General features: G+C 68.7%; 60 protein-coding genes (1 of these 60 running past the window's edge). 50 read left to right on the top strand and 10 right to left on the bottom strand.

Going from position 1 to position 46,572, the window contains the following annotated elements:
- The 3 genes from ABZ937_RS01275 to ABZ937_RS01265 form a co-directional block, all read right to left on the bottom strand.
- On the bottom strand, positions 1 to 206 hold a 206-nt coding region (locus ABZ937_RS01275), incomplete at its 3' end, for a hypothetical protein (RefSeq protein ID WP_361684360.1).
- A complete protein-coding gene (locus tag ABZ937_RS01270; protein ID WP_361684358.1) occupies positions 203 to 1,012 on the bottom strand; it encodes a hypothetical protein in 810 nt (269 codons plus the stop codon). The genes ABZ937_RS01270 and ABZ937_RS01275, both read right to left, overlap by 4 nt.
- Before the next feature lie 182 nt (positions 1,013 to 1,194).
- Positions 1,195 to 1,956, bottom strand: coding sequence for a Crp/Fnr family transcriptional regulator (locus ABZ937_RS01265; RefSeq protein WP_361684356.1), 762 nt, complete (start codon positions 1,954 to 1,956; stop codon positions 1,195 to 1,197).
- Between the two features lie 481 nt (positions 1,957 to 2,437).
- Between ABZ937_RS01265 and rpsL the strand changes: the two genes are divergently transcribed.
- From rpsL to ABZ937_RS01240, 5 genes are all read left to right on the top strand, one after another.
- A complete protein-coding gene (gene rpsL, locus ABZ937_RS01260; protein WP_003948652.1) occupies positions 2,438 to 2,809 on the top strand; it encodes a 30S ribosomal protein S12 in 372 nt (123 codons plus the stop codon).
- Positions 2,810 to 2,811: 2 nt separating this feature from the next.
- Positions 2,812 to 3,282, top strand: a complete 471-nt coding sequence (gene rpsG / locus ABZ937_RS01255) for a 30S ribosomal protein S7 (RefSeq protein ID WP_003998848.1) — start codon at positions 2,812 to 2,814, stop codon at positions 3,280 to 3,282.
- A gap of 39 nt (positions 3,283 to 3,321) precedes the next feature.
- Positions 3,322 to 5,448, top strand: a complete 2,127-nt coding sequence (fusA, locus tag ABZ937_RS01250; RefSeq protein ID WP_361684354.1) for an elongation factor G — start codon at positions 3,322 to 3,324, stop codon at positions 5,446 to 5,448.
- Between the two features lie 156 nt (positions 5,449 to 5,604).
- Complete coding sequence (tuf, locus tag ABZ937_RS01245) at positions 5,605 to 6,798, top strand: elongation factor Tu (RefSeq protein WP_361684352.1); 1,194 nt, start codon at positions 5,605 to 5,607, stop codon at positions 6,796 to 6,798.
- A 264-nt stretch (positions 6,799 to 7,062) separates the two neighbouring features.
- Positions 7,063 to 10,101, top strand: a complete 3,039-nt coding sequence (locus ABZ937_RS01240; protein WP_361684350.1) for a glycosyl hydrolase 115 family protein — start codon at positions 7,063 to 7,065, stop codon at positions 10,099 to 10,101.
- A gap of 85 nt (positions 10,102 to 10,186) precedes the next feature.
- On the opposite strand, the gene ABZ937_RS01235 is transcribed toward ABZ937_RS01240, so the two are convergent.
- The 4 genes from ABZ937_RS01235 to ABZ937_RS01220 form a co-directional block, all read right to left on the bottom strand.
- Entirely contained in the window at positions 10,187 to 10,369 is a 183-nt protein-coding gene (locus ABZ937_RS01235; protein WP_361684348.1) for a hypothetical protein, read from the bottom strand.
- 71 nt (positions 10,370 to 10,440) lie between these two features.
- Positions 10,441 to 10,788 carry a hypothetical protein gene (locus ABZ937_RS01230; protein ID WP_361684346.1) on the bottom strand — a complete coding sequence of 116 codons (348 nt, stop codon included), beginning with the start codon at positions 10,786 to 10,788 and terminating at the stop codon, positions 10,441 to 10,443.
- Positions 10,789 to 10,865: 77 nt separating this feature from the next.
- Positions 10,866 to 11,717 (bottom strand): helix-turn-helix domain-containing protein, encoded by an 852-nt coding sequence (locus tag ABZ937_RS01225; protein ID WP_361684344.1) that lies wholly within the window; start codon positions 11,715 to 11,717, stop codon positions 10,866 to 10,868.
- 200 nt (positions 11,718 to 11,917) lie between these two features.
- Positions 11,918 to 12,379: an ATP-binding protein gene (locus tag ABZ937_RS01220; RefSeq protein WP_361684342.1), complete on the bottom strand. Its 462-nt coding sequence runs from the start codon at positions 12,377 to 12,379 to the stop codon at positions 11,918 to 11,920.
- A 138-nt stretch (positions 12,380 to 12,517) separates the two neighbouring features.
- Between ABZ937_RS01220 and ABZ937_RS01215 the strand changes: the two genes are divergently transcribed.
- The 36 genes from ABZ937_RS01215 (at position 12,518) to truA (ending at position 34,997) form a co-directional block, all read left to right on the top strand.
- Positions 12,518 to 13,363 carry a helix-turn-helix transcriptional regulator gene (locus ABZ937_RS01215; RefSeq protein WP_361684340.1) on the top strand — a complete coding sequence of 282 codons (846 nt, stop codon included), beginning with the start codon at positions 12,518 to 12,520 and terminating at the stop codon, positions 13,361 to 13,363.
- Positions 13,360 to 13,551, top strand: a complete 192-nt coding sequence (locus ABZ937_RS01210; RefSeq protein WP_361684338.1) for a DUF397 domain-containing protein — start codon at positions 13,360 to 13,362, stop codon at positions 13,549 to 13,551. The genes ABZ937_RS01215 and ABZ937_RS01210 overlap by 4 nt, the downstream gene beginning before the upstream one ends.
- Before the next feature lie 158 nt (positions 13,552 to 13,709).
- The gene (locus ABZ937_RS01205) at positions 13,710 to 14,099 is read left to right on the top strand and encodes a hypothetical protein (RefSeq protein ID WP_361684336.1); all 390 of its coding nucleotides are present in this window, start codon (positions 13,710 to 13,712) and stop codon (positions 14,097 to 14,099) included.
- A 46-nt stretch (positions 14,100 to 14,145) separates the two neighbouring features.
- Complete coding sequence (locus ABZ937_RS01200) at positions 14,146 to 16,374, top strand: hypothetical protein (protein WP_361684334.1); 2,229 nt, start codon at positions 14,146 to 14,148, stop codon at positions 16,372 to 16,374.
- Between the two features lie 36 nt (positions 16,375 to 16,410).
- Positions 16,411 to 17,472 (top strand): hypothetical protein, encoded by a 1,062-nt coding sequence (locus ABZ937_RS01195; protein ID WP_361684332.1) that lies wholly within the window; start codon positions 16,411 to 16,413, stop codon positions 17,470 to 17,472.
- Between the two features lie 394 nt (positions 17,473 to 17,866).
- Positions 17,867 to 18,175: a 30S ribosomal protein S10 gene (gene rpsJ / locus ABZ937_RS01190; protein WP_003948644.1), complete on the top strand. Its 309-nt coding sequence runs from the start codon at positions 17,867 to 17,869 to the stop codon at positions 18,173 to 18,175.
- Between the two features lie 16 nt (positions 18,176 to 18,191).
- Positions 18,192 to 18,836: a 50S ribosomal protein L3 gene (gene rplC, locus ABZ937_RS01185; RefSeq protein WP_014674369.1), complete on the top strand. Its 645-nt coding sequence runs from the start codon at positions 18,192 to 18,194 to the stop codon at positions 18,834 to 18,836.
- A gap of 8 nt (positions 18,837 to 18,844) precedes the next feature.
- Entirely contained in the window at positions 18,845 to 19,498 is a 654-nt protein-coding gene (gene rplD, locus ABZ937_RS01180) for a 50S ribosomal protein L4 (protein ID WP_361684330.1), read from the top strand.
- Positions 19,498 to 19,917 (top strand): 50S ribosomal protein L23, encoded by a 420-nt coding sequence (gene rplW, locus ABZ937_RS01175; RefSeq protein ID WP_143627892.1) that lies wholly within the window; start codon positions 19,498 to 19,500, stop codon positions 19,915 to 19,917. The genes rplD and rplW overlap by 1 nt, the downstream gene beginning before the upstream one ends.
- A gap of 40 nt (positions 19,918 to 19,957) precedes the next feature.
- On the top strand, positions 19,958 to 20,794 hold the full coding sequence (gene rplB / locus ABZ937_RS01170) for a 50S ribosomal protein L2 (RefSeq protein ID WP_020941674.1): 837 nt from the start codon (positions 19,958 to 19,960) through the stop codon (positions 20,792 to 20,794).
- 12 nt (positions 20,795 to 20,806) lie between these two features.
- The gene (rpsS, locus tag ABZ937_RS01165) at positions 20,807 to 21,088 is read left to right on the top strand and encodes a 30S ribosomal protein S19 (RefSeq protein ID WP_073753479.1); all 282 of its coding nucleotides are present in this window, start codon (positions 20,807 to 20,809) and stop codon (positions 21,086 to 21,088) included.
- Between the two features lie 43 nt (positions 21,089 to 21,131).
- The gene (rplV, locus tag ABZ937_RS01160; protein WP_019329637.1) at positions 21,132 to 21,479 is read left to right on the top strand and encodes a 50S ribosomal protein L22; all 348 of its coding nucleotides are present in this window, start codon (positions 21,132 to 21,134) and stop codon (positions 21,477 to 21,479) included.
- On the top strand, positions 21,479 to 22,297 hold the full coding sequence (gene rpsC / locus ABZ937_RS01155) for a 30S ribosomal protein S3 (RefSeq protein WP_055706471.1): 819 nt from the start codon (positions 21,479 to 21,481) through the stop codon (positions 22,295 to 22,297). The genes rplV and rpsC overlap by 1 nt, the downstream gene beginning before the upstream one ends.
- Positions 22,298 to 22,302: 5 nt before the next feature.
- The gene (gene rplP, locus ABZ937_RS01150; protein ID WP_009190136.1) at positions 22,303 to 22,722 is read left to right on the top strand and encodes a 50S ribosomal protein L16; all 420 of its coding nucleotides are present in this window, start codon (positions 22,303 to 22,305) and stop codon (positions 22,720 to 22,722) included.
- The gene (rpmC, locus tag ABZ937_RS01145; RefSeq protein ID WP_007494763.1) at positions 22,722 to 22,946 is read left to right on the top strand and encodes a 50S ribosomal protein L29; all 225 of its coding nucleotides are present in this window, start codon (positions 22,722 to 22,724) and stop codon (positions 22,944 to 22,946) included. The genes rplP and rpmC overlap by 1 nt, the downstream gene beginning before the upstream one ends.
- On the top strand, positions 22,946 to 23,230 hold the full coding sequence (gene rpsQ / locus ABZ937_RS01140) for a 30S ribosomal protein S17 (protein ID WP_018543912.1): 285 nt from the start codon (positions 22,946 to 22,948) through the stop codon (positions 23,228 to 23,230). Before rpmC ends, rpsQ begins: the two co-directional genes overlap by 1 nt.
- Positions 23,231 to 23,328: 98 nt before the next feature.
- Complete coding sequence (gene rplN, locus ABZ937_RS01135) at positions 23,329 to 23,697, top strand: 50S ribosomal protein L14 (protein WP_003998823.1); 369 nt, start codon at positions 23,329 to 23,331, stop codon at positions 23,695 to 23,697.
- 2 nt (positions 23,698 to 23,699) lie between these two features.
- On the top strand, positions 23,700 to 24,023 hold the full coding sequence (gene rplX, locus ABZ937_RS01130; RefSeq protein ID WP_086726220.1) for a 50S ribosomal protein L24: 324 nt from the start codon (positions 23,700 to 23,702) through the stop codon (positions 24,021 to 24,023).
- Positions 24,023 to 24,580 (top strand): 50S ribosomal protein L5, encoded by a 558-nt coding sequence (gene rplE / locus ABZ937_RS01125; RefSeq protein ID WP_016434630.1) that lies wholly within the window; start codon positions 24,023 to 24,025, stop codon positions 24,578 to 24,580. The genes rplX and rplE overlap by 1 nt, the downstream gene beginning before the upstream one ends.
- Positions 24,581 to 24,585: 5 nt before the next feature.
- Positions 24,586 to 24,771 carry a type Z 30S ribosomal protein S14 gene (locus ABZ937_RS01120; RefSeq protein ID WP_003948630.1) on the top strand — a complete coding sequence of 62 codons (186 nt, stop codon included), beginning with the start codon at positions 24,586 to 24,588 and terminating at the stop codon, positions 24,769 to 24,771.
- A gap of 212 nt (positions 24,772 to 24,983) precedes the next feature.
- The gene (rpsH, locus tag ABZ937_RS01115) at positions 24,984 to 25,382 is read left to right on the top strand and encodes a 30S ribosomal protein S8 (protein WP_007494756.1); all 399 of its coding nucleotides are present in this window, start codon (positions 24,984 to 24,986) and stop codon (positions 25,380 to 25,382) included.
- Positions 25,383 to 25,406: 24 nt separating this feature from the next.
- On the top strand, positions 25,407 to 25,946 hold the full coding sequence (rplF, locus tag ABZ937_RS01110; RefSeq protein WP_361684326.1) for a 50S ribosomal protein L6: 540 nt from the start codon (positions 25,407 to 25,409) through the stop codon (positions 25,944 to 25,946).
- A gap of 3 nt (positions 25,947 to 25,949) precedes the next feature.
- Positions 25,950 to 26,333, top strand: a complete 384-nt coding sequence (rplR, locus tag ABZ937_RS01105) for a 50S ribosomal protein L18 (RefSeq protein ID WP_100827758.1) — start codon at positions 25,950 to 25,952, stop codon at positions 26,331 to 26,333.
- A gap of 39 nt (positions 26,334 to 26,372) precedes the next feature.
- Positions 26,373 to 26,978, top strand: coding sequence for a 30S ribosomal protein S5 (gene rpsE, locus ABZ937_RS01100; protein ID WP_009190144.1), 606 nt, complete (start codon positions 26,373 to 26,375; stop codon positions 26,976 to 26,978).
- A gap of 2 nt (positions 26,979 to 26,980) precedes the next feature.
- Entirely contained in the window at positions 26,981 to 27,163 is a 183-nt protein-coding gene (gene rpmD, locus ABZ937_RS01095) for a 50S ribosomal protein L30 (RefSeq protein WP_003974250.1), read from the top strand.
- A gap of 2 nt (positions 27,164 to 27,165) precedes the next feature.
- A complete protein-coding gene (gene rplO / locus ABZ937_RS01090) occupies positions 27,166 to 27,621 on the top strand; it encodes a 50S ribosomal protein L15 (protein ID WP_023547373.1) in 456 nt (151 codons plus the stop codon).
- Positions 27,622 to 27,812: 191 nt separating this feature from the next.
- Positions 27,813 to 29,126: a preprotein translocase subunit SecY gene (gene secY, locus ABZ937_RS01085; RefSeq protein ID WP_361684324.1), complete on the top strand. Its 1,314-nt coding sequence runs from the start codon at positions 27,813 to 27,815 to the stop codon at positions 29,124 to 29,126.
- Positions 29,126 to 29,788: an adenylate kinase gene (locus tag ABZ937_RS01080; protein WP_361684322.1), complete on the top strand. Its 663-nt coding sequence runs from the start codon at positions 29,126 to 29,128 to the stop codon at positions 29,786 to 29,788. Before secY ends, ABZ937_RS01080 begins: the two co-directional genes overlap by 1 nt.
- Positions 29,789 to 29,890: 102 nt before the next feature.
- The gene (gene map / locus ABZ937_RS01075) at positions 29,891 to 30,727 is read left to right on the top strand and encodes a type I methionyl aminopeptidase (protein WP_361684320.1); all 837 of its coding nucleotides are present in this window, start codon (positions 29,891 to 29,893) and stop codon (positions 30,725 to 30,727) included.
- A 147-nt stretch (positions 30,728 to 30,874) separates the two neighbouring features.
- Positions 30,875 to 31,096 carry a translation initiation factor IF-1 gene (gene infA / locus ABZ937_RS01070; RefSeq protein ID WP_003948620.1) on the top strand — a complete coding sequence of 74 codons (222 nt, stop codon included), beginning with the start codon at positions 30,875 to 30,877 and terminating at the stop codon, positions 31,094 to 31,096.
- A 60-nt stretch (positions 31,097 to 31,156) separates the two neighbouring features.
- Entirely contained in the window at positions 31,157 to 31,270 is a 114-nt protein-coding gene (rpmJ, locus tag ABZ937_RS01065; protein ID WP_003998809.1) for a 50S ribosomal protein L36, read from the top strand.
- A gap of 192 nt (positions 31,271 to 31,462) precedes the next feature.
- Positions 31,463 to 31,843, top strand: a complete 381-nt coding sequence (rpsM, locus tag ABZ937_RS01060) for a 30S ribosomal protein S13 (protein WP_023547369.1) — start codon at positions 31,463 to 31,465, stop codon at positions 31,841 to 31,843.
- Between the two features lie 66 nt (positions 31,844 to 31,909).
- A complete protein-coding gene (gene rpsK / locus ABZ937_RS01055) occupies positions 31,910 to 32,314 on the top strand; it encodes a 30S ribosomal protein S11 (protein WP_003956432.1) in 405 nt (134 codons plus the stop codon).
- Between the two features lie 143 nt (positions 32,315 to 32,457).
- Positions 32,458 to 33,480 (top strand): DNA-directed RNA polymerase subunit alpha, encoded by a 1,023-nt coding sequence (locus ABZ937_RS01050; protein WP_003966937.1) that lies wholly within the window; start codon positions 32,458 to 32,460, stop codon positions 33,478 to 33,480.
- Between the two features lie 96 nt (positions 33,481 to 33,576).
- The gene (rplQ, locus tag ABZ937_RS01045; RefSeq protein WP_361684318.1) at positions 33,577 to 34,071 is read left to right on the top strand and encodes a 50S ribosomal protein L17; all 495 of its coding nucleotides are present in this window, start codon (positions 33,577 to 33,579) and stop codon (positions 34,069 to 34,071) included.
- A 74-nt stretch (positions 34,072 to 34,145) separates the two neighbouring features.
- Positions 34,146 to 34,997: a tRNA pseudouridine(38-40) synthase TruA gene (truA, locus tag ABZ937_RS01040; protein ID WP_361684316.1), complete on the top strand. Its 852-nt coding sequence runs from the start codon at positions 34,146 to 34,148 to the stop codon at positions 34,995 to 34,997.
- A 9-nt stretch (positions 34,998 to 35,006) separates the two neighbouring features.
- Here the strand turns inward: truA and ABZ937_RS01035 are convergent, their stop codons facing one another.
- Complete coding sequence (locus tag ABZ937_RS01035; protein WP_361684314.1) at positions 35,007 to 35,891, bottom strand: hypothetical protein; 885 nt, start codon at positions 35,889 to 35,891, stop codon at positions 35,007 to 35,009.
- Positions 35,892 to 36,156: 265 nt separating this feature from the next.
- Between ABZ937_RS01035 and rplM the strand changes: the two genes are divergently transcribed.
- The 4 genes from rplM (at position 36,157) to ABZ937_RS01015 (ending at position 39,364) form a co-directional block, all read left to right on the top strand.
- Entirely contained in the window at positions 36,157 to 36,600 is a 444-nt protein-coding gene (gene rplM / locus ABZ937_RS01030; RefSeq protein ID WP_361684312.1) for a 50S ribosomal protein L13, read from the top strand.
- Positions 36,601 to 36,642: 42 nt separating this feature from the next.
- Entirely contained in the window at positions 36,643 to 37,155 is a 513-nt protein-coding gene (gene rpsI, locus ABZ937_RS01025) for a 30S ribosomal protein S9 (protein WP_100827765.1), read from the top strand.
- Positions 37,156 to 37,374: 219 nt separating this feature from the next.
- Positions 37,375 to 38,733 carry a phosphoglucosamine mutase gene (gene glmM / locus ABZ937_RS01020; RefSeq protein WP_361684309.1) on the top strand — a complete coding sequence of 453 codons (1,359 nt, stop codon included), beginning with the start codon at positions 37,375 to 37,377 and terminating at the stop codon, positions 38,731 to 38,733.
- Between the two features lie 109 nt (positions 38,734 to 38,842).
- A complete protein-coding gene (locus ABZ937_RS01015) occupies positions 38,843 to 39,364 on the top strand; it encodes a hypothetical protein (protein WP_361684307.1) in 522 nt (173 codons plus the stop codon).
- A gap of 59 nt (positions 39,365 to 39,423) precedes the next feature.
- On the opposite strand, the gene coaA is transcribed toward ABZ937_RS01015, so the two are convergent.
- Positions 39,424 to 40,413 (bottom strand): type I pantothenate kinase, encoded by a 990-nt coding sequence (gene coaA, locus ABZ937_RS01010; protein WP_361684305.1) that lies wholly within the window; start codon positions 40,411 to 40,413, stop codon positions 39,424 to 39,426.
- 153 nt (positions 40,414 to 40,566) lie between these two features.
- On the opposite strand from coaA, the gene glmS reads away from it, so the two are divergent.
- Positions 40,567 to 42,414 (top strand): glutamine--fructose-6-phosphate transaminase (isomerizing), encoded by a 1,848-nt coding sequence (gene glmS, locus ABZ937_RS01005; RefSeq protein ID WP_361684303.1) that lies wholly within the window; start codon positions 40,567 to 40,569, stop codon positions 42,412 to 42,414.
- An 8-nt stretch (positions 42,415 to 42,422) separates the two neighbouring features.
- On the opposite strand, the gene ABZ937_RS01000 is transcribed toward glmS, so the two are convergent.
- A complete protein-coding gene (locus ABZ937_RS01000) occupies positions 42,423 to 43,205 on the bottom strand; it encodes an SDR family oxidoreductase (protein ID WP_361684301.1) in 783 nt (260 codons plus the stop codon).
- 64 nt (positions 43,206 to 43,269) lie between these two features.
- On the opposite strand from ABZ937_RS01000, the gene ABZ937_RS00995 reads away from it, so the two are divergent.
- The 4 genes from ABZ937_RS00995 to ABZ937_RS00980 form a co-directional block, all read left to right on the top strand.
- A complete protein-coding gene (locus tag ABZ937_RS00995) occupies positions 43,270 to 43,641 on the top strand; it encodes a holo-ACP synthase (RefSeq protein ID WP_361684299.1) in 372 nt (123 codons plus the stop codon).
- 55 nt (positions 43,642 to 43,696) lie between these two features.
- Complete coding sequence (locus ABZ937_RS00990; protein ID WP_361684297.1) at positions 43,697 to 45,130, top strand: NAD(P)H-hydrate dehydratase; 1,434 nt, start codon at positions 43,697 to 43,699, stop codon at positions 45,128 to 45,130.
- Between the two features lie 118 nt (positions 45,131 to 45,248).
- A complete protein-coding gene (gene alr / locus ABZ937_RS00985) occupies positions 45,249 to 46,448 on the top strand; it encodes an alanine racemase (RefSeq protein WP_361684295.1) in 1,200 nt (399 codons plus the stop codon).
- 50 nt (positions 46,449 to 46,498) lie between these two features.
- Positions 46,499 to 46,572 carry the 5' portion of an alpha/beta hydrolase gene (locus ABZ937_RS00980; protein WP_361684293.1) on the top strand. Its footprint extends 1,195 nt past the window's final position, so 74 of the gene's 1,269 nt are visible here — the first part of the coding sequence; the start codon lies at positions 46,499 to 46,501; the stop codon falls past the right edge of the window.

Raw genomic sequence — 46,572 nt, 5'->3', positions numbered from 1 at the left:
CGTGCCCGGGCGCCGATGCTCATGCTCCGTGGGCTGTGGTCGACCAGGTCCCGCCGGGCCGACCAGGCGTCCTGCGGCTGGTCGCGCTCCTCGGACTCCTCGTCCGTGCCGTCCGTCCGGGCCTCGTCCGCCGGGGCGGAGTCGGCCGGCGGCTGGTCCGGGGCGGGGCCGCCGCCCGCGGGGGACTGCTGCTCGGGCGTGCTCACGAGCCGTCACCCCGCCTGCGGGCGCCGCCCGACCCCATGTTCACGTCGCCGGTGATCCGGTTGCCGGTGACGTTGTTCTGGTCACCGCTCACCGTGCCGCCGCCGATGGTGGCGGCACCGCCGAAGACCACGCCCGGCCCCAGGGCTTCCCGGTCCGGCGTCGGGCGGACCCCCGATCCGCCCGACGCCGCCCCCGCCCCCGTGTCACCGTGGTCCCGGTCCGCCGCGCCCGCCGGCAGCGGTCCGTGCAGCCAGGCGGGCAGCGGGCCGTTCTTGCTGTCCACCGTCACCGCGTGGAACTCCGCCTTGGGGATGCCGGTGTGGTCGTGCCGTACGACCCCGGCGTACAGGGCGTCCGAGACGCACAGCGCGAAGTCGTCGGCGCGTTCCCGCAGGGCGGCGCGCAGCAGCTGGGCGTCCAGCAGCCGGCAGGCGTCGTTCAGGTCGGAGCCGACCCAGCCGCCGCGCTCGTCGACGGAGACCCAGCCCGAGGCGACGACTCCGCGCAGCCGGATCTGCGCGGAGCTGGACGCCATCCGGTTGACCGCGCGCAGCTGCGCCGGCACCTCCGTGAGCACGGCTCGCAGCAGCTGGGTGACGGGCGCGCTCGCCTCGATCAGCTCCATCACCGAGTCCCCGCGGTCCGCCCGCAGCCGCAGCGTCTCGTCGATGCCGGCGCTCTCCAGCGTGCGGTCGGTGATGTCGTAGAGCATGCGCCGCAGATACGCCTGCTCCACGTCGTCCCGGTCGCTGAACCTCTCGATGTCCAGCAGCAGGATCGTGCGGCTCACGGGGTGGGGGGTCATGGTCGCCTCTCGCCGGGTTGCGGTGCCGGGCAGCAGCGTGGCGCTCGTGTGCGGGGAGCGGTGAGGGCGGATGACGCACTCGGAGTGTGACCGTGTGCACAGAAGGGCTCGTGGGGATGGGGATGCGCAGCGGGGGGCGGCTTACGGACGTACGCCTCCCGGGACCTCGCCTCGCGCCCCGCTCACGCCCCCGGCGGCGCCGGAATTCCGGGGGCGGCCCGGCCGGTGCCGGCGATGCGGCGCAGGATGTCCGGGCGGCGGATCAGCAGCGTGCGGCGCCCGGTGGCGACGGCGTCCTTGTCCCGCAGCTCCTTGAGGAGCCGCTGCACCATTTCCCGCGACGCGCCCACGGAGCCCGCCAGCTCCTGCTTGCTCAGCGGTACGGCGAGTTCGATGCCCTCCGTCGTGCGGCGGCCGTGGGTGCGGGCCAGGTCCAGGAGCAGAACGGCCAAGCGCTCCCGGACGTTCATCGAGGCGAACTCCAGCCGGCGCCGGTCGGCCGCGCGCGTGCGGTCCGCGGTGAGGCCGAGCAGGGCGAACGACACGGCGGGGGAGCGACTCAGGAAGGCCCGGAACCGCTCGTGCTCCACGGCCACCGCCCGCACCGCCTCCAGCGCGGTCACCGTCGCCGACCGCGGGCGCCCGGTGAGCGCCGCCGACTCGCCGACGATGTCGCCGGGGCCGCGCAGGGCCAGCAGGGCCTCGTAGCCGTTGGCCGCGGAGGCCGTGACCTTGGTCCAGCCGTGCACCAGGAACAGGACGTGCGAGGAGGGCTCGTGCTGGTGGATGAGCACCATGCGCGGTGCGAAGGCCAGCTCACGGCCGGACGCCAGCAGCGCCGAGCGGTCCTCTCCCTCCAGCCGGGCCAGAAAGGGCACCCGGTCGTCCAGACCTCCGTCGTCCAGACCCTCGCCGTCCCGAGAATGCACCGCCACCCTCGTCATCGTTCTCCCCCGGGCCTCATTCGTCCGTGCCTCGCGACGGACGGATCAACGTACTGAACGCGGACATCGACCCGTCCCGAAAGAGCACTATTCGGCCATCGACAGGAAATGATCTCCATCCGGCCGGGGAACCCAGCGGAACTGCGCGGTGACGCCGGGGCGCGGCGGCGCCGTGACGGCCGCGGTCCGCGCGGGCGTGCACCTCGTGGTAGGAGGCGAGGTGGGGAGTCCGGCGTGTCGGGAGCGCCTCCATTTGTTTTGACCGAAGTCCGTGAGGTAGGTACGCTCAGACCTTGTGCCTGGGGTGTGCCCTGGCTCTTGTGCGTGCCTACAAACCGCACAGCGAGCCGCGACCGGCCACCGTGATCTGCGCCCTCTTCGCCTTGCGGCGGGAGCCCGCCGGATTCGACACACCCGACCGCGTGGGTCGGCGACGTTCCAGGTTAGCTGTACCCATCGGCACACAGAAACCGGAGAAGTAGTGCCTACGATCCAGCAGCTGGTCCGTAAGGGCCGGCAGGACAAGGTCGAGAAGAACAAGACGCCCGCACTCGAGGGTTCCCCTCAGCGTCGTGGCGTCTGCACGCGTGTGTTCACGACCACCCCGAAGAAGCCGAACTCGGCCCTCCGCAAGGTCGCGCGTGTGCGTCTGACCAGCGGCATCGAGGTCACCGCTTACATTCCGGGTGAGGGACACAACCTGCAGGAGCACTCCATCGTGCTCGTGCGCGGCGGCCGTGTGAAGGACCTGCCGGGTGTTCGCTACAAGATCATCCGCGGTTCGCTCGACACCCAGGGTGTCAAGAACCGCAAGCAGGCTCGCAGCCGTTACGGCGCCAAGAAGGAGAAGTAAGAATGCCTCGTAAGGGCCCCGCCCCGAAGCGCCCGGTCATCATCGACCCGGTCTACGGTTCTCCTCTGGTGACCTCCCTGATCAACAAGGTGCTGCTGAACGGCAAGCGCTCCACCGCCGAGCGCATCGTCTACGGCGCCATGGAGGGCCTGCGCGAGAAGACCGGCAACGACCCGGTCATCACGCTGAAGCGCGCTCTTGAGAACATCAAGCCGACCCTTGAGGTCAAGTCCCGCCGTGTCGGTGGCGCCACCTACCAGGTGCCGGTCGAGGTCAAGCCCGGCCGCGCCAACACCCTGGCGCTGCGCTGGCTGGTCGGTTACTCCCGCGCCCGTCGCGAGAAGACCATGACCGAGCGTCTGCTCAACGAACTCCTCGACGCGTCCAACGGCCTCGGTGCCGCTGTGAAGAAGCGTGAGGACACGCACAAGATGGCCGAGTCCAACAAGGCCTTCGCGCACTACCGCTGGTAGTCGCTACCCACATCGAGACCGAGAGAAGACTGAAGCCTTATGGCTACCACTTCACTTGACCTGGCCAAGGTCCGCAACATCGGGATCATGGCCCACATCGACGCGGGCAAGACGACCACCACCGAGCGGATCCTGTTCTACACCGGTGTGTCGTACAAGATCGGTGAGGTCCACGACGGCGCTGCCACCATGGACTGGATGGAGCAGGAGCAGGAGCGTGGCATCACGATCACCTCTGCTGCCACCACCTGCCACTGGCCGCTGGAGAACGTCGACCACACGATCAACATCATCGACACCCCGGGTCACGTCGACTTCACCGTCGAGGTGGAGCGCTCCCTGCGCGTGCTCGACGGTGCCGTGACGGTGTTCGACGGCGTCGCCGGCGTTGAGCCCCAGTCCGAGACGGTGTGGCGTCAGGCGGACCGCTACGGCGTTCCGCGGATCTGCTTCGTCAACAAGCTCGACCGCACCGGTGCCGAGTTCCACCGCTGTGTCGACATGATCGTCGACCGCCTGGGTGCGCAGCCGATCGTCATGCAGCTCCCGATCGGTGCCGAGGCCGACTTCAAGGGCGTCGTGGACCTGGTCCGCATGAAGGCGCTCGTGTGGTCCGCCGAGGCCACCAAGGGTGAGATGTACGACGTCGTCGACATCCCCGACACCCACGTCGAGGCCGCCGAGGAGTGGCGCGGCAAGCTGGTCGAGGCCGTCGCCGAGAACGACGAAGAGATCATGGAGCTGTTCCTGGAGGGCGAGGAGCCCACCGAGGAGCAGCTGTACGCCGCGATCCGTCGTATCACGATTGCCTCCGGCAAGGGCACCGGCACCACCATCACCCCGGTGTTCTGCGGTACCGCGTTCAAGAACAAGGGCGTTCAGCCCCTGCTCGACGCGGTCGTGCGCTACCTGCCTTCCCCGGTCGACATCGAGGCCATCGAGGGCCACGACGTCAAGGACCCGGAGACGGTCGTCAAGCGCAAGCCGTCCGACGACGAGCCGCTGTCCGCGCTGGCGTTCAAGATCATGAGCGACCCGCACCTCGGCAAGCTCACCTTCGTCCGGGTGTACTCGGGCCGCCTGGAGTCCGGCTCTTCGGTGCTGAACTCCGTCAAGGGCAAGAAGGAGCGCATCGGCAAGATCTACCGCATGCACGCCAACAAGCGTGAGGAGATCGAGTCGGTGGGCGCCGGCGACATCGTCGCCGTCATGGGCCTGAAGCAGACCACCACCGGTGAGACGCTGGCCGACGACAAGAACCCGGTCATCCTGGAGTCCATGGACTTCCCGGCGCCGGTGATCCAGGTCGCCATCGAGCCCAAGTCGAAGGGCGACCAGGAGAAGCTGGGCGTCGCGATCCAGCGCCTGGCCGAGGAGGACCCGTCCTTCCAGGTCCACTCGGACGAGGAGACCGGCCAGACCATCATCGGTGGTATGGGCGAGCTGCACCTTGAGGTGCTGGTCGACCGTATGCGCCGTGAGTTCAAGGTCGAGGCCAACGTCGGCAAGCCGCAGGTGGCCTACCGCGAGACGATCCGCAAGGCCGTCGAGCGCGTCGACTTCACCCACAAGAAGCAGACCGGTGGTACCGGTCAGTTCGCGAAGGTGCAGATCGGCATCGAGCCGCTCGAGGGTGGCGACACCTCGTACGAGTTCGTGAACAAGGTGACCGGTGGCCGTATCCCGAAGGAGTACATCCCTTCGGTCGACGCCGGTGCTCAGGAGGCCATGCAGTTCGGCATCCTCGCGGGCTACGAGATGACCGGCGTCCGCGTCATCCTGCACGATGGTGCGTACCACGAGGTCGACTCCTCCGAGCTCGCCTTCAAGATCGCCGGCTCGCAGGCCTTCAAGGAGGCCGCGCGCAAGGCTTCGCCCGTGCTCCTTGAGCCGATGATGGCCGTCGAGGTCACCACGCCCGAGGACTACATGGGTGAGGTCATCGGCGACATCAACTCCCGCCGTGGTCAGATCCAGGCCATGGAGGAGCGGGCTGGTGCCCGCGTCGTGAAGGGCCTCGTGCCCCTGTCGGAGATGTTCGGCTACGTCGGCGACCTCCGCAGCAAGACGTCGGGTCGCGCAAGCTACTCGATGCAGTTCGACTCCTACGCCGAGGTTCCGCGGAACGTCGCCGAGGAGATCATCGCGAAGGCCAAGGGCGAGTAACGCACCGCGTTCCCACGCTTTAGGCTTGACTCCGGAGCCTCACGGGGCAAACAGCCGCAAACACGGATGTTTGCCCCGGGTTCCGGGACTTAACAGCAAAGATCACCTGGCGCCGATGAAGTAAGGCGTACAGAACCACTCCACAGGAGGACCCCAGTGGCGAAGGCGAAGTTCGAGCGGACTAAGCCGCACGTCAACATCGGCACCATCGGTCACATCGACCACGGTAAGACGACCCTCACGGCCGCCATTACCAAGGTGCTGCACGACGCGTACCCGGACCTGAACGAGGCCACCGCGTTCGACAACATCGACAAGGCGCCCGAGGAGCGTCAGCGCGGTATCACCATCTCCATTGCGCACGTCGAGTACCAGACCGAGGCGCGTCACTACGCCCACGTCGACTGCCCGGGTCACGCGGACTACATCAAGAACATGATCACCGGTGCCGCGCAGATGGACGGCGCGATCCTGGTGGTCGCCGCCACCGACGGCCCGATGCCGCAGACCAAGGAGCACGTGCTCCTGGCCCGCCAGGTCGGCGTTCCGTACATCGTCGTCGCCCTGAACAAGGCCGACATGGTGGACGACGAGGAGATCCTGGAGCTCGTCGAGCTCGAGGTCCGTGAGCTGCTCTCCGAGTACGAGTTCCCGGGCGACGACGTTCCGGTCGTCAAGGTCTCCGCGCTCAAGGCTCTTGAGGGCGACTCGGAGTGGACCCAGTCCGTCCTCGACCTGATGAAGGCCGTCGACGAGGCGATCCCGCAGCCCGAGCGTGACGTCGACAAGCCGTTCCTCATGCCGATCGAGGACGTCTTCACGATCACCGGTCGCGGTACGGTCGTCACCGGCCGTATCGAGCGTGGTGTCCTGAAGGTCAACGAGACCGTCGACATCATCGGCATCAAGACCGAGAAGACCACCACCACGGTCACCGGCATCGAGATGTTCCGCAAGCTGCTCGACGAGGGCCAGGCCGGTGAGAACGTCGGTCTGCTGCTCCGCGGCATCAAGCGCGAGGACGTCGAGCGCGGCCAGGTCATCATCAAGCCGGGCTCGGTCACCCCGCACACCGAGTTCGAGGCGCAGGCCTACATCCTGTCCAAGGACGAGGGTGGCCGCCACACGCCGTTCTTCAACAACTACCGTCCGCAGTTCTACTTCCGTACGACGGACGTGACCGGCGTGGTGACCCTCCCCGAGGGCACCGAGATGGTCATGCCGGGTGACAACACCGAGATGAAGGTGGAGCTCATCCAGCCCGTCGCCATGGAAGAGGGCCTGAAGTTCGCCATCCGTGAGGGTGGCCGCACGGTGGGCGCCGGCCAGGTCACCAAGATCAACAAGTAAGTTCCGCTTGCTTGAGGGTCACCTGACCTGAGGTCTCCGACCTACGAGAGGCCCGTACGACTCCGGTCGTACGGGCCTCTTCGGTTTGTCCGGGGGTGGTTCACTGCATGGGGAGGCTACTGCCCGCCCCTGACACCAGGCCCTCGGCGCACGGGCTCGAAACTATTCGGCGCGCACGACCCGTTCCCCCCGGCACCACCTCACCCCAGTATTTGTCATGCCGCTGAGCAAATAGGGAACGCTGGGGAGCTGGAGGGGTGCTGTATGTCGTCTGGGCAGGTCAGCCGGAGGACGGTCCTGGGCGGGACGGTGCTGGGCGCCGGGCTGGCCGCGGTGTCGGGGCCGGTGTCGGGGGCCGCGTCCGCCGCCGGCGGGGGGCCGCGGGTGACGGACCCGGGGACGTACATCTCGTTCACCGGTGGGGTGTTCTCCCTGGTCGGCGCGCCCGTGGTGGTGAGCCCGGAGGATCACCCCGGAGTCGTACGGGTCGCGGGTGACCTCCGGGACGACCTCGCGCGGGTGACGGGCGTCCGCCCCGGCACCACGATCGGCCGTTTCCCCGTCCTGCTCGGCACGATCGGCCGCAGCCCGCTGATCGACGGCCTGGTCCGGTCCGGGAAGCTCGACGTCACGGGCGTGCGCGGCAGGTGGGAGACCTCGCTGCAGACGGTCGTGGACCGGCCGCTGCCCGGTGTGGAGCGGGCGTTCGTCATCGCGGGCAGCGATCCCCGGGGCACGATCTTCGGAGCGTACGACGTCTCGTACGGCATCGGCGTCTCGCCCTGGCACTGGTGGGACGACGTACCGCCGACGCGGCGCCGCGCGGTGTGGGTGAAGGCCGGCCGCTTCACCCAGGGGACCCCGGCGGTGAAGTACCGGGGCATCTTCCTCAACGACGAGAACCCGGCGCTCGGGACCTGGGCGCCGGCGTACTTCGGCCCCGGAAAGGCACCGGGCCACCCCGGCGGCTTCAACGCCGACTTCTACGCCAAGGTCTTCGAGGTGCTGCTGCGCCTGAAGGGCAACTACCTGTGGCCGGCGGTCTGGGGCCGGGCGTTCGCGGAGGACGATCCGGAGAACCACCAGCGGGCGGCCGAGTACGGCATTGTCATGGGCACGTCTCACGAGGCGCCGATGATGCGGGGCATCGAGGAGTGGAACCGGCACGCGGGCTCCGGGACGGACCCCTACGGGGGCACGGGCGAATGGTCGTACCGCCGCAACGCCGACGCTGTCCGCGCGTACTGGCGCGCCGGCATCCAGCGCATGACCGACCAGGGCTTCGAGGGCGTCGTGACCCTCGGCATGCGCGGCAACGGCGACACCGGCCTCCCCGACGGCGACGGCATCGAACTGATGGAGCAGATCATCGCCGACCAGCGCCGCATCATCGAGGAGGTGACGGGGCGGCCGGCTGCCGAGACCCCGCAGGTCTGGACGTTGTACAAGGAGGTGCAGCGCTACTGGGACCGCGGCCTGCGCGCACCCGACGACGTCACGGTGGTCCTCACGGACGACAACTGGGGCAACATCCGCAAACACCCGGACGGTGTCCGCGAGGGCGGCTACGGCCTCTACTACCACTTCGACTACGTCGGCGCGGGCCGCAACTACAAGTGGGTCGACACGGCCAACCTGCGCAACGTCTGGGACCAGCTCCACCAGGCACACGCCTACGGCAACCACGGCCTGTGGGTGGCCAACGTCGGCGACCTGAAGGGGAACGAGGTGCCGGCGGAGTTCTTCCTCACCTACGCCTGGAACCCCGACGCCTGGCCCCTGGAGCGCCTCGGCGCATGGGAGGAGCGCTACGCCCGCCAGAACTTCGGCGAGGCACAGGCGGCGGAGATCGCGTCACTGCTGGCGTCGTACGGCCGCCTCCAGGCCCGCCGTAAACCGGAGTTGCTGAACCGCCGGATCACCCGCTCCGGCGACCAGGTGGTCTACGACGACCGGCAGACCCCGTACTACTTCGCACACCGCGAACTGGAACGGGTCACCGGTGAGTGGCGCGAACTGGGCCGCCGCGCGGAACGCGTCGAACGCAGACTGCCGGCGGAGTTGCGGGACACGTGGTTCGAACTGGCCGGCTACGCGGTCACGGCGACAGCGAACCTCTACGCCCTGCGGGAGGCGGAGTTCACGAACCTGCTGTACGCCCAGCAGGGCCGGGCGGCGACGAACGACCGCGCGGCCCGCGCGGAAGCGGCCCTGGCGAGGGACTTCTCTTTGGCCGACCGTTTCGACTCCCGGGTGGCCGACGGTAAATGGCAGGGCTTCCAGACCCAGCCGCACATCGACTACGGCGACGTCGACCGCTACGGCCCCAACGCGGGCTGGCAGCAGCCGGAGAAGGACAACGTGGCCCTGCCGGACGTGCTGTTCCCCGCGGTACGGCGCATAGAGGTGCCGGAGGCGGCGGAGCTGGGCGTGTCGGTGGACGGGGCGGAGGATGCGGGGGAGTGGTGGCCGGGGGGCGCGTCGGGCGAGGCCGTCCTGCCGCCGTTCAGCCCCTACCAGACCCGGCCCCAGCAGTACGTGGAGATCTTCAACCGGGGCCGTACGTCCTTCCCCTACGAGGTCTCGGTCTCGGCGCCCTGGCTCCGGGTGGGCCGCCCCCGAGGCCGGGTGGAGCAGCAGGTCCGGCTGGAGGTGGAGGTGGACTGGTCGAAGGCTCCTTCCGGCCGCGCGGAGGCGACGCTGACCGTGCGCGGGGCCGGGACGTCGGTGCCGGTGCGCTGTGTGGCGGAGCGCCCGTCGGGTGTGAAGGTGCGGGGCTTCGTGGAGGCCGGGGGTTATGTGGCGATCGACGCCGAGCACTACGACCGGGCGGTGGGGGAGTGGCGGCGGCTGGACGGCATCGGCCGTACGGGGGCGGGCATGACCCCCTGGCCGGTGACCCGTCCGAGTGTGTCTCCGGGGGGTTCCTCCCCACGCCTGGAGTACGAGGTGACCCTGCTGTCCGCCCCCGGCGAGGTGACGGTCTGGGCCCACCTCTCCCCACGCAACCCGTCCCTCCCCGGGGTCACGGGCCTGCGCTACGGGATCTCCCTCGACGACGGCCCGATCCGCACGGTCGACATCACGGCCGGCGCGGACGACGGCGCGCTGAACACGGTGTGGGCCCGCAACACCTCCGACAACGTCAACCGCACGGCGACCCGCCACTCCGTGGCGTCACCCGGCGTCCACCGGCTGAAGTTCTGGATGGTGGACCCGACGGTGGTGGTGCAGCGACTGCTGATCGACACGGGCGGGTTGCCGGAGCTGTATCTGGGGCCGGGGGAGAGCCGGAGGGTGTAGCAGGCGGAGGTGCTGAGGTCGACGGTGCTCCATCGGTATCCCAGCGGACGTTGGCCGAGCTGCCGTGAGCTGCCCGGCGGGCGGCTCAGAATCCCAGACAGGTGATCTGGACGATGTAGACCCGCTCGCTGCGTACGACCATCTGGTACGTGAACATGCCGCCCGGGACGATGACATCACCACCTTTCCGGTCGGCCCCTTGATAGTCCGGGCCGTGGATGTAGAGCGCTTCGGCGGCTCTGACGAGTTCGTCCGCCTTCTGCGCCACACTGGCGAGAAAGGCGGCGGGAGCGGTGCGGGCGGCTTCCTCCGCGCCGAATGCGTACTCTCACTTCCAGCTCACGTCCGGACTGCCTTCATGGCTACCTCGAGAACGGCGCTCAGCTCCTTCAGGGCTGCTTGCGCGACGACGGGGTCCTCGTGTTCGAGGTTGTCCCGCGCGCGGGCATAGCGGAAGGACAGGTCGGGGCGACGGGCGATCTCGATGTCTCGGGCCCAGGTCAGGACCCAGCTCTGCACAGGGCTGAGGGACTGCCATTCGACAGCCTTGGCGAAGGCATCGTCCTTCGTGGCCTGCATCTCCTGCAGGCGGGCCGGAGCCACGACGGCGAGGGCCGCGCGCAGGGCGTCAGGTGTCTGAGCGGGACGAGGGATCAGCTCGTGTCCGTGGTCGGCCTGAGTACTCATGTCGTCCTCCAGGGGGTGCCCCGGCCAGGGTATTGGGACCCACTGGTGGAGTCGGGGCGTCAGCGCGGCGGATTCCATCAGGCAGCTTCTGGGAGATCGGTTCGGCAGTCGCGGCAGTGGCCGGGGTGTGGCGCGCGGAACGCGCGGTCGCAGTTGTCGCAGGTCTGGAGGGGGTGCCGGACGGCCGGGGGCGGTTCGGGCGCGCGGTACGGCGGTAGGGGCGGGAGCTTGGCCGCCAGGCGGTGGGCCAGGAGGGCGGCCGGGCGGATCAGGGGTTCCGGTGGCAGGTCACTGGTGAGGGCCTGGCGTACGGCGGCGGGGGTGAGGTCCCGCTCCAGCCAGGCCGCGACACCGGGCGCGAGGTGCTCGGCCTCAGTGGCGGACAGGAGCAGGCGGGGGTCGGTGCGGCGGAGGCCGGCGAGGACGTCGGTGGCCGCCCGGAGGAGGACGGGAGAGGGGTACGCGGGCTTCGGTACGGCGGGGAGGGCGGTGCGGCGTGCGGGCTTCTGCACGCGGCGGGCGTGTGGCGCTTCGGACGCCTCGTCCCCGCGTCCCGGCTGGTTGCAGGAGATCGTGCGGGTGACGATCCGGCCGCCGGGGACGCGTGCGCGTTCGCGGCGCAGGTAGCCCTCGGCCTCCAGTTCCCGCAGGGCGGCGGCGATGCGGGTCGCGCCCTCGGGGAAGCGCGCGGCGAGGGACTTGATGTCGACGCGGGCGCCGGGCGGCAGCGACTGGATGTGGCAGGCCAGACCGATGGCGAGGAGGGAAAGGTTCGCGTGCTGGGTGAGGTGGTTGCCGATCACCGTGAAACGGGCTGTGTGGCGGGTGTGCTCGTGGACGAGTCCGCCGTGGGGGCCCCGGTTCGGGTGCTTGTTGCCCGCAAAGCGGGACTGGGCGTGCGGGGGCACGCTAGGGTGCTGGCTATCCATCGGGAAGCTGATCTCTTCCTTGGTGGTCAGGCCCTCGCACTGGGATCGCTACTCCCGGCGAGGGCCGACGTATGTCTGCGGTTGTGTCGCGCTGAGCGTAGGACAGACAACCAGCCCCAAATCCAACCAAGTTGGCGATGTTCACCCTCACGGGTGAGTGTGCGCCGTGGGCGGGAGGGGTGGGGCTTGGCGGGGTTCTTTCACCCTGGTGTTCCTTGGGAAAGACCGCCCGCCGCACCGGAGCACGGGCAGCCGGGTTCCGGTGTCGGGACGGTGATCTCGGCCCATACGGTCTTGCGGGGAGTCCGGCCCGGCGAGACGCCCCAGCGGTCGGCGAGGGCCGCCACGAGCACGAGTCCGCGACCTGATCCGGCCTCATCGGGCGGGCATGTGAGTCGGGGTAGGCGGTCACCCCGCGTGTCGGTCACCTCGATGCGGAGTGTGTCGCCGACGACGTAGAGCGTGAGCCGGAAGCTCCTTCCGGGCACCCTGCCATGCGTCGCGGCGTTGGCCGCCAGCTCGGCCACGATGTGCTCCGCCGCGTCCAACGGGAGTCCCCAGGCGCGGAGTTGCTCTGTGGCGAGCAGCCGGGCCAGGCGGGCGCCGCGACGCGTGGGGGACAGGAGCGCCGTGAAGTGGGGGACGGTGGTTTCTTGAATCACGTCACTCAGCGTGGCCGAGCTTGCTTCCATGGGTGAGTGGCAATGCCTGCACGTACAGTGACTGTCTTTGCTTTGTCTCGGCTGTCTCGGCTGTCTCAGGCGTTGTACCGGGTACGAGTGCGCGCCGGAGGAGGAGCCATGGGCGAGGGTGTGGACGAGGCGGGTTGGGACGTCGAGCCGGGCGACGAGATCGAGCCGGTGGTACAGGCGGTGGGGCGCCTGCTCAAGGTGTGCCGGGAGGCGGCCGGGATGAGCGTGGCCGAGCTGGCGGAGGCCCTGGGCTACGGCGAGGACATGATCCGCAAGATCGAGCGCGGGGTACGGATTCCCCGGCCGGAGCTGCTGGACAGGGCGGACCAGATCCTGAAGGCGCAAGGGCATCTGCGGGCTTTCATGGAGGACATGCGGAAGGCTCGGTATCCGAAGAAGGTGCGTGAGCTGGCGGAGCTGGAAAGCCGGGCGGTGGAGATGCTGCTCTACGGCAGCCATAACATCCATGGCCTGTTGCAGACGGAGGAGTACGCACGAGCGCTGCTTCGTACCTGGCGCCCCGCCTACTCGCTGGACAAGCTGGAGAGCATGGTGGCCGGTCGCATGGCTCGGAAGTCCGTTTTCGAGCGGTCCCCTGCTCCGGAGTTCAGCTTCGTCCAGGAAGAGGTGACGTTGCGGCGCCCGGTCGGGGACACAATGGTGTTGCGCCGACAACTCGAACACATGCTGGAGGTAGCCCAGTTGCCGTTCGTGGAGTTCCAGGTGATGCCGACCGCCCGCGCGAACCACCCTGGAACGGGGGGCCGGATTCAGGTGCTGAAGTTCGCGGACGGCACGGGGATGGGCCGTACCGACGGTGACTTCTCGGGTCGTCCGGTCTCACACCCGAGGCAGCTCCGCGTGCTCGATCTGCGCTATGGCATCATCCGGGCTCAGGCGCTCACGCCAGAGGAGTCTCTGGTCTTCATCGAGCAAGCGCTGGGAGAACTATGAGCACTGTCGAACTCCACTGGTTCAAGAGCAGCTACAGCGACAGCAGTAACGGCAACGACTGCATCGAAGTCGCCCCCACCCCCACCACCATCCACATCCGCGACTCCAAGCACGCCGACGGCGCCCGGCTCGCCGTCGCCCCCGCCACCTGGACCGCCTTCGTCACGTACGCCTCACGGAACGCCTGAGTATGCGACCGGCCCCCCGGCCGGCGTAGGAAGGGCGCCGAGGCTTCGGCTCAACTCCCTTGTGTCACTTGACAGTTTGTTAGTGTGAAGTGACTACGCCAGAGTTGCAGACGGGGGTTGGCACCATGGCAGGAAGTAGCGGCGAACACGCTGTGGGGATGCGGCTGAACCATGTGCCGGACGAGCCGGGCGGTGGTGGACCGGACCTCGCATCGTCTCCCGCCCAGACGAAGGCCGCAGCGGACACCCTCCACGACAGCATCGAGAAGGAGACCAAAACGGCGGGGGCCTGGGCGGACCACGAGACGGGCGCCGCGGTGAAGGCGTTCGACGCGAAGGACGGGTACGGCTGGCTCACCTCCGGTGCCGTGAGCAAGGCGCACAAGGCATGGGGCGAACAGATCCAGGGATTCCTGCACCGGCTGTCGGAGGACGAAGCAGCCCTCCGGAACAACAACACAGTGATGGCAGGGACGGATTTCGGAGTGCGCGCCGGAGTGCGCAAGGTGTCGGTGTTCGACACGTACTCGACGCCACCGGAGCACTGACGGACAACAGAGCCCGCTCGCACGCCACTGAATCCAACGGGGACCCATGCCGACGTACCACGAGATCCTTACGACCGACCTTTCCACGCTCACCACCGCCGCCGATCGCTGGGACGGTATGGCGGACAAGCTCCACACGCAGGAGGGTGCATACCGGCGTGACGTGCATGGCATCACCCTGCGCCCGACGTGGGTGGGCCAGAGCCAGCAAGCCGCAAACAGCCGCTTCGGCATCAGGATCAAGGAATACCAGGACGCCCAGACGGAGGCGAAGGCGGTCGCCTCGCTTCTGCGTGACGCACATACCCAGTTCGCGGAGCTGCGCAAGAAGCTTGAGTCGGCGCGCGACGACGCGATAGCCCAGGGCATGAAGGTGTCGGACCAGGGCGTGGTCTCGTACGACACTGGAAAGCTCACCCAGGGGGACCGCCAGGCGCTGGCTCACGACCCCGACTACCAGGAGAGCGTCCGCAAGGCCGTCGCCTCCTGGCAGGCGCGCATCGACCAGTGCGTCAAGGCCGTGGACGACGCCGACAAGGGTGTCGAGATCGCCTTCAAGGCCGTCGTGATCGACTCCGACCCCCTCGACGGCACGTTGAACGGCTTCAACGGCAAGGCGCAGGGCGACATCGAGAAGTACGAGGCGGACGAGGCCAAGGACATCGCGGGGCGCGTGAAGGCCGGCGAGGCGAGCGCGAGCGACTACAAGGAACTGCAGCGGCTGTTCCACGACAACTCCGGCGACACGGCGTTCAGCCAGACCCTGCTGGACGACCTGGGCGCCAAGGGAACGCTGGAGCTCTCCAACAGCCTCGACAGCCTCGCCCACTACGGCGACAAGAAGCACGGCGACCAGTACCTCGACATCCAGAAGGGCCTGGCCACCACGCTGGCGACGGCGACACGGGACCCGCACTCCTCCTTCTACAAGGACTTCCGGGCGGACCTGCGCAAGAACGGCATCGAGAAGTTCGAGGTCGACGGCCTGAACTCCATCCCGGGCGAGAACGTCCGGGGCTACCAGAGCCTGGTCACGCTCATGCAGCAGGGCCACGGCTACAACGGACAGTTCCTGAAGGACACCGCGGACGACATCCGGCAGGCGGAGGTGTCGTACCTGGGCAAGGGCCACCTGGAGTCCGTCTGGGGCCTGCGGGACAAGTACAGCGGCGAGGACCGGGGCTGGTTCGCCAACGACCCGCTCGACGGCGTGCTCGGCATCATGTCCCAGGACCCGAAGGTCAGCTCCGAGTACCTGGACCCGGCCCACAACGACAACCTGGAGTACCTGCTCCACGGGCGGGACTGGGACACGGTCGTGGACCACTTCGCGACCCCGCCCGGCGGCACCACGACCGGCATGCCCGTCATGGCGGAGGACGGCGACGTCCGCAAGGGCTTCGGCGCGGCCCTGGAGGCGGCCACCACCGGCCAGGAACCGGGCGGCTACCACGCCGTCGCTCCGCACACCGAGGAGCAGGCCCGCATCCTGCAGCACACGATCAACACGCTGTACACCGACAAGCACGCCCAGGAGCTGCCGAAGGGCCTCGTCACGCCGCTGGCGCACGTCCTGACGTCGTACACGCCCGACACGCACGAGACCTACGCGGAGTCGTCGTCGAAGTACGACATCGACTGGGACAGCGCGGGCTCCGTCTGGAGCGACAAGGACGGCGCGCACATGGCCGTGGGGCACCAGCGTCTGGCCGCCGTCATGCGGGGCGTCGCCAACGACCCGGAGGCGTTCGGACACCTCTACGGGGCCGAGCAGCAGTACGCGCACCACGTCCTGGAGGGCATCCCCGCGGACGCCGGCGACAAGACGATCCGCGACCGGATCGTGGAGTCCTCCCGGGCCATGGGCGCCTACGACGGCATCCGGTCGGACATCATCTACGACGAGCGGTTCAAGAAGACGCAGTGGGCCGCCGACTTCAACCACGGGATCGGCACCTCCCTCGGCACCGCGCTGCTCTTCAACCCGGTCAAGGATCTCAGCCCCGTCGGAGACCTCACCAGCAAGGCCATCGACGTGTGGGCGTACGAGTCGAACAAGGAGCACACGGCCGAGGCCAACCTCGAAGCCACCGAGCAGAACGCCAAGACCTACGACGCCGGCCAGCACGACGTCGAGAAGCTGGTGCGAGCCTGGGCGGACAGCCGCGGCCACGCCATCGACAGCGACTGGACGAAGTACTACGTCCACGCGGGCCAGAACGACTACGAGCACGGCCGTGACCGCACGCTCAGCACGCTGCGCGCCGACCGCTGACATGGCACGGAACGGTCACCCGACAGGATGAACGCGATGCAGAAGAAGTCCGGTCTCCGAGGCATCCACGCGGGCTGGTACGCGGTGGTGTGCGTGCTGGTCCTGGGCCTCGTGGCGCTGGTCCTGTACGGATCCGGTGCGTACGACTCGTGGCGCGACGGCCGCTCGCTGGACCAGGCCTGCGACGGCGCGCTGGCACAGGACGGGCTGACCTCGGCGCTGGGCTCCTCGCACCTGAAGGCGGAGGACGGCGACGACGGGTCCCTGGCCGGGTGCTTCGTCAAGACGTCCCCCGGGACGGGACGCGCCGTGCGGGTCACCTTGCGCTGGAGTACCGACGGGGCCCCCTCGGGCAGCCTGGTCTGGTACAACGCGGACACCCTCGGGGTGCGGGAGCAGGCGGCACCGCTGGGCAACGGCTGGTCCGGTGTCGTCAGGTACGACGGCACCTGGCAGATCATGGTCGCGCTCGACTGCGCGAACCAGAAGAACAAGGCGCTGGTCGCCTACGGTGACCTCTACGGCGCTTCGAGCGGGACCGCGCTGACCGGCCTGGGGCGGGTGACCACCGAGACCGCCAAGAAGGCGGCTGCACAGCACGGGTGCCAGGTCAAGGCCGGCAAGCGGCTCACCCGTGTGTCCACGGCCCGCCTCGGCGAGCCCGGCACGGCGAAGCCGCTGGGGCAGGCGCAAGGATCGTGCGTCGCGCTGCGTGATGTGCCGGGGGCGCAGAGTGGGACACCCGAGATCATGGAGTACCCGGCCGACCCGGACGCTCCGCAGACCAACTGCTACCTGGCCACGAGTGCGAAGAAGCCCGGATACGGCCTGTACGCGTACTACGGCGCCGCCGCCAAGGACTTCGAGTCGGTCGGGTTCGGTCACCCGGGCGGCGACTACGTCCTGGCGACCGCGCCGTGCCCCCGGTCCACCCACGAGGCGGCGTTCGCCCTCTACCGCCTCTACGACCGGGACACCGGCAACTACCCCGTACCGCACTACTCGGACTCGTTCGCCCGGTCCGCACTGAAGGCATTCGCCGAGCACGAGGCCGAGCAGCGCGGTTGCGGCGAGGTACGGATCATGTCCGCGCCGTGACGGCAGGACCCGCGTTTGACCTACGTCACTCCCGGGGTATTCTCTCCGGCTCGATTGGCGGAGCCCCCGCCCCATATGGCAGACTGTCGGAGTTGCTCGGTCGAGTGTTGATGTTGCGCGCCTCCCGCCGGGAGGACCGGAAGCGAGTCCCACAGTACTCGTCGCCCTAACTGCCTTCGGGCAGCGCTGGGGCGGACGTACGGGAATCTTCCGGGAAGCGTGGACGCGGCACCGACCAGGCGCCCGGTGAACCTCTTTCCCACGACAAGGGATGTTCGAACAAGGGACATCTGTGTCAGCGGAAGCGCGACACGCCCGACCGCGTGGGTCGGACGCACAGTGCGTGGAGGACCGGGTTCCAGAGCGTGAAGAGACAAAGGACTACTGAGTAGCCATGGCGGGACAGAAGATCCGCATCCGGCTCAAGGCCTACGACCACGAGGTCATCGACTCCTCGGCGAAGAAGATCGTCGAGACGGTGACCCGCACTGGTGCGTCGGTCGCGGGCCCGGTGCCGCTGCCCACTGAGAAGAACGTGTACTGCGTCATCAAGTCGCCGCACAAGTACAAGGACTCGCGCGAGCACTTCGAGATGCGCACGCACAAGCGCCTGATCGACATTCTCGACCCGACCCCCAAGACCGTTGACTCTCTGATGCGACTCGACCTCCCGGCCGGTGTCGACATCGAGATCAAGCTCTGAGGCTGGTGGGCTGAGAATGGCTAAGCAGATCAAGGGCATCCTGGGCGAGAAGCTCGGCATGACGCAGGTGTGGGACGAGAACAACCGTGTTGTTCCGGTCACCGTCGTCAAGGCCGGCCCCAACGTCGTGACCCAGGTTCGTACCAACGACGTCGACGGCTACGAGTCGGTCCAGATCGCCTTCGGCGAGATCGACCCGCGCAAGGTGAACAAGCCCCTCAAGGGCCACTTCGCCAAGGCCGACGTCACCCCCCGTCGCCACCTCGTCGAGATCCGCACCGCGGACGCCTCCGAGTACACGCTGGGCCAGGAGATCACCGCTGAGGTGTTCGAGGCCGGCGTGAAGGTCGACGTCACCGGCAAGAGCAAGGGCAAGGGCTTCGCCGGTGTCATGAAGCGCCACAACTTCCGTGGCCTCGGCGCCGGGCACGGCACCCAGCGCAAGCACCGCTCTCCCGGTTCCATCGGTGGCTGCGCCACCCCGGGCCGTGTGTTCAAGGGCCTCCGCATGGCGGGTCGCATGGGCAACGAGCGGGTCACCACCCAGAACCTGACCGTCCACGCCGTTGACGCGGAGAAGGGTCTGCTGCTCATCAAGGGCGCGGTTCCCGGTCCGAACGGCGGCCTCGTCCTGGTCCGCACCGCGGCCAAGGGGGCCTGAGGTAACCGATGAGCACTGTTGACATCCTTTCGCCGGCGGGCGACAAGGCCGGTTCCGTCGAGCTCCCCGCGGAGATCTTCGACGCCAAGGTCAGCGTTCCGCTGATCCACCAGGTCGTCGTCGCGCAGCTGGCCGCTGCCCGCCAGGGCACGCACAAGACCAAGACCCGTGGCGAGGTCCGTGGTGGTGGCAAGAAGCCTTACCGCCAGAAGGGCACCGGTCGTGCGCGTCAGGGCTCGACCCGCGCGCCGCAGTTCGCCGGTGGTGGCGTCGTGCACGGTCCCGTGCCGCGTGACTACTCGCAGCGCACCCCCAAGAAGATGAAGGCCGCCGCCCTGCGCGGTGCCCTCTCCGACCGGGCGCGTCACAACCGCATCCACGTCGTCTCCGGCGTGGTCGAGGGTGCGAACCCGTCCACCAAGGCCGCGAAGAGCCTGTTCGGCAAGATCAGCGAGCGCAAGAACCTGCTCCTGGTCGTCGAGCGCGCCGACGAGGCCGCGTGGCTGTCCGCCCGCAACCTGCCCCAGGTCCACATCCTGGAGCCGGGCCAGCTGAACACGTACGACGTTCTCGTCTCGGACGACGTGGTCTTCACCCAGGCCGCTTTCGAGTCCTTCGTGTCTGGCCCCAAGGCCGCTGACACCGAAGGGAGCGAGGCCTGATGGCTACGCGTCACCCGAGCATTGCCTCGAAGGCCGCCAAGGCCGCCAAGGCCGCGCGCGTCGCCAAGGCGAAGCGCCACGCCACCGAGGGCAAGAACACCGTCGAGACCCCGCTGAGCAAGTCGTACACGGACCCCCGTGACGTCCTGCTGAAGCCGGTCGTCTCCGAGAAGAGCTACGCGCTCCTCGACGAGAACAAGTACACGTTCATCGTCGACCCGAACGCCAACAAGACCCAGATCAAGCAGGCCGTCCAGGCGGTCTTCGACGTCAAGGTCACCGGGGTCAACACGATCAACCGCCAGGGCAAGCGCAAGCGCACGAAGACCGGCTTCGGTCAGCGTGCCGGCAGCAAGCGCGCGATCGTGACCCTCGCCGAGGGCGACCGTATCGACATCTTCGGCGGTCCGACCGCCTAAGGGCGGTCCGGATCGTCCGATATCGGACGAGGACTGAGAAATGGGAATCCGCAAGTACAAGCCGACTACGCCGGGCCGTCGTGGCGCCAGCGTCGCCGACTTCGTCGAGGTCACGCGGTCCACGCCGGAGAAGTCGCTGGTCCGCCCCCTGCACAGCAAGGGCGGCCGTAACAACGCCGGTCGTGTGACCGTTCGCCACCAGGGTGGCGGACACAAGCGCGCCTACCGCGTGATCGACTTCCGTCGTCACGACAAGGACGGCGTGCCGGCGAAGGTCGCGCACATCGAGTACGACCCCAACCGCACCGCGCGCATCGCGCTGCTGCACTACGCCGACGGCGAGAAGCGCTACATCCTCGCCCCGCGCAACCTGCAGCAGGGTGACCGCGTCGAGAACGGTCCCGGGGCCGACATCAAGCCGGGCAACAACCTGGCCCTCCGCAACATCCCGGTCGGTACCACGATCCACGCGATCGAGCTCCGTCCCGGTGGCGGTGCCAAGTTCGCCCGCTCCGCCGGTGCCTCCGTGCAGCTGCTCGCGAAGGAGGGCGCCTACGCCCACCTGCGCATGCCGTCCGGCGAGATCCGCCTGGTCGACGTCCGCTGCCGCGCCACCATCGGCGAGGTCGGCAACGCCGAGCAGAGCAACATCAACTGGGGTAAGGCCGGCCGTAAGCGGTGGCTGGGCGTCCGCCCGACCGTCCGTGGTGTCGTGATGAACCCGGTTGACCACCCGCACGGTGGTGGTGAGGGCCGGACCTCCGGTGGTCGCCACCCTGTGTCCCCGTGGGGCAAGAAGGAAGGCCGTACTCGTTCGCCCAAGAAGGCGTCGAACAAGTACATCGTCCGCCGCCGCAAGACGAACAAGAAGCGCTAAGGACGGGTTGAGATGCCTCGTAGCTTGAAGAAGGGGCCCTTCGTCGACGACCACCTGATCAAGAAGGTGGACACGCAGAACGAAGCCGGCACCAAGAACGTCATCAAGACCTGGTCCCGTCGCTCGATGATCGTCCCGGCCATGCTCGGCCACACGATCGCGGTGCACAACGGCAAGACCCACATCCCGGTGTTCGTCACCGAGTCGATGGTCGGCCACAAGCTCGGCGAGTTCTCGCCGACCCGCACCTTCCGGGGCCACGTCAAGGAAGACCGGAAGTCGAAGCGCCGCTAGTAGCGGATCGCATTCAGACACGTAAGTAACTGAAGGGACAACCATGGAAGCCAGGGCCCAGGCGCGGTACATCCGCGTCACGCCCATGAAGGCCCGCCGCGTGGTGGACCTCATCCGTGGCATGGACGCCACGGAGGCCCAGGCTGTTCTGCGATTCGCTCCGCAGGCAGCCTCCGTGCCGGTCGGCAAGGTGCTCGACAGCGCCATTGCCAACGCCGCGCACAACTACGACCACACCGACGCCGACAGCCTCTACATCTCCGAGGCCTACGTCGACGAGGGCCCGACCCTGAAGCGGTTCCGTCCGCGCGCCCAGGGCCGTGCCTACCGGATCCGCAAGCGGACCAGCCACATCACCGTGGTCGTCAGCAGCAAGGAAGGAACCCGGTAATGGGCCAGAAGGTTAACCCGCATGGGTTCCGGCTCGGTGTCACCACGGACTTCAAGTCCCGGTGGTACGCCGACAAGCTGTACAAGGACTACGTCAAGGAAGACGTCGCCATCCGTCGGATGATGACGTCCGGCATGGAGCGCGCCGGTATCTCGAAGGTTGAGATCGAGCGCACCCGTGACCGCGTGCGGGTGGACATCCACACCGCTCGTCCGGGCATCGTCATCGGCCGCCGTGGCGCCGAGGCCGACCGCATCCGCGGCGACCTCGAGAAGCTCACGGGCAAGCAGGTCCAGCTGAACATCCTCGAGGTCAAGAACCCCGAGACCGACGCTCAGCTGGTTGCCCAGGCCGTTGCCGAGCAGCTCTCCTCCCGCGTCTCCTTCCGTCGGGCCATGCGCAAGAGCATGCAGTCCGCCATGAAGGCCGGCGCCAAGGGCATCAAGATCCAGTGCGGTGGCCGCCTCGGTGGCGCCGAGATGTCCCGCTCGGAGTTCTACCGCGAGGGCCGTGTGCCCCTGCACACGCTCCGCGCGAACGTGGACTACGGCTTCTTCGAGGCCAAGACGACCTTCGGCCGCATCGGTGTGAAGGTCTGGATCTACAAGGGCGACGTCAAGAACATCGCCGAGGTCCGCGCCGAGAACGCTGCCGCCCGTGCGGGTAACCGCCCGGCCCGCGGTGGCGCCGACCGCCCGGCCCGTGGTGGCCGTGGTGGCGAGCGGCGTGGTCGCAAGCCGCAGCAGGCTGCCGGCGCCGAGGCCCCCAAGGCCGAGGCCCCCGCCGCTCCGGCTGAGAGCACCGGAACGGAGGCCTGACCGACATGCTGATCCCCCGTAGGGTCAAGCACCGCAAGCAGCACCACCCGAAGCGCAACGGTATGTCCAAGGGTGGCACGCAGGTTGCGTTCGGCGAGTACGGCATCCAGGCGCTCACCCCGGCGTATGTGACGAACCGTCAGATCGAGGCCGCTCGTATCGCCATGACGCGTCACATCAAGCGTGGTGGCAAGGTCTGGATCAACATCTACCCGGACCGTCCCCTCACCAAGAAGCCTGCCGAGACCCGCATGGGTTCCGGTAAGGGTTCGCCGGAGTGGTGGATCGCCAACGTCAAGCCCGGACGCGTGATGTTCGAGCTGTCGTACCCCAACGAGAAGATTGCGCGTGAGGCCCTCACTCGTGCGGCCCACAAGCTGCCGATGAAGTGCCGGATCGTCAAGCGCGAGGCAGGTGAAGCGTGATGTCGGCCGGTACCAAGGCGTCCGAGCTGCGCGAGCTGGGCAACGAGGAGCTTCTGGCGAAGCTCCGCGAGGCCAAGGAAGAGCTGTTCAACCTCCGCTTCCAGGCGGCGACGGGTCAGCTCGAGAACCACGGCCGTCTGAAGGCGGTCCGCAAGGACATCGCGCGGATCTACACCCTGATGCGCGAGCGTGAGCTGGGCATCGAAACGGTGGAGAACGCCTGATGAGCGAGAAGAACGTGACTGAGAACGCAGAGGCCCGCGGCTTCCGCAAGACCCGTGAGGGTCTGGTCGTCAGCGACAAGATGGACAAGACCGTCGTCGTCGCTGTCGAGGACCGCGTCAAGCACGCGCTGTACGGCAAGGTCATCCGCCGTACCAACAAGCTCAAGGCGCACGACGAGCAGAACGCTGCGGGCGTCGGCGACCGCGTCCTCCTCATGGAGACCCGGCCGCTGTCCGCGACGAAGCGCTGGCGCGTCGTCGAGATCCTCGAGAAGGCCAAGTAATTCCTGCGGGCAAACCCGCAGGACAGTTCCGCCAGGCTCCGCAGGGGTCCTCGTACTGAGGCCCCTGCGGGGAACCGGCAGACAAACAGGAGATAGACGTGATCCAGCAGGAGTCGCGACTGCGCGTCGCCGACAACACTGGTGCGAAGGAGATCCTTTGCATCCGTGTGCTCGGTGGCTCCGGTCGCCGCTACGCGGGCATCGGTGACGTCATCGTCGCCACCGTCAAGGACGCGATCCCCGGTGGCAACGTGAAGAAGGGTGACGTCGTCAAGGCGGTCATCGTTCGCACCGTCAAGGAGCGCCGCCGTCCGGACGGCTCGTACATCCGCTTCGACGAGAACGCCGCCGTCATTCTGAAGAACGACGGCGACCCTCGCGGCACCCGCATCTTCGGCCCGGTCGGCCGTGAGCTGCGCGAGAAGAAGTTCATGAAGATCATCTCGCTCGCGCCGGAGGTGCTGTAAGCATGAAGATCAAGAAGGGCGACCTGGTCCAGGTCATCACCGGCAAGGACAAGGGCAAGCAGGGCAAGGTCATTGCCGCTTACCCGCGCGAGGAGCGCGTCCTGGTCGAGGGTGTCAACCGGGTCAAGAAGCACACCAAGGCCGGCCCGACCGCCAGCGGTTCCCAGGCCGGCGGCATCGTGACCACCGAGGCCCCCATCCACGTGTCCAACGTTCAGCTGGTCGTGGAGAAGGACGGTCAGAAGGTCGTCACGCGTGTCGGTTACCGCTTCGACGACGAAGGCAACAAGATCCGCGTTGCCAAGCGGACGGGTGAGGACATCTGATGGCTACCACCACCACTCCGCGTCTGAAGCAGAAGTACCGCGAGGAGATCGCGGGCAAGCTGCGTGACGAGTTCAAGTACGAGAACGTCATGCAGATCCCCGGCCTCGTCAAGATCGTGGTCAACATGGGTGTGGGCGACGCCGCCCGCGACTCCAAGCTGATCGAGGGCGCCATCCGCGACCTCACCACGATCACCGGTCAGAAGCCGGCCGTCACCAAGGCCCGCAAGTCCATCGCGCAGTTCAAGCTGCGTGAGGGCCAGCCGATCGGTGCCCACGTCACGCTCCGTGGCGACCGCATGTGGGAGTTCCTGGACCGCACCCTGTCGCTCGCGCTGCCGCGCATCCGCGACTTCCGCGGCCTGTCCCCCAAGCAGTTCGACGGCCGTGGCAACTACACCTTCGGTCTCACGGAGCAGGTCATGTTCCACGAGATCGACCAGGACAAGATCGACCGCGTCCGGGGTATGGACATCACCGTGGTGACCACGGCGACCAACGACGCTGAGGGCCGCGCGCTCCTTCGTCACCTCGGCTTCCCGTTCAAGGAGGCGTGAGCGAGATGGCGAAGAAGGCTCTGATCGCTAAGGCTGCTCGCAAGCCCAAGTTCGGTGTGCGTGGCTACACGCGCTGCCAGCGCTGCGGCCGTCCGCACTCCGTGTACCGCAAGTTCGGCCTCTGCCGCGTGTGCCTTCGTGAGATGGCTCACCGTGGCGAGCTGCCGGGCGTGACCAAGAGCTCCTGGTAATCCCCCTGATCGGGGATTCCGGAAGCTCTCGGTAAGCATCTGGGTCGGCAGAGGCCCTTCTCCGCATGCCGTAGGCTTGCGGGGTTGGGCGTCTGCCGCGCCCGTACGACTTACTACGCCGTAGGTCCACCGCGCCGCACCCGTCCCGTCTCGGATCGGGGAGAGGGATGGCGCACCAGGAAACCCCGGCGAGAGAGGCCGAAGGCCAATTCATGACCATGACTGATCCGATCGCAGACATGCTTACGCGTCTGCGGAACGCGAACTCGGCATACCACGACTCCGTGACGATGCCGGCATCGAAGATCAAGTCGCACATCGCGGAGATCCTCCAGCAGGAGGGCTTCATCACGGGCTGGAAGATCGAGGACGCCGAGGTCGGCAAGAACCTCGTTCTCGAGCTGAAGTTCGGCCCGAACCGTGAGCGCTCCATCGCGGGCATCAAGCGGATCTCCAAGCCCGGTCTCCGGGTGTACGCGAAGTCCACCAACCTGCCGAAGGTGCTCGGCGGCCTCGGCGTGGCGATCATCTCCACGTCGCACGGGCTCCTCACCGACAAGCAGGCCGGCAAGAAGGGCGTGGGTGGGGAAGTCCTCGCCTACGTCTGGTAACGGAAGGGAACGGAGGAAACAGCTATGTCGCGTATTGGCAAGCTCCCCATCACGGTTCCCGCCGGCGTGGACGTCACCATCGACGGCCGTACGGTCTCGGTCAAGGGCCCCAAGGGCACGCTGACCCACACCGTTGTCGCGCCGATCGACATCGTCAAGGGCGAGGACGGCACCCTTCAGGTGACCCGCCCGAACGACGAGCGTCAGAACAAGGCCCTGCACGGCCTGTCCCGCACGCTGGTGGCGAACATGATCACCGGCGTGACCCAGGGTTACGTGAAGAAGCTCGAGATCAGCGGTGTCGGTTACCGCGTGACGGCCAAGGGCTCGAACCTCGAGTTCGCGCTCGGCTACAGCCACCCGATCGTCGTCGAGGCGCCCGAGGGCATCACCTTCAAGGTGGAGACCCCGACCCGCTTCCAGGTCGAGGGCATCGACAAGCAGAAGGTCGGCGAGGTTGCGGCCAACATCCGCAAGCTGCGCAAGCCCGACCCGTACAAGGCCAAGGGCGTCAAGTACGAGGGCGAAGTCATCCGCCGCAAGGTCGGAAAGGCGGGTAAGTAAGCCATGGCATACGGGCAGAAGATCCTCAAGGGCGACGCCTACAAGCGCGCCGCGATCAAGCGCCGTCACATCCGGATCCGCAAGCGGATCTCCGGTACGGCGGAGCGTCCCCGTCTGGTCGTGACCCGCTCCAACCGCCACATCGTGGCGCAGGTGATCGACGACCTCAAGGGCCACACCCTGGCGTCCGCGTCCACCCTGGACGCGTCCGTGCGCGGTGGCGAGGGCGACAAGTCCGCGCAGGCCAAGCAGGTCGGCGCCCTGGTCGCCGAGCGTGCCAAGGCCGCCGGCGTCGAGGCTGTCGTGTTCGACCGTGGTGGCAACCAGTACGCCGGGCGCATCGCCGCCCTGGCGGACGCCGCCCGCGAAGCCGGGCTCAAGTTCTGAGCCTGCCGTAGCTAGCGGAAAAAGAGAGAGGTAATTCCAATGGCTGGACCCCAGCGCCGCGGTGGCGGTGCCGGTGGCGGCGAGCGGCGGGACCGGAAGGGCCGTGACGGCGGCGCTGCTGCCGCCGAGAAGACCGCGTACGTCGAGCGCGTCGTCGCGATCAACCGTGTCGCCAAGGTTGTGAAGGGTGGTCGTCGCTTCAGCTTCACCGCGCTGGTCGTGGTGGGCGACGGTGACGGCACCGTGGGTGTCGGTTACGGCAAGGCCAAGGAGGTGCCGGCCGCCATCGCCAAGGGCGTTGAGGAGGCCAAGAAGCACTTCTTCAAGGTCCCCCGTATCCAGGGCACCATCCCGCACCCGATCCAGGGTGAGAAGGCTGCCGGCGTCGTGCTGCTCAAGCCCGCGTCCCCGGGTACCGGTGTTATCGCCGGTGGTCCGGTGCGCGCCGTGCTCGAGTGCGCCGGTATCCACGACGTGCTGTCGAAGTCGCTCGGCTCCGACAACGCGATCAACATCGTGCACGCGACCGTGGAGGCCCTGAAGGGCCTGCAGCGTCCCGAGGAGATCGCGGCTCGCCGTGGTCTGCCCCTGGAGGACGTCGCTCCCGCGGCTCTGCTGCGTGCGCGTGCCGGGGCGGGTGCGTAATCATGGCGCAGCTCAAGATCACGCAGGTCAAGTCCTACATCGGCAGCAAGCAGAACCACCGCGACACCCTGCGCTCCCTTGGTCTCAAGGGCATCAACACGCAGGTCGTCAAGGAGGACCGCCCCGAGTTCCGCGGCATGGTGCACACCGTCCGCCACCTCGTGACGGTCGAGGAGGTCGACTGATCATGGCGGAGCAGAACCCGCTGAAGATCCACAACCTCCGTCCCGCCCCGGGCGCCAAGACCGCCAAGACCCGTGTCGGTCGTGGTGAGGCGTCGAAGGGTAAGACGGCCGGTCGTGGTACCAAGGGTACGAAGGCTCGTTACCAGGTTCCGGAGCGCTTCGAGGGCGGCCAGATGCCGCTGCACATGCGCCTCCCGAAGCTGAAGGGCTTCAAGAACCCGTTCAAGACCGAGTTCCAGGTCGTGAACCTCGACAAGCTGGCCGCGCTCTACCCCGAGGGTGGCGAGGTCACCGTCGAGGGTCTGGTGGCCAAGGGTGCTGTTCGCAAGAACAGCCTCGTCAAGGTCCTCGGCCAGGGCGAGATCTCCGTGGCGCTGCAGGTGACGGTCGACGCCGTCTCCGGCTCCGCCAAGGAGAAGATCACCGCCGCCGGCGGTACGGTCACCGAGCTCGTCTGAGTCCTTCGGACGACGCCTCGATGACGTAAACGATCCCGACCGGGGATACCTCACAATGGGGTATCCCCGGTTGGTCGTTCCACGGGGAGCAGTGTCGCCGGTAAGGTGGCCTGCACTGTTCTTTTTCTGTATCCGTCGAACCTCAAGACCGTCACCCTTGACGCAGTTGCGCGGGGGTCGCAGGAGGCACCGTGCTCACCGCGTTCGCCCGGGCGTTCAGGACGCCCGACCTGCGCAAGAAGCTGCTGTTCACGCTGGGCATCATCGTGGTCTACCGGGTCGGTACCCACATCCCGATCCCGGGCGTCAACTACAGGAACGTCCAGCAGTGTGTCCGCGAGGCCTCCGGTAACCAGGGGCTCTTCGGGCTGGTCAACATGTTCAGCGGTGGTGCGCTGCTGCAGATCACGATCTTCGCGCTCGGGATCATGCCGTACATCACGGCCAGCATCATCCTGCAGTTGTTGACGGTCGTGATCCCGCGCCTGGAAGCCCTCAAGAAGGAGGGGCAGGCCGGCACTGCCAAGATTACGCAGTACACCCGCTACCTGACCGTGGCGCTGGCCATCCTCCAGGGCACCGGCCTGGTGGCCACGGCCCGCAGCGGTGCGCTGTTCGGCACCTGTTCGGTGGCGAACCAGATCGTCCCCGACCAGGCGATCTTCACCACCATCACCATGGTCATCTGCATGACCGCCGGTACGTGCGTCGTGATGTGGCTCGGTGAGCTGATCACCGACCGCGGCATCGGCAACGGCATGTCGATCCTGATGTTCATCTCGATCGCCGCGACCTTCCCGTCCGCCCTGTGGGCCATCAAGAAGCAGGGCACGCTGGCCGGCGGCTGGATCGAGTTCGGCACGGTCATCGCGGTGGGTCTGGTCATGGTCGCGCTCGTCGTCTTCGTCGAGCAGGCCCAGCGCCGCATCCCGGTCCAGTACGCGAAGCGCATGATCGGACGCCGTTCCTACGGCGGTACGTCCACGTACATCCCGCTCAAGGTGAACCAGGCAGGTGTGATTCCTGTCATCTTCGCCTCCTCGCTGCTCTACATCCCGGCGCTCGTGGCGCAGTTCGCGGGGGGCAAGTCGGACTGGAAGACCTGGATCGAGCAGAACCTCACCAAGGGCGACCACCCGATTTACATCGCTTCGTACTTCTTGCTCATCGTTTTCTTCGCGTTCTTCTACGTCGCTATCTCCTTCAACCCCGAGGAAGTAGCCGACAACATGAAGAAGTATGGTGGCTTCATCCCGGGCATCCGGGCTGGCCGACCGACCGCTGAGTACCTGAGCTACGTGCTCAACCGGATCACCTGGCCGGGTTCGCTGTATCTGGGTCTGATCGCTCTCGTACCGACAATGGCGTTGGTGGGCTTCAACGCAAGCCAGAACTTCCCGTTCGGTGGGACCAGCATCCTCATCATCGTGGGTGTCGGTCTTGAGACGGTGAAGCAGATCGAGAGCCAGCTCCAGCAGCGCAATTACGAAGGGTTCCTCCGCTGATGCGTATCGTCCTCGTCGGGCCGCCGGGTGCCGGTAAGGGAACGCAGGCCGTCCGGCTCGCAGAGAAGCTGGCCGTTCCGCACATCTCCACGGGCGACCTGTTCCGGGCCAACATCAGCCAGCAGACCGAGCTGGGCAAGCTCGCGAAGTCCTACATGGACGCCGGCAACCTCGTCCCGGACGAGGTGACCATCGCGATGGCCAAGGACCGGATGGAGCAGCCGGACGCGGAGAACGGCTTCCTGCTGGACGGCTTCCCGCGGAACGTCTCGCAGGCGGAGGCGCTGGACGAGCTGCTGCGGACCGAGGGCATCACGCTGGACGCCGTCCTGGACCTGGAGGTCCCCGAGGACGAGGTCGTCAAGCGGATCGCCGGCCGGCGCATCTGCCGCAAGGACTCCTCGCACGTCTTCCACGTGTCGTACAACGCGCCGGCCAAGGAGGGCGTGTGCGACGTCTGCGGCGGCGAGCTGTACCAGCGCGACGACGACCGTGAGGAGACCGTCCGCACGCGGCTGGAGGTCTACCACACGCAGACCGAGCCGATCATCGACTACTACAAGGCGCAGGGCCTGGTCGTGACGATCTCCTCCCTGGGCCCGGTGGCCGAGATCACGCAGCGGGCGCTGGAGGCCCTCAAGCGCGAGAAGGCCGAGAAGTAGATCCCGGCCCTTCCGGCCGCGGTGCCCTTGCGGGGGCGCCGCGGCCGTACTGTTGTACAGGTACCCCCAGTCGACGTGAGTGACGGAGAGCGCAGGCCCCCCATGGTGCAGATCAAGACCCCCGAGCAGATCGCGAAGATGCGGGCGGCGGGCCTGGTCGTAGCCGCCATCCACGCGGCCACGCGCGAAGCGGCCGTCCCCGGCGCCTCCACCAAGGACTTGGACGAGGTGGCCCGCAAGGTCCTCGCCGAGCACGGCGCGAAGTCGAACTTCCTGGGGTACGGCGGTTTCCCCGCCACCATCTGCACCTCCGTGAACGACGTCGTCGTCCACGGCATCCCCTCCGACGACGTCGTCCTCAAGGACGGCGACATCATCTCCATCGACTGCGGCGCGATCGTCGACGGCTGGCACGGTGACGCCGCCTACACGGCGTTCGTGGGCTCCGGTCACGCCCCGGAGCTGGTCGAGCTGTCCCGGGTGACGGAAGAGTCGATGTGGGCCGGCATCGCGGCCATGAAGCAGGGCAACCGCCTGGTGGACATCTCCCGGGCGATCGAGACGTACATCCGCCGGCAGCCCAAGCCGGGCGGCGGCAAGTACGGGATCATCGAGGACTACGGCGGCCACGGCATCGGCACCGAGATGCACATGGACCCGCACCTGCTGAACTACGTGGACCGCCGCCGCGGCAAGGGCCCCAAGCTGGTCCCGGGCTTCTGCCTCGCCATCGAGCCGATGGTCTCGCTCGGCACTCCGCGCACCGAGGTCCTGTCGGACGACTGGACGGTCATCACGACGGACGGCACCTGGTCCTCCCACTGGGAGCACTCGGTCGCCCTGACCGCGGAGGGCCCCCTGGTCCTCACCGCCCCGGACGGCGGAAAGGCCAAGCTCGCCGAGTACGGCATCACGGCCGCCCCCGACCCGCTCGCATAGGGATCTCCGCCATGGGGCAGACTTTCCCGATTCGCCTTTCCGGGTGCGCCGACGTAGACTGACTCGTCGGCTCTCGTGCACCCGCATGTCCGCATGCTCGCAAGTGTGACGGAAGTCGATCAAGGTAGTCGATTCGAAGGGCAAAGCGTGGCCAAGAAGCAAGGTGCCATCGAGATCGAGGGCACTGTCGTCGAGTCTCTGCCGAACGCCATGTTCAAGGTCGAGCTCCAGAACGGCCACCAGGTCCTGGCACACATCAGCGGCAAGATGCGCATGCACTACATCCGCATCCTCCCTGACGACCGGGTCGTGGTGGAGCTGTCTCCGTACGACCTGACGCGTGGCCGGATCGTCTACCGGTACAAGTAGATCTTGCCCGCGCCCCGGGCCCGCCCGGTGCGATGGCACTGACCCGGAGAACCTCACCCAATGAAGGTCAAGCCGAGCGTCAAGAAGATCTGCGACAAGTGCAGGGTGATCCGCCGCCACGGTCGGGTCATGGTCATCTGCGAGAACCCGCGCCACAAGCAGCGCCAGGGCTGACGCACGACCATTTCCCTCTGCACCTCTATCGCAGAGTTTCGCGCGACGCGAGCTGAATATGTTCATACGCAGAGCCCGAGCCATCCAGCTCGACACCCCCGGTTCGGAGGCCGGGGACCCGGTTCGTACCTAGTACGGCGGCCGGGAGCCGGTTCTGCGGAAGACCTCCGAAGATTCACCAGGAGCCATTGAATGGCACGCGTTTCCGGTGTTGACATCCCGCGCGAAAAGCGCGTGGAGGTCGCCCTCACCTACGTGTTCGGCATCGGCCGGACCCTCTCGAAGGAGACGCTGGCTGCGACCGGCGTCGACCCGAACACCCGCGTTCGTGACCTGACCGAAGAGCAGCTGGTCGCGATCCGCGAGTACGTCGACAACAACATCAAGACCGAGGGTGACCTCCGTCGCGAGATCCAGGCCGACATCCGCCGCAAGGTCGAGATCGGTTGCTACCAGGGTCTCCGTCACCGTCGCGGTCTGCCCGTCCGCGGTCAGCGCACCAGCACCAACGCCCGCACCCGCAAGGGCCCGCGTCGCGCCATCGCCGGCAAGAAGAAGCCGGGCAAGAAGTAGTCCGCAGCGGACACCCTGTCCACGGTCTTCGCTGTAGGACCGACCACCTCCCGTAGGAGTTAGTAGATGCCCCCCAAGGGACGTCAGGGCGCTGCCAAGAAGGTGCGCCGCAAGGAAAAGAAGAACGTCGCTCACGGCCACGCGCACATCAAGAGCACGTTCAACAACACGATCGTCTCGATCACGGACCCGTCCGGCAACGTGATCTCCTGGGCCTCCGCCGGCCACGTCGGCTTCAAGGGTTCCCGGAAGTCCACGCCGTTCGCCGCGCAGATGGCCGCCGAGTCGGCTGCCCGCCGCGCCCAGGAGCACGGCATGCGCAAGGTCGACGTGTTCGTGAAGGGTCCGGGTTCCGGTCGCGAGACCGCGATCCGCTCTCTGCAGGCCACGGGTCTTGAGGTCGGCTCCATCCAGGACGTCACCCCGACCCCGCACAACGGCTGCCGTCCGCCGAAGCGTCGTCGCGTCTGACCTCGCTTCACCGGGCTGTCCGGGCGGTACGGCTCTTTCGGGCCGTGCCGCCCGTACCCTTGCAGTACCCGCACTTTTCACGGGTGCGGTTTCCGTCGGGCGTCAAATAGCGGGCGTCCACGAAAGAAGGATCTGATCCACACATGCTGATCGCTCAGCGTCCCTCGTTGACCGAAGAGGTCGTCGACGAGTTCCGCTCCCGGTTCGTGATCGAGCCGCTGGAGCCGGGCTTCGGCTACACCCTCGGCAACTCCCTCCGCCGTACCCTCCTCTCCTCGATCCCCGGTGCCGCTGTCACCAGCATCCGGATCGACGGCGTGCTGCACGAGTTCACCACCGTGCCGGGCGTCAAGGAGGACGTCACCGACCTGATCCTCAACATCAAGCAGCTGGTCGTCTCCTCGGAGCACGACGAGCCGGTCGTGATGTACCTGCGCAAGCAGGGCCCGGGTCTGGTCACCGCCGCCGACATCGCGCCCCCGGCCGGTGTCGAGGTGCACAACCCCGACCTGGTCCTCGCCACGCTCAACGGCAAGGGCAAGCTGGAGATGGAGCTGACCGTCGAGCGCGGTCGCGGCTACGTCTCCGCCGTGCAGAACAAGCAGGTGGGCCAGGAGATCGGCCGTATCCCGGTCGACTCCATCTACTCGCCGGTTCTGAAGGTCACGTACAAGGTCGAGGCCACGCGTGTCGAGCAGCGCACCGACTTCGACAAGCTGATCGTCGACGTCGAGACCAAGCAGGCGATGCGTCCGCGTGACGCCATGGCCTCCGCCGGTAAGACGCTGGTCGAGCTGTTCGGTCTCGCCCGCGAGCTGAACATCGACGCCGAGGGCATCGACATGGGCCCGTCCCCGACGGACGCCGCCCTGGCCGCCGACCTCGCGCTGCCGATCGAGGAGCTGGAGCTCACGGTCCGCTCCTACAACTGCCTCAAGCGTGAGGGCATCCACTCCGTGGGTGAGCTCGTCGCCCGCTCCGAGGCCGACCTCCTGGACATCCGCAACTTCGGTGCGAAGTCCATCGACGAGGTCAAGGCGAAGCTGGCCGGCATGGGCCTGGCCCTGAAGGACAGCCCGCCCGGATTCGACCCCACGGCCGCTGCCGACGCCTTCGGCGCCGACGACGACGCGGACGCGGGTTTCGTGGAGACCGAGCAGTACTGATCAGTACTTGATCGGTCGTTGCCGGTGGGCATCCGCTCATCGGGTTCCTGACCCCGGTACCTGACACGGCCGGGGCAGACACACAGGAGAAGAACAATGCCGAAGCCCACCAAGGGTGCCCGTCTGGGCGGCAGCGCCGCGCACGAGAAGCTGCTCCTCGCGAACCTCGCGAAGAGCCTCTTCGAGCACGGCCGTATCACCACCACCGAGGCGAAGGCCCGCCGCCTGCGCCCGTACGCCGAGCGTCTGATCACCAAGGCGAAGAAGGGCGACCTTCACAACCGCCGCCAGGTGCTCCAGGTCATCACGGACAAGAGCGTCGTCCACACGCTCTTCACCGAGATCGGCCCGCGTTACGAGAACCGTCCGGGTGGTTACACCCGGATCACCAAGATCGGTAACCGCCGTGGCGACAACGCGCCCATGGCCGTCATCGAGCTGGTCGAGGCGCTGACGGTTGCCCAGCAGGCGACCGGTGAGGCCGAGGCCGCCACCAAGCGTGCGGTCAAGGAGGCCGAGGAGGCCAAGGCTGCGGAGACCACCGAGGCGCCGGCCGAGGAGGCCGCTGCCGAGGAGTCCAAGGACGCCTGAGGCTCTGCCTGACGCGGGAAGCGGGTTCGCCCTTCGGGGCGGGCCCGCTTTCGCGTACCTGAGAGGATCTGTCTGTGAGTGAAGTACAGCCCGGTTTCGTACGCATCCGTCTCGACCTCTCCTACGACGGCACCGACTTCCACGGCTGGGCCAAGCAGGCCGGCGGCAAGCGGACCGTACAGGGGGAGATCGAGGACGCCCTGCGCACGGTGACGCGGTCGCGGGAGACCTATGAGCTGACCGTCGCCGGGCGGACCGACGCCGGGGTGCACGCGCGCGGCCAGGTGGCGCACGTGGACCTGCCGGAGGCGGTCTGGCGGGAGCACCACCAGAAGCTGCTGAAGCGGCTCGCCGGGCGGCTGCCGAAGGATGTGCGGGTCTGGGCCCTCAGGCCGGCGCCGAGCGGTTTCAACGCCCGTTTCGCCGCCGTCTGGCGGCGGTACGCCTACCGGGTCACCGACAACCCCGGCGGTGTGGACCCGCTGCTGCGCGGTCATGTGCTCTGGCACGACTGGCCGCTCGACGTGGACGCCATGAACGAGGCCGCCCGGGCGCTGCTCGGCGAGCACGACTTCGCCGCCTACTGCAAGAAGCGGGAGGGGGCCACCACGATCCGCACGCTGCAGGAGCTGAGCCTGGTCAGGGGCGATGACGGGATCATCACCGCCACCGTCCGGGCCGACGCGTTCTGCCACAACATGGTGCGGTCGCTGATCGGCGCGCTGCTGTTCGTGGGCGACGGGCACCGGGGCCCGGAGTGGCCCGGGAAGGTGCTGGCCGCGGGGGTGCGGGACTCGGCCGTGCATGTCGTACGGCCGCACGGGCTGACGCTGGAGGAGGTCGGCTACCCCGCCGACGAGCTGCTGGCGGCCCGGAGCAGGGAGGCGCGGAACAAGCGCTCGCTTCCGTCGGCGGGGTGCTGCTGAGCCCCGGGGCTACCGGTTCGCCGCCGCGGAGGCCTGGGCCTGGCCGCGGCGGTGGATCTGGTTCACGGTGAACTGGGCCAGGTCGTTGCCGACGGTGAACACGTCGGTGTTCTTGTCGGTGACGTCCTTGCCGTTGGTGAAGCCACCGGTGGTGAAGTAGGCGTAGCGGCCGTAGGCGTTCGTGGTGGTGCGGCAGACCGCGGCGTCGCAGAAGGCCTTGATGCCCTTGCCGGGCAGGGCCTGCACGAGGTTCTTCTTGCCGACGGCCTGGGCCTTGACCTTCGAGGCCCGGGCCGCGCTGTCGAAGACCGCGACACCGACCGTGGCCGCGATGTCCCCCTTGCCGTCGATGTAGCTCACCCGGATCAGACGGGTGCAGCCGTTCGCGGTGAGGAGCGACGGCAGGGTGCCGCCGGTCACGGAGGCGCAGTTCGAGGTGTCGGCCGTGGCGCCCTTCTTGTACACGGCGCCGTTCATGGTCAGCTGCTTGCCCGGGAAGAGGGTGTCGGCGCTGAGCGGGGCCGTGTCCTTCTTGGCGCTGGAGATGAAGTCCTTGGGGTCCAGCGGTGGCGGGGCGCTGGTGGGTGCGAAGGACGGCGTCCCGGTGGCGGAGCCGGGGATGGAGGCGCTGGCGGGCAGATTGCTGGGGCCTGCCTCCGGGTCGCCGCCGTCCGCGGACACGACGGCCATGGCGACGGCCGTGCCTATCGCGATGGTGGCGAGCGCGCCACCGGCTATGAACAGCGCCTTGCGGCGCTTGTTCCGCGTCTCCGATGCCTCGGCGAGCGCGGCCCAGTCCGGAGTGCCGTCATCGGCCTCGCCGTTCCACGGCTGCTGGGAATTCGGTTTCCAGGGATCCCACTGAGACTGGGGTCCCCCCTGCCCGTAACTCATGGGGCGCATCTTAGACGGGGGGCCGGTGGTGTGGAGTCCGTCTGTCGGCCTGCCTCGTTTTGACCGGTACGGGGGCCGACCGGTAACCTACTTCTTCGTTGTGTATTGGCTTGCTCATTCTCACGGGACGGGCCCTTACACCGGTCCACCGGGCCGATGACCAGCGATCAGCACGCGGTTTGCGTCACCGCGGTGCGGTCGAGGCTGTCGTGATCGTTTCGGTGACCTGTTCAGGACCATTCACTCGAAGCGAAGGCTACGAACCGTGCGTACGTACAGCCCCAAGCCCGGCGATGTGACGCGCCAGTGGCACGTCATCGACGCTCAGGACGTTGTCCTGGGCCGTCTCGCCACCACCGCAGCGACCCTCCTCCGGGGCAAGCACAAGCCCGTCTATGCGCCGCACATGGACATGGGTGACTTCGTCATCATCATCAACGCCGACAAGGTGCACCTGTCCGGCAACAAGCGGACCCAGAAGATGGCGTACCGCCACTCCGGCTACCCGGGTGGTCTGCGCTCCGTCCGTTACGACGAGCTGCTCGACAAGAACCCCGAGAAGGCCATCGAGAAGGCCGTCAAGGGCATGCTCCCCAAGAACACGCTGGGCCGTCAGATGCTCTCGAAGCTGAAGGTCTACAAGGGTGACCAGCACCCGCACGGCGCGCAGCAGCCGCAGCCGTACGAGATCACCCAGGTCGCGCAGTAAGTCCGGCCACCCCCTAAGACTGAAGAGAATCTGAGGAGAATCGTGGCCGAGACCACTGCCGAGCAGCCGATCGAAGAGATCGACATCGAGAGCTACACCACCGAGTCCGAGGTCCCCGTCGAGGGTGAGTACACCTCGGAGTCCCTGGCCTCCCGCTTCGGCGAGCCCCAGCCGGCCGCCGGCCTGGGCCGTCGCAAGAACGCCATCGCCCGCGTCCGGATCGTCCCGGGCACCGGCAAGTGGAAGATCAACGGTCGCACCCTTGAGGACTACTTCCCCAACAAGGTGCACCAGCAGGAAGTCAACGAGCCGTTCAAGGTCCTGGAGCTTGAGGGTCGTTACGACGTCATCGCCCGCATCGCCGGTGGCGGTGTCTCCGGCCAGGCCGGTGCGCTCCGTCTCGGTGTCGCCCGCGCGCTGAACGAGGCCGACGTCGACAACAACCGCGGCCCGCTGAAGAAGGCCGGCTTCCTCAAGCGCGACGACCGTGCGGTCGAGCGCAAGAAGGCCGGTCTGAAGAAGGCCCGCAAGGCTCCGCAGTACAGCAAGCGCTAAGCTTCGCTGCCTGCTCGTACGTGGTACGGGCTTCGGCCCCACGTACTCCGAACGCCCCGGCGGCACGCCACATGTGCCTCCGGGGCGTTCGCTTATCCCAGCCAAGGGCGTATAACGACACAAGACGCTCAAAGGCTTGTGTGATCGGATGCCGGGGCGCCTGCCAACCCGACGCGGCGCCCGTCCGCTTCCGACATCGACGCTTCCTCAGGAGGACAAGTGGGACGACTCTTCGGCACGGACGGCGTGCGCGGTGTCGCCAACGCGGATCTGACGGCCGAGATGGCGCTCGGCCTCTCCGTGGCCGCGGCGCACGTGCTGGCCGAGGCGGGCACCTTCGAGGGCCACAGGCCGAAGGCCGTGGTCGGACGGGACCCGCGCGCGTCCGGGGAGTTCCTGGAGGCCGCCGTGGTGGCGGGCCTGGCGAGCGCCGGCGTGGACGTGCTGACGGTCGGCGTGCTGCCGACGCCCGCCGTCGCCCACCTCACCGGCGCGCTCGGCGCCGACCTCGGTGTGATGCTCTCCGCCAGCCACAACGCCATGCCGGACAACGGCATCAAGTTCTTCGCCCGCGGGGGCCACAAACTCGCCGACGAGCTGGAGGACAAGATCGAGGCGGTGTACGAGTCGCACCGCCACGGCGAGCCCTGGGAGCGGCCCACCGGCGCCGGAGTCGGCCGGGTCCGCTCGTACGACGAGGGCTTCGAGCAGTACGTCGCCCACCTGCTGTCGGTGCTGCCCAACCGGCTCGACGGCCTGAAGATCGTCCTGGACGAAGCGCACGGCGCGGCCTCGGGGGTCTCGCCGGAGGCGTTCGCCCGTGCGGGCGCCCAGGTCGTCACGATCGGTGCCGAGCCGGACGGGCTCAACATCAACGACGGCTGCGGTTCGACCCACCTGGACCAGCTGAAGGCCGCGGTCGTCGAGCACGGCGCCGCCCTCGGTATCGCGCACGACGGTGACGCCGACCGCTGCCTGGCCGTGGACCACACCGGCGAGGAGATCGACGGCGACCAGATCCTCTCCGTGCTCGCGCTGGCGCTGCGCGAGCGCTCCGCGCTGCGGGCCGACACGGTCGTCGCCACGGTGATGTCCAACCTCGGCTTCAAGCTGGCGATGGAGCGCGCGGGCATCCACCTCGTGCAGACCGCCGTCGGCGACCGGTACGTGCTGGAGGAGATGAAGGAGCACGGGTACGCCCTCGGCGGCGAGCAGTCCGGGCACGTCATCATCCTCGACCACGCGACCACCGGTGACGGCACGCTGACCGGTCTGCTGCTGGCGGCGCGGGTCGCCGAGACCGGCCGTACGCTGCGCGACCTCGCCTCCGTCATGGAGCGGCTGCCGCAGGTCCTCGTCAATGTGCCGGACGTCGACAAGTCGCGGGTGAAGACCTCCGCCGACCTCGCCGCCGCCGTCTCGGAGGCCGAGCGGGAACTCGGGGAGACCGGGCGGGTGCTGCTGCGGCCCTCGGGGACCGAGCCGCTGGTGCGGGTGATGGTCGAGGCCGCGGACATCGAGCAGGCCCGGTCGGTCGCCGGGCGGCTCGCCGACGCGGTGAAGTCCGCGCTGGGTTGAGCCCCAAGGCGTAGCAAAAAGTGCACGACTGATCACTGACTGTTTCTCTTGCATCGAGGCCGCTCAGCGCGGCGCCCCCTCGACGGAAGAGAAACACAGCATGAAGATCGTGAGCAGCATTCTGAAGCGAGCGGCCGGTCCGGTCGTGGCGGCGGGGCTTCTCGTCGCCTCGTCCGCCACCCCGGCCGCCGCCCAGACGCCGGGCTCCACGGCGTTCCGCGTCTTCGGCGGTCTGGTCGGGCTCCAGGCGCGGGCCGGGGTGCAGAACCATGTCTCGGCCGCCGTCTCCGACACCAACCACCTGCTCCTCACGGACACCACGGGCATCGCGATCGGCCCGGGCTGCACCCGGCTGTCCTCCACCACCGCCGACTGCGGGAACATCCTCACCGTCACCAGGCTCGCCATAGCGCTGGGCGACCAGAACGACACCGCCGAGGCCGGCGTTCCGGTCAATGTCACCGTCGACGCCGGCACGGGCGTCGACAGCGTGAGCACCAATGGCGGCAACGACGTGATCGGCGTGCAGGACAACGCCCCCGGCGACACGGTGAGCTGCGACGGCGGCACCGACACGGTGTTCGCCGACCCCGGCGACAGTGTCGACGCGACCTGCGAAAGGCGGTTCTGACAGCTGTCGTACGCTCACGCCGCCGGCCCACGGTCACGCCGGGGCCGGCAGCGCGGCGGCTACAGCTTGCGCAGCCTCAGTCGCTGCACCTTGTGGTCCGGTCCCTTGCGCAGGATCAGGGTGGCGCGGCCGCGGGTGGGGGCGATGTTCTCCACCAGGTTCGGCTTGTTGATGGTCCGCCAGAGAGTGCGGGCGTAGTCGAGGGCTTCTTCCTCGGAGACCTGGGTGTACTTGCGGAAGTACGAGTTCGGGTTCTGGAAGGCCGTCTGACGCAGCTTCTTGAAGCGGTTGAGGTACCAGCGCTCGATGTCGTCGGCGCCGGCGTCGACGTACACGCTGAAGTCGAAGTAGTCGGCGAGGCCGACCCGGGTGCGGCCGTCCTTGCCGGGCAGGGCGGGCTGGAGGACGTTCAGGCCCTCCACGATCAGGATGTCCGGGCGGCGGACGGTGAGCTTCTCGTCCGGGACGATGTCGTAGATCAGGTGGGAGTAGACAGGTGCCGTCACCTCCCCCTTGCCGGCCTTGATGTCGGCGACGAAGCGGGTCAGCGCCCGGCGGTCGTAGGACTCGGGGAATCCCTTCCGTGACATCAGGCCGCGCGCCTCCAGCTCCCGGGTGGGCAGGAGGAATCCGTCCGTGGTGACCAGCTCCACGCGCGGGTGCTCGGGCCAGCGGGAGAGCAGGGCCTGGAGGAGACGGGCGACCGTGGACTTGCCCACGGCCACGGAGCCGGCGACTCCTATGACGAACGGGGTGCCGGACTGGGAGCCCTGCTCACCGAGGAAGGTGTTCAGCGCGCCTCTGAGGCCGTCCGTGGCGCCGACGTAGAGGTTGAGGAGCCGGGAGAGCGGGAGGTAGATGTCCCGCACCTCGTCCAGGTCGATGACGTCGCCGAGGCCGCGGAGCTTTTCCACCTCCTCGGCGGTGAGCGGCAGCGGCGTCTTGTCGCGCAGCGCGCTCCACTCGGCGCGGGTGAGGTCGACGTAGGGAGTCGCCTCCGGCCTGTGCCGGTGGGCGCTCCGGGGCATCGAGGAGACCGGTGAGATCACAGTTCATTGTTAACGGAGTTTGAACGGCTCGGTGGGTGGGGTCCGTCACGCATGAGTTCCGGCCGCCGAGGGCCTTCGTACGGCGGTGGGAATTTCCGATTTCGGGCAGGCAGAGGCAGTTTTCGATCGTCTTCGGCCCGTAGGCTGCGGCGCATGTGCGGAATCGTGGGTTACGTAGGGTCGCAGTCGGCGCTCGACGTCGTGATGGCCGGGCTGAAGCGGCTGGAGTACCGGGGGTACGACTCGGCGGGTGTCGCCGTGCCGGCGGACGGCGGGCTGGCCGCCGCGAAGAAGGCCGGAAAGCTGGTCAACCTGGAGAAGGAGCTGGTCGAACGGCCGCTGCCGACGGGCACGACCGGCATCGGGCACACCCGCTGGGCCACGCACGGCGGCCCCACGGACACCAACGCGCATCCGCACCTGGACAACGCGGGCCGGGTCGCGGTGGTCCACAACGGCATCATCGAGAACTTCGCGCTGCTCCGCGCGGAACTGGCCGAGCGCGGCCATGAGCTGGCCTCCGAGACGGACACCGAGGTCGTCGCCCATCTGCTGGCCGAGGAGTTCTCCTCCTGTGCGGACCTCGCCGAGGCGATGCGGCTGGTGTGCCGGCGGCTGGAGGGCGCGTTCACGCTGGTCGCGGTGCACGCCGACGAGCCGGACGTGGTGGTCGGCGCCCGCCGGAACTCCCCGCTGGTGGTGGGTGTCGGCGAGGGCGAGGCGTTCCTGGCCTCCGACGTCGCCGCGTTCATCGCCCACACCCGGTCCGCGATCGAGCTGGGCCAGGACCAGGTGGTGGAGCTGCGCCGCGACGGCGTCACGGTGACGGGCTTCGACGGCCGCCCGGCCGAGGTCCGTTCCTACCACGTGGACTGGGACGCCTCGGCGGCCGAGAAGGGCGGCTACGACTACTTCATGCTCAAGGAGATCGCCGAGCAGCCCAGGGCGGTCGCCGACACCCTGCTCGGGCGCATCGACGCGTCCGGCTCGCTGACCCTGGACGAGGTCCGGATCAGCGCCTCGGAGCTGCGCGAGATCGACAAGGTCGTCATCGTCGCCTGCGGTACGGCCTTCCACGCGGGCCTGATCGCCAAGTACGCCATCGAGCACTGGACGCGGATCCCGTGCGAGGTGGAGCTGGCGAGCGAGTTCCGGTACCGGGACCCGATCCTGGACGCGCAGACCCTGGTGATCGCCATCTCCCAGTCCGGCGAGACCATGGACACCCTGATGGCGCTCCGGCACGCCCGCGAGCAGGGCTCCAAGGTGCTGGCGATCTGCAACACCAACGGCTCCACGATCCCCCGCGAGTCGGACGCGGTGCTGTACACGCACGCGGGCCCCGAGGTCGCCGTCGCCTCGACCAAGGCGTTCCTCACCCAGCTGGTCGCCTGCTATCTGGTCGCGCTGTACCTGGGCCAGGTGCGGGGCACCAAGTGGGGCGACGAGATCCAGGCGGTCATCAAGGACCTGTCCCGGATCTCGGTGGAGGTCGAGCGGGTCCTGGAGACCATGGAGCCGGTCCGGGAGCTGGCCCGCACCCTGGCGTCGAAGGACACGGTCCTGTTCCTCGGCCGGCACGTGGGCTACCCCGTGGCCCTCGAAGGCGCGCTCAAGCTGAAGGAACTGGCGTACATGCACGCCGAGGGCTTCGCCGCGGGCGAGCTGAAGCACGGCCCGATCGCGCTGATCGAGGAGGACCTGCCGGTGGTGGTGGTCGTCCCGTCGCCGCGCGGCCGGTCCGTCCTGCACGACAAGATCGTCTCCAACATCCAGGAGATCCGCGCGCGGGGTGCGCGCACGATCGTGATCGCGGAGGAGGGCGACGAGGCGGTCGTCCCGTACGCCGACCACCTCATCCGGATCCCGGCCACCCCCACCCTGCTCCAGCCCCTGGTGGCCACCGTCCCGCTCCAGGTCTTCGCCTGCGAGCTGGCCACCGCCCGCGGCAACGAGGTGGACCAGCCGCGGAACCTGGCGAAGTCGGTCACGGTGGAGTAACCCGCGGCTCAGTGCACGGAGAAGCCTCCGTCGACGAAGACCGACTGGCCGGTGACGTAGGCGGAGGCGCGGCCGGCGAGGAAGACGGCCGCGCCCTCGAAGTCCTCGGCGAGACCGTTGCGGCCGGTCATGGTGCGCGCGGCCAGGGCGGCCACCTTCTCGGGGTCGGACGACAGCCGCTGGTTGAGCGGGGTCATCACGAAGCCCGGCACCAGGGTGTTGACGGTGACGCCGTACGGCGACCAGGCCTCGGCCTGCGAGCGGGCCAGCGACTCCAGCGCGCCCTTCGAGACGCCGTACGCGCCGCTCTGCACGAACGCCCGGTGCGCCTGCTGGGACGTGACGTGGATGATCCGGCCGAAGCCCCGCTCGGCCATGCCGGGCCCGAACCTCCGGCCCAGCAGGAAGGGGGCCTCCAGGTTCACCGCCATGGTGGTGTCCCACACGTCGTCGCCCAGCTCGTCCATCGGGGGCCGCAGATTGATCCCGGCGGAGTTGACGAGGATGTCGGGCTCCCCGAACACCGCGGCGGCCTCCTCGGCCGCGGCGCGCACGCCCTCGCGTGTCGCCAGATCGCCGCTGACCCAGGCCGCACGGCAGCCGTCGGCCGTCAACTCGTCGACCGCCGCGGCCAGTTCCGCCGGGCGGCGGGCCACGATCACCACCCGCGCGCCGGCCCGTGCCAGCGCTCCGGCGATGGCCCGGCCGATACCGGAACTCCCGCCGGTCACCAGGGCGACACGGCCGTCCAGGGAGAAGAGATCGCTGAGATAGGCGCGCGAAGAGGTCATGCGGGAAGGGTAGGTGACGTGGTGTCGCCGGATCCCTGTTCACCGGCGTCGTAGGGTGCTCGGCATGAGCATCATCGGGGTGGGCATCGACGTCGCCGAGATCGACCGGTTCCAGGAGGCCCTGGAACGGACGCCGGGGCTGGCCGACCGGCTGTTCGTGGAGCGGGAACTGCTGCTGCCCAGCGGGGACCGGCGGGGCATCGCCTCCCTGGCGGTCCGGTTCGCCGCCAAGGAGGCGCTGGCGAAGGCGCTCGGGGCGCCGCCGGGGCTGCACTGGACCGACGCCGAGGTGTACGTCGAGGACAGCGGGCAGCCACGGCTGCGGGTGAAGGGGACCGTGGCCGCGCGGGCCGCCGAGCTGGGCGTGCGGTCCTGGCATGTGTCGCTCAGTCATGACGCGGGCGTGGCCTCGGCCGTGGTGATCGCCGAGGGCTGAGCCGGCCCGGGGTCCCGGGTGTGGACGGCGGGGGATCCGGGGCAGACTCGGAGCCATGCGTACTGCGTACAGCGTGGAGACGGTAAGGGCGGCCGAGCGGGCGCTGATGGCACGGCTGCCGGAGGGCGCGCTGATGCAGCGGGCCGCCGCCGGGCTGGCCGCCGCCTGCGCCGAACTGCTCGGTCGGGTGTACGGCAGCCGGGTGGTCCTGCTGGTCGGCAGCGGGGACAACGGCGGGGACGCCCTGTACGCGGGGGCCCGGCTGGCCCGGCGCGGCGCGGGGGTGACGGCCGTCCTGCTGACGCCCGGACGGGCCCATGGCGGGGGACTCGCCGCCCTGCGCCGGGCGGGCGGCACGGTCGTCGCCGCCGACCGGGCCGAGGAACCGATTCTGCGCGCCGACCTGGTCCTGGACGGGATCGTCGGGATCGGCGGCAAGGGCGGGCTGCGGCCGGACGCCGAGCGGCTGACCGACGTGGTGGCGCGGTCCCGGGCCGCCGTCGTCGCCGTCGACCTGCCCAGTGGCGTCGACGCGGACACCGGGGAGGCGCGCGGGGCCGCGCTCCGGGCCGACCTGACCGTCACCTTCGGCACCTACAAGCCCGGGCTGCTGGTGGATCCGGCGCGGGAGTACGCCGGGGTGGTACGGCTCGTCGACATCGGGCTGGAGCCGCCGCCCGCCGACGCCGAGCTGGTGGCCCTGCAACACGCCGACGTGGCGCGGCTGTTGCCGGTGCCGGTGGCGGAGAGCGACAAGTACCGGCGCGGGGTCGTCGGGATCGCCGCGGGCTCGGCCCGGTATCCGGGGGCCGCCGTGCTCGCCGTGTCCGGGGCGCTGCGGGGCGGGGCCGGGGCCGTACGGTACGTCGGGCCGGCCCAGGAGGCGGTCATCGCGCGCTTCCCGGAGACCCTCGTCTCCGACGCCGGGCCCGCCAAGGCCGGGCGGGTGCAGGCCTGGGTGGTCGGGCCGGGCGCCGGGGACGACGCGGCGACCGTGGCCGAGGTACTGGAGGCGGACGTACCGGTGCTGCTGGACGCGGACGGGCTGCGGCTGGCCGAACGGGACGCGGTACGGCGGCGTACGGCGCCGACGCTGATGACACCGCACGCGGGGGAGGCCGCCGCGCTGCTGGGGGTGCGGCGCGAGGAGGTCGAGGAGGCCCGGCTGGCGGCGGTGCGGGAACTGGCGGCGGTGTACCGGGCGACGGTGCTGCTGAAGGGTTCGACGACGCTGGTCGCCGACTTCGCGGGCGGCCCGGTGCGGGTGAACGCCACGGGGACGCCCTGGCTGGCCACGGCGGGCAGCGGGGACGTGCTGTCCGGCCTGGCGGGATCCCTGCTGGCGGCGGGCCTGGGGGCGGTGGACGCGGGAAGCGCCGCCGCGTACCTCCACGGCCTGGCGGGCCGCTTCGCCGCCTCCGGCGCCCCGACAGGAGCCCATGACGTGGCGTCATGCATTCCGGAGGCGTGGAGGGACGTGGTGGGCTGAGGGCACCGTCCGCCGCGGCTGGGCGGTGGGTCGGGTCGCTTGCCCGGCCGGGGGCTCGACGGCGGGACCGACCCGGCCTCCGCCCCGCGCGGGCCCGCTCTGAGAGACTGGGGGCGCGATGACTGAGACAGCAGCTGTGCCGACCGCCGCCCTGCGCGCCCGCGCCCAGATCGACCTGGGCGCCCTGCGCGCCAATGTGCGAGCCCTGCGCGCCCGGGCGAAGGGCGCCGCCGTGATGGCCGTCGTCAAGTCCGACGGATACGGCCACGGGGCGGTGCCGTGCGCCCGCGCCGCCCTCGCGGCGGGCGCGAACTGGCTCGGCACGGCCACCGCCGAGGAGGCCCTCGCGCTGCGCGCGGCCGGACTGCCCGGACCGATCCTGTGCTGGCTGTGGGTGCCGGGCGGCCCCTGGCGGCAGGCGATCGAGGCCGGCATCGACGTGTCGCTGAGCGGCTTGTGGGCGCTGCGTGAGGCCACCGCCGCCGCCCGCGCGGCCGGCCGGGTCGCGCGCGTGCAGCTCAAGGCCGACACCGGTCTCGGCCGCAACGGCTGCCAGCCCGGCGCGGACTGGGCCGAGCTGGTCGACGCGGCCCTGCGCGCGGAGGCCGAGGGGCTCGTCCGGATCACCGGGCTCTGGTCGCACTTCGCGTGCGCCGACGAGCCGGGACACCCGTCCATCGCCGCCCAGCTCGACCAGTTCCGGGAGATGCTGGCGTACGCCGAGGAGCGGGGCGTACGGCCCGAGGTGCGGCACATCGCCAACTCGCCGGCCACCCTCACTTTGCCCGAGTCCCACTTCGACCTGGTCCGCACGGGCATCGCCATGTACGGCATCTCGCCCAGCCCCGAGGTCGGCACCCCGGCGGACTTCGGGCTGCGCCCGGTGATGACGCTCAGCGCCGCGCTGGCCCTCGTCAAGCACGTCCCCGGCGGACACGGCATCAGCTACGGCCATCACTACGTCACCCCCGGCGAGACCACCCTCGGCCTGGTCCCGGCCGGCTACGCGGACGGCATCCCGCGGCACGCCTCGGGCACCGGCCCGGTGCTGGTCGGCGGCAAGTGGCGGACGGTCGCCGGGCGGGTCGCCATGGACCAGTTCGTCGTCGACCTGGGCGGGGACGAACCCGCGGTGGGCAGCGAAGCCGTCCTGTTCGGGCCCGGCGACCGCGGCGAGCCCACCGCCGAGGACTGGGCGCAGGCCTGCGGCACGATCGCGTACGAGATCGTCACACGCATCGGAACGCGCGTTCCGCGCGTCTATGTCAACGACGCCGATGTGAACGACGTCCTTGTGAACGGGCGAGAAGCCGGGTAGTCCCTTCGGGAGCGGCAACCGGATCACCCGTCGGCGAAGAGGAGCAGTACGTGAGCGAGAGCAGCGCGGAGGCCGTGGCGGACGTCGCCGCGGCGGCCGTCGCCTCCGCCGCGGGGGCGACGGC

The sequence above is a fragment of the Streptomyces sp. NPDC046727 genome (assembly GCF_040645635.1).
Taxonomy (GTDB): domain Bacteria; phylum Actinomycetota; class Actinomycetes; order Streptomycetales; family Streptomycetaceae; genus Streptomyces.
Note: the sequence above shows the minus strand (reverse complement) of the source record. Positions and strands in the feature narration are given on the sequence as shown.

Coding starts and splice junctions, on each gene's coding strand:
- ABZ937_RS01240 (WP_361684350.1), top strand. CDS start 7,063: ATGTCGTCTGGGCAGGTCAGCCGGAGGACGGTCCTGGGCGGGACGGTG.
- ABZ937_RS01200 (WP_361684334.1), top strand. CDS start 14,146: ATGCCGACGTACCACGAGATCCTTACGACCGACCTTTCCACGCTCACC.
- rpmD (WP_003974250.1), top strand. CDS start 26,981: ATGGCGCAGCTCAAGATCACGCAGGTCAAGTCCTACATCGGCAGCAAG.
- rplF (WP_361684326.1), top strand. CDS start 25,407: ATGTCGCGTATTGGCAAGCTCCCCATCACGGTTCCCGCCGGCGTGGAC.
- fusA (WP_361684354.1), top strand. CDS start 3,322: ATGGCTACCACTTCACTTGACCTGGCCAAGGTCCGCAACATCGGGATC.
- rplQ (WP_361684318.1), top strand. CDS start 33,577: ATGCCGAAGCCCACCAAGGGTGCCCGTCTGGGCGGCAGCGCCGCGCAC.
- rpsH (WP_007494756.1), top strand. CDS start 24,984: ATGACCATGACTGATCCGATCGCAGACATGCTTACGCGTCTGCGGAAC.
- ABZ937_RS01080 (WP_361684322.1), top strand. CDS start 29,126: ATGCGTATCGTCCTCGTCGGGCCGCCGGGTGCCGGTAAGGGAACGCAG.
- rplO (WP_023547373.1), top strand. CDS start 27,166: ATGGCGGAGCAGAACCCGCTGAAGATCCACAACCTCCGTCCCGCCCCG.
- rpsS (WP_073753479.1), top strand. CDS start 20,807: ATGCCTCGTAGCTTGAAGAAGGGGCCCTTCGTCGACGACCACCTGATC.
- rpmC (WP_007494763.1), top strand. CDS start 22,722: ATGTCGGCCGGTACCAAGGCGTCCGAGCTGCGCGAGCTGGGCAACGAG.
- rpsC (WP_055706471.1), top strand. CDS start 21,479: ATGGGCCAGAAGGTTAACCCGCATGGGTTCCGGCTCGGTGTCACCACG.
- glmS (WP_361684303.1), top strand. CDS start 40,567: ATGTGCGGAATCGTGGGTTACGTAGGGTCGCAGTCGGCGCTCGACGTC.
- rpmJ (WP_003998809.1), top strand. CDS start 31,157: ATGAAGGTCAAGCCGAGCGTCAAGAAGATCTGCGACAAGTGCAGGGTG.
- ABZ937_RS01195 (WP_361684332.1), top strand. CDS start 16,411: ATGCAGAAGAAGTCCGGTCTCCGAGGCATCCACGCGGGCTGGTACGCG.
- rpsK (WP_003956432.1), top strand. CDS start 31,910: ATGCCCCCCAAGGGACGTCAGGGCGCTGCCAAGAAGGTGCGCCGCAAG.
- ABZ937_RS01050 (WP_003966937.1), top strand. CDS start 32,458: ATGCTGATCGCTCAGCGTCCCTCGTTGACCGAAGAGGTCGTCGACGAG.
- rplP (WP_009190136.1), top strand. CDS start 22,303: ATGCTGATCCCCCGTAGGGTCAAGCACCGCAAGCAGCACCACCCGAAG.
- rpsG (WP_003998848.1), top strand. CDS start 2,812: ATGCCTCGTAAGGGCCCCGCCCCGAAGCGCCCGGTCATCATCGACCCG.
- rplB (WP_020941674.1), top strand. CDS start 19,958: ATGGGAATCCGCAAGTACAAGCCGACTACGCCGGGCCGTCGTGGCGCC.
- ABZ937_RS01215 (WP_361684340.1), top strand. CDS start 12,518: ATGGGCGAGGGTGTGGACGAGGCGGGTTGGGACGTCGAGCCGGGCGAC.
- rplW (WP_143627892.1), top strand. CDS start 19,498: ATGGCTACGCGTCACCCGAGCATTGCCTCGAAGGCCGCCAAGGCCGCC.
- ABZ937_RS01000 (WP_361684301.1), bottom strand. CDS start 43,205: ATGACCTCTTCGCGCGCCTATCTCAGCGATCTCTTCTCCCTGGACGGC.
- ABZ937_RS00990 (WP_361684297.1), top strand. CDS start 43,697: ATGCGTACTGCGTACAGCGTGGAGACGGTAAGGGCGGCCGAGCGGGCG.
- ABZ937_RS01205 (WP_361684336.1), top strand. CDS start 13,710: ATGCGGCTGAACCATGTGCCGGACGAGCCGGGCGGTGGTGGACCGGAC.
- ABZ937_RS00995 (WP_361684299.1), top strand. CDS start 43,270: ATGAGCATCATCGGGGTGGGCATCGACGTCGCCGAGATCGACCGGTTC.
- ABZ937_RS01230 (WP_361684346.1), bottom strand. CDS start 10,788: ATGAGTACTCAGGCCGACCACGGACACGAGCTGATCCCTCGTCCCGCT.
- rplC (WP_014674369.1), top strand. CDS start 18,192: ATGGCTAAGCAGATCAAGGGCATCCTGGGCGAGAAGCTCGGCATGACG.
- ABZ937_RS01265 (WP_361684356.1), bottom strand. CDS start 1,956: ATGACGAGGGTGGCGGTGCATTCTCGGGACGGCGAGGGTCTGGACGAC.
- rplX (WP_086726220.1), top strand. CDS start 23,700: ATGAAGATCAAGAAGGGCGACCTGGTCCAGGTCATCACCGGCAAGGAC.
- rplD (WP_361684330.1), top strand. CDS start 18,845: ATGAGCACTGTTGACATCCTTTCGCCGGCGGGCGACAAGGCCGGTTCC.
- rplE (WP_016434630.1), top strand. CDS start 24,023: ATGGCTACCACCACCACTCCGCGTCTGAAGCAGAAGTACCGCGAGGAG.
- ABZ937_RS01035 (WP_361684314.1), bottom strand. CDS start 35,891: ATGAGTTACGGGCAGGGGGGACCCCAGTCTCAGTGGGATCCCTGGAAA.
- rpsE (WP_009190144.1), top strand. CDS start 26,373: ATGGCTGGACCCCAGCGCCGCGGTGGCGGTGCCGGTGGCGGCGAGCGG.
- ABZ937_RS01225 (WP_361684344.1), bottom strand. CDS start 11,717: ATGGATAGCCAGCACCCTAGCGTGCCCCCGCACGCCCAGTCCCGCTTT.
- rplV (WP_019329637.1), top strand. CDS start 21,132: ATGGAAGCCAGGGCCCAGGCGCGGTACATCCGCGTCACGCCCATGAAG.
- ABZ937_RS01270 (WP_361684358.1), bottom strand. CDS start 1,012: ATGACCCCCCACCCCGTGAGCCGCACGATCCTGCTGCTGGACATCGAG.
- rplR (WP_100827758.1), top strand. CDS start 25,950: ATGGCATACGGGCAGAAGATCCTCAAGGGCGACGCCTACAAGCGCGCC.
- alr (WP_361684295.1), top strand. CDS start 45,249: ATGACTGAGACAGCAGCTGTGCCGACCGCCGCCCTGCGCGCCCGCGCC.
- rpsQ (WP_018543912.1), top strand. CDS start 22,946: ATGAGCGAGAAGAACGTGACTGAGAACGCAGAGGCCCGCGGCTTCCGC.
- rpsM (WP_023547369.1), top strand. CDS start 31,463: ATGGCACGCGTTTCCGGTGTTGACATCCCGCGCGAAAAGCGCGTGGAG.
- ABZ937_RS01120 (WP_003948630.1), top strand. CDS start 24,586: ATGGCGAAGAAGGCTCTGATCGCTAAGGCTGCTCGCAAGCCCAAGTTC.
- ABZ937_RS01210 (WP_361684338.1), top strand. CDS start 13,360: ATGAGCACTGTCGAACTCCACTGGTTCAAGAGCAGCTACAGCGACAGC.
- rpsJ (WP_003948644.1), top strand. CDS start 17,867: ATGGCGGGACAGAAGATCCGCATCCGGCTCAAGGCCTACGACCACGAG.
- map (WP_361684320.1), top strand. CDS start 29,891: ATGGTGCAGATCAAGACCCCCGAGCAGATCGCGAAGATGCGGGCGGCG.